The sequence below is a fragment of the Marinobacter sp. UBA3604 genome (genome assembly GCF_002375325.1).
GTDB lineage: Bacteria > Pseudomonadota > Gammaproteobacteria > Pseudomonadales > Oleiphilaceae > Marinobacter > Marinobacter salarius.
In genome coordinates this window covers 1-55,819 of record NZ_DFMB01000014.1, presented here as the reverse complement: position 1 = coordinate 55,819, position 55,819 = coordinate 1, and the positions used below count along the sequence as shown (strand labels likewise).

57 protein-coding genes and 1 other RNA gene (1 of these 58 cut by a window edge) are annotated in these 55,819 nt (G+C 58.0%); 26 read left to right on the top strand and 32 right to left on the bottom strand.

Annotation, left to right across the window (positions count from 1 at the left end; genetic code table 11):
* The 4 genes from accC to B2590_RS03925 all read right to left on the bottom strand — a co-directional run.
* Positions 1-483, bottom strand: partial view of an acetyl-CoA carboxylase biotin carboxylase subunit gene (gene accC / locus B2590_RS03940; RefSeq protein WP_036210545.1) — the 5' portion only. It extends 864 nt beyond the left edge of the window; only the first 483 of its 1,347 coding nucleotides appear in the window; it begins with the start codon at positions 481-483; its stop codon lies off the left edge, out of view.
* Between the two features lie 16 nt (positions 484-499).
* The gene (gene accB, locus B2590_RS03935; RefSeq protein ID WP_007154161.1) at positions 500-958 is read right to left on the bottom strand and encodes an acetyl-CoA carboxylase biotin carboxyl carrier protein; all 459 of its coding nucleotides are present in this window, start codon (positions 956-958) and stop codon (positions 500-502) included.
* 28 nt (positions 959-986) lie between these two features.
* Positions 987-1,427: a type II 3-dehydroquinate dehydratase gene (gene aroQ / locus B2590_RS03930; RefSeq protein WP_036210542.1), complete on the bottom strand. Its 441-nt coding sequence runs from the start codon at positions 1,425-1,427 to the stop codon at positions 987-989.
* Positions 1,428-1,722: 295 nt separating this feature from the next.
* Positions 1,723-3,336 carry a diguanylate cyclase gene (locus B2590_RS03925; RefSeq protein ID WP_036210539.1) on the bottom strand — a complete coding sequence of 538 codons (1,614 nt, stop codon included), beginning with the start codon at positions 3,334-3,336 and terminating at the stop codon, positions 1,723-1,725.
* Positions 3,337-3,536: 200 nt separating this feature from the next.
* On the opposite strand from B2590_RS03925, the gene B2590_RS03920 reads away from it, so the two are divergent.
* Both B2590_RS03920 and B2590_RS03915 read left to right on the top strand, forming a co-directional pair.
* Positions 3,537-5,525 carry a bifunctional diguanylate cyclase/phosphodiesterase gene (locus B2590_RS03920; protein WP_286810767.1) on the top strand — a complete coding sequence of 663 codons (1,989 nt, stop codon included), beginning with the start codon at positions 3,537-3,539 and terminating at the stop codon, positions 5,523-5,525.
* A 129-nt stretch (positions 5,526-5,654) separates the two neighbouring features.
* On the top strand, positions 5,655-6,704 hold the full coding sequence (locus tag B2590_RS03915) for a DUF2333 family protein (protein ID WP_036210533.1): 1,050 nt from the start codon (positions 5,655-5,657) through the stop codon (positions 6,702-6,704).
* A 78-nt stretch (positions 6,705-6,782) separates the two neighbouring features.
* Here the strand turns inward: B2590_RS03915 and ppa are convergent, their stop codons facing one another.
* The 3 genes from ppa to rpiA form a co-directional block, all read right to left on the bottom strand.
* A complete protein-coding gene (gene ppa / locus B2590_RS03910; protein WP_036210530.1) occupies positions 6,783-7,310 on the bottom strand; it encodes an inorganic diphosphatase in 528 nt (175 codons plus the stop codon).
* A 102-nt stretch (positions 7,311-7,412) separates the two neighbouring features.
* The gene (locus B2590_RS03905) at positions 7,413-8,552 is read right to left on the bottom strand and encodes an acyl-CoA dehydrogenase family protein (RefSeq protein ID WP_126811462.1); all 1,140 of its coding nucleotides are present in this window, start codon (positions 8,550-8,552) and stop codon (positions 7,413-7,415) included.
* A 122-nt stretch (positions 8,553-8,674) separates the two neighbouring features.
* Entirely contained in the window at positions 8,675-9,355 is a 681-nt protein-coding gene (gene rpiA, locus B2590_RS03900; protein ID WP_036210524.1) for a ribose-5-phosphate isomerase RpiA, read from the bottom strand.
* A 139-nt stretch (positions 9,356-9,494) separates the two neighbouring features.
* Between rpiA and ilvA the strand changes: the two genes are divergently transcribed.
* Both ilvA and B2590_RS03890 read left to right on the top strand, forming a co-directional pair.
* Positions 9,495-11,030 (top strand): threonine ammonia-lyase, biosynthetic, encoded by a 1,536-nt coding sequence (gene ilvA / locus B2590_RS03895; protein ID WP_036210522.1) that lies wholly within the window; start codon positions 9,495-9,497, stop codon positions 11,028-11,030.
* Positions 11,031-11,301: 271 nt separating this feature from the next.
* Positions 11,302-11,451: a hypothetical protein gene (locus B2590_RS03890; protein WP_164732102.1), complete on the top strand. Its 150-nt coding sequence runs from the start codon at positions 11,302-11,304 to the stop codon at positions 11,449-11,451.
* A gap of 3 nt (positions 11,452-11,454) precedes the next feature.
* Here B2590_RS03890 and B2590_RS03885 read toward each other — a convergent pair whose 3' ends face one another.
* Positions 11,455-12,105, bottom strand: coding sequence for a 5-formyltetrahydrofolate cyclo-ligase (locus B2590_RS03885; protein ID WP_036210520.1), 651 nt, complete (start codon positions 12,103-12,105; stop codon positions 11,455-11,457).
* A gap of 137 nt (positions 12,106-12,242) precedes the next feature.
* Here B2590_RS03885 and B2590_RS03880 point away from each other — a divergent pair, with 137 nt between their 5' ends.
* A complete protein-coding gene (locus tag B2590_RS03880; protein ID WP_036210518.1) occupies positions 12,243-12,626 on the top strand; it encodes a DUF2750 domain-containing protein in 384 nt (127 codons plus the stop codon).
* 18 nt (positions 12,627-12,644) lie between these two features.
* Here B2590_RS03880 and ssrS read toward each other — a convergent pair.
* The 5 genes from ssrS to B2590_RS03855 all read right to left on the bottom strand — a co-directional run bounded on the left by ssrS (position 12,645) and on the right by B2590_RS03855 (position 15,505).
* Positions 12,645-12,824, bottom strand: a non-coding RNA gene (ssrS, locus tag B2590_RS03875) — 6S RNA.
* A gap of 64 nt (positions 12,825-12,888) precedes the next feature.
* The gene (locus B2590_RS03870) at positions 12,889-13,185 is read right to left on the bottom strand and encodes a cell division protein ZapA (protein WP_286810768.1); all 297 of its coding nucleotides are present in this window, start codon (positions 13,183-13,185) and stop codon (positions 12,889-12,891) included.
* Entirely contained in the window at positions 13,185-13,391 is a 207-nt protein-coding gene (locus B2590_RS03865) for a TIGR02449 family protein (protein WP_007153200.1), read from the bottom strand. Before B2590_RS03865 ends, B2590_RS03870 begins: the two co-directional genes overlap by 1 nt.
* 102 nt (positions 13,392-13,493) lie before the next feature.
* Positions 13,494-14,768 carry an ABC transporter permease gene (locus tag B2590_RS03860; RefSeq protein WP_085678890.1) on the bottom strand — a complete coding sequence of 425 codons (1,275 nt, stop codon included), beginning with the start codon at positions 14,766-14,768 and terminating at the stop codon, positions 13,494-13,496.
* Positions 14,765-15,505, bottom strand: coding sequence for an ABC transporter ATP-binding protein (locus B2590_RS03855; RefSeq protein ID WP_081899319.1), 741 nt, complete (start codon positions 15,503-15,505; stop codon positions 14,765-14,767). Before B2590_RS03855 ends, B2590_RS03860 begins: the two co-directional genes overlap by 4 nt.
* 49 nt (positions 15,506-15,554) lie before the next feature.
* Between B2590_RS03855 and B2590_RS03850 the strand changes: the two genes are divergently transcribed.
* Positions 15,555-16,097, top strand: a complete 543-nt coding sequence (locus tag B2590_RS03850; protein WP_126811468.1) for a DUF3299 domain-containing protein — start codon at positions 15,555-15,557, stop codon at positions 16,095-16,097.
* A 23-nt stretch (positions 16,098-16,120) separates the two neighbouring features.
* On the opposite strand, the gene B2590_RS03845 is transcribed toward B2590_RS03850, so the two are convergent.
* Entirely contained in the window at positions 16,121-16,735 is a 615-nt protein-coding gene (locus B2590_RS03845) for a ZrgA family zinc uptake protein (protein WP_081899318.1), read from the bottom strand.
* Between the two features lie 140 nt (positions 16,736-16,875).
* Between B2590_RS03845 and B2590_RS03840 the strand changes: the two genes are divergently transcribed.
* From B2590_RS03840 to B2590_RS03820, 5 genes are read left to right on the top strand one after another with little or no spacing between them, the layout of a single operon-like run.
* Positions 16,876-17,472, top strand: a complete 597-nt coding sequence (locus tag B2590_RS03840; RefSeq protein WP_036210508.1) for a UPF0149 family protein — start codon at positions 16,876-16,878, stop codon at positions 17,470-17,472.
* A gap of 27 nt (positions 17,473-17,499) precedes the next feature.
* Positions 17,500-18,822, top strand: a complete 1,323-nt coding sequence (gene pepP / locus B2590_RS03835; protein WP_036210505.1) for a Xaa-Pro aminopeptidase — start codon at positions 17,500-17,502, stop codon at positions 18,820-18,822.
* 2 nt (positions 18,823-18,824) lie between these two features.
* Entirely contained in the window at positions 18,825-20,105 is a 1,281-nt protein-coding gene (gene ubiH / locus B2590_RS03830) for a 2-octaprenyl-6-methoxyphenyl hydroxylase (RefSeq protein WP_036210502.1), read from the top strand.
* On the top strand, positions 20,098-21,321 hold the full coding sequence (locus B2590_RS03825; RefSeq protein ID WP_036211858.1) for a UbiH/UbiF/VisC/COQ6 family ubiquinone biosynthesis hydroxylase: 1,224 nt from the start codon (positions 20,098-20,100) through the stop codon (positions 21,319-21,321). Before ubiH ends, B2590_RS03825 begins: the two co-directional genes overlap by 8 nt.
* Positions 21,322-21,373: 52 nt before the next feature.
* Positions 21,374-22,288 (top strand): DUF808 domain-containing protein, encoded by a 915-nt coding sequence (locus tag B2590_RS03820; RefSeq protein WP_286810769.1) that lies wholly within the window; start codon positions 21,374-21,376, stop codon positions 22,286-22,288.
* Position 22,289: 1 nt separating this feature from the next.
* Here B2590_RS03820 and B2590_RS03815 read toward each other — a convergent pair whose 3' ends face one another.
* The 9 genes from B2590_RS03815 to ubiE form a co-directional block, all read right to left on the bottom strand.
* On the bottom strand, positions 22,290-23,009 hold the full coding sequence (locus tag B2590_RS03815; RefSeq protein ID WP_036210496.1) for a 16S rRNA (uracil(1498)-N(3))-methyltransferase: 720 nt from the start codon (positions 23,007-23,009) through the stop codon (positions 22,290-22,292).
* Positions 23,006-23,800: a twin-arginine translocase subunit TatC gene (tatC, locus tag B2590_RS03810; RefSeq protein WP_036210493.1), complete on the bottom strand. Its 795-nt coding sequence runs from the start codon at positions 23,798-23,800 to the stop codon at positions 23,006-23,008. The genes B2590_RS03815 and tatC overlap by 4 nt, the downstream gene beginning before the upstream one ends.
* Positions 23,797-24,300, bottom strand: coding sequence for a Sec-independent protein translocase protein TatB (gene tatB / locus B2590_RS03805; protein WP_136634060.1), 504 nt, complete (start codon positions 24,298-24,300; stop codon positions 23,797-23,799). Before tatB ends, tatC begins: the two co-directional genes overlap by 4 nt.
* A 10-nt stretch (positions 24,301-24,310) precedes the next feature.
* Positions 24,311-24,547, bottom strand: a complete 237-nt coding sequence (gene tatA, locus B2590_RS03800; protein WP_007153187.1) for a twin-arginine translocase TatA/TatE family subunit — start codon at positions 24,545-24,547, stop codon at positions 24,311-24,313.
* Between the two features lie 88 nt (positions 24,548-24,635).
* Positions 24,636-24,965, bottom strand: a complete 330-nt coding sequence (locus tag B2590_RS03795) for a phosphoribosyl-ATP diphosphatase (protein WP_041332558.1) — start codon at positions 24,963-24,965, stop codon at positions 24,636-24,638.
* Complete coding sequence (hisI, locus tag B2590_RS03790) at positions 24,958-25,395, bottom strand: phosphoribosyl-AMP cyclohydrolase (protein WP_041332559.1); 438 nt, start codon at positions 25,393-25,395, stop codon at positions 24,958-24,960. The genes B2590_RS03795 and hisI overlap by 8 nt, the downstream gene beginning before the upstream one ends.
* 14 nt (positions 25,396-25,409) lie before the next feature.
* Positions 25,410-27,059, bottom strand: coding sequence for a ubiquinone biosynthesis regulatory protein kinase UbiB (gene ubiB, locus B2590_RS03785; protein ID WP_091642738.1), 1,650 nt, complete (start codon positions 27,057-27,059; stop codon positions 25,410-25,412).
* Positions 27,056-27,694: a ubiquinone biosynthesis accessory factor UbiJ gene (locus B2590_RS03780; protein ID WP_286847855.1), complete on the bottom strand. Its 639-nt coding sequence runs from the start codon at positions 27,692-27,694 to the stop codon at positions 27,056-27,058. The genes ubiB and B2590_RS03780 overlap by 4 nt, the downstream gene beginning before the upstream one ends.
* A complete protein-coding gene (gene ubiE, locus B2590_RS03775; RefSeq protein ID WP_041335196.1) occupies positions 27,694-28,485 on the bottom strand; it encodes a bifunctional demethylmenaquinone methyltransferase/2-methoxy-6-polyprenyl-1,4-benzoquinol methylase UbiE in 792 nt (263 codons plus the stop codon). The genes B2590_RS03780 and ubiE overlap by 1 nt, the downstream gene beginning before the upstream one ends.
* A gap of 114 nt (positions 28,486-28,599) precedes the next feature.
* On the opposite strand from ubiE, the gene B2590_RS03770 reads away from it, so the two are divergent.
* On the top strand, positions 28,600-28,878 hold the full coding sequence (locus B2590_RS03770; RefSeq protein ID WP_007153181.1) for a polyhydroxyalkanoic acid system family protein: 279 nt from the start codon (positions 28,600-28,602) through the stop codon (positions 28,876-28,878).
* Positions 28,879-28,893: 15 nt separating this feature from the next.
* Here B2590_RS03770 and B2590_RS03765 read toward each other — a convergent pair whose 3' ends face one another.
* Both B2590_RS03765 and B2590_RS03760 read right to left on the bottom strand, forming a co-directional pair.
* Entirely contained in the window at positions 28,894-29,643 is a 750-nt protein-coding gene (locus B2590_RS03765) for an FFLEELY motif protein (RefSeq protein WP_286810477.1), read from the bottom strand.
* A gap of 73 nt (positions 29,644-29,716) precedes the next feature.
* Positions 29,717-30,640: an alpha/beta hydrolase gene (locus B2590_RS03760; RefSeq protein ID WP_036210464.1), complete on the bottom strand. Its 924-nt coding sequence runs from the start codon at positions 30,638-30,640 to the stop codon at positions 29,717-29,719.
* A 343-nt stretch (positions 30,641-30,983) separates the two neighbouring features.
* On the opposite strand from B2590_RS03760, the gene B2590_RS03755 reads away from it, so the two are divergent.
* The 4 genes from B2590_RS03755 (at position 30,984) to B2590_RS03740 (ending at position 37,318) form a co-directional block, all read left to right on the top strand.
* On the top strand, positions 30,984-32,378 hold the full coding sequence (locus tag B2590_RS03755) for a WS/DGAT domain-containing protein (protein WP_286810475.1): 1,395 nt from the start codon (positions 30,984-30,986) through the stop codon (positions 32,376-32,378).
* Positions 32,379-32,560: 182 nt separating this feature from the next.
* Positions 32,561-33,667 carry a porin gene (locus B2590_RS03750; RefSeq protein WP_286810473.1) on the top strand — a complete coding sequence of 369 codons (1,107 nt, stop codon included), beginning with the start codon at positions 32,561-32,563 and terminating at the stop codon, positions 33,665-33,667.
* Positions 33,668-33,909: 242 nt separating this feature from the next.
* A complete protein-coding gene (gene nosP / locus B2590_RS03745; RefSeq protein ID WP_414673546.1) occupies positions 33,910-35,079 on the top strand; it encodes a nitric oxide-sensing protein NosP in 1,170 nt (389 codons plus the stop codon).
* Positions 35,057-37,318, top strand: coding sequence for a PAS domain-containing hybrid sensor histidine kinase/response regulator (locus B2590_RS03740; protein WP_286810471.1), 2,262 nt, complete (start codon positions 35,057-35,059; stop codon positions 37,316-37,318). Before nosP ends, B2590_RS03740 begins: the two co-directional genes overlap by 23 nt.
* 4 nt (positions 37,319-37,322) lie before the next feature.
* On the opposite strand, the gene B2590_RS03735 is transcribed toward B2590_RS03740, so the two are convergent.
* Positions 37,323-38,000 carry a response regulator transcription factor gene (locus B2590_RS03735; RefSeq protein ID WP_040474417.1) on the bottom strand — a complete coding sequence of 226 codons (678 nt, stop codon included), beginning with the start codon at positions 37,998-38,000 and terminating at the stop codon, positions 37,323-37,325.
* A gap of 266 nt (positions 38,001-38,266) precedes the next feature.
* Between B2590_RS03735 and B2590_RS03730 the strand changes: the two genes are divergently transcribed.
* From B2590_RS03730 to B2590_RS03710, 5 genes are all read left to right on the top strand, one after another.
* Positions 38,267-39,286, top strand: coding sequence for an ABC transporter substrate-binding protein (locus B2590_RS03730; protein ID WP_286810470.1), 1,020 nt, complete (start codon positions 38,267-38,269; stop codon positions 39,284-39,286).
* Positions 39,283-40,059, top strand: a complete 777-nt coding sequence (locus tag B2590_RS03725) for an ABC transporter permease (RefSeq protein ID WP_286810469.1) — start codon at positions 39,283-39,285, stop codon at positions 40,057-40,059. Before B2590_RS03730 ends, B2590_RS03725 begins: the two co-directional genes overlap by 4 nt.
* Positions 40,052-40,726 (top strand): ATP-binding cassette domain-containing protein, encoded by a 675-nt coding sequence (locus B2590_RS03720; protein WP_286810468.1) that lies wholly within the window; start codon positions 40,052-40,054, stop codon positions 40,724-40,726. The genes B2590_RS03725 and B2590_RS03720 overlap by 8 nt, the downstream gene beginning before the upstream one ends.
* A 90-nt stretch (positions 40,727-40,816) precedes the next feature.
* The gene (locus tag B2590_RS03715; RefSeq protein WP_286810466.1) at positions 40,817-42,892 is read left to right on the top strand and encodes a T6SS phospholipase effector Tle1-like catalytic domain-containing protein; all 2,076 of its coding nucleotides are present in this window, start codon (positions 40,817-40,819) and stop codon (positions 42,890-42,892) included.
* Complete coding sequence (locus tag B2590_RS03710) at positions 42,889-43,491, top strand: DUF2931 family protein (RefSeq protein ID WP_286810465.1); 603 nt, start codon at positions 42,889-42,891, stop codon at positions 43,489-43,491. Before B2590_RS03715 ends, B2590_RS03710 begins: the two co-directional genes overlap by 4 nt.
* A gap of 31 nt (positions 43,492-43,522) precedes the next feature.
* Here B2590_RS03710 and B2590_RS03705 read toward each other — a convergent pair whose 3' ends face one another.
* Genes B2590_RS03705 through B2590_RS03690 form a run of 4 tightly spaced genes read right to left on the bottom strand, consistent with a single transcriptional unit; the run spans position 43,523 to position 47,248 of the window.
* Positions 43,523-44,326 carry an ABC transporter permease gene (locus B2590_RS03705; protein WP_286810463.1) on the bottom strand — a complete coding sequence of 268 codons (804 nt, stop codon included), beginning with the start codon at positions 44,324-44,326 and terminating at the stop codon, positions 43,523-43,525.
* Positions 44,327-44,328: 2 nt separating this feature from the next.
* Entirely contained in the window at positions 44,329-45,051 is a 723-nt protein-coding gene (locus B2590_RS03700) for an ABC transporter ATP-binding protein (protein ID WP_286810481.1), read from the bottom strand.
* Positions 45,052-45,058: 7 nt separating this feature from the next.
* Positions 45,059-46,033, bottom strand: coding sequence for a YVTN family beta-propeller repeat protein (locus B2590_RS03695; RefSeq protein ID WP_286810461.1), 975 nt, complete (start codon positions 46,031-46,033; stop codon positions 45,059-45,061).
* 42 nt (positions 46,034-46,075) lie between these two features.
* On the bottom strand, positions 46,076-47,248 hold the full coding sequence (locus tag B2590_RS03690) for an ABC transporter substrate-binding protein (RefSeq protein WP_286810460.1): 1,173 nt from the start codon (positions 47,246-47,248) through the stop codon (positions 46,076-46,078).
* 122 nt (positions 47,249-47,370) lie between these two features.
* On the opposite strand from B2590_RS03690, the gene B2590_RS03685 reads away from it, so the two are divergent.
* The gene (locus tag B2590_RS03685) at positions 47,371-48,642 is read left to right on the top strand and encodes a sensor histidine kinase (RefSeq protein WP_226909975.1); all 1,272 of its coding nucleotides are present in this window, start codon (positions 47,371-47,373) and stop codon (positions 48,640-48,642) included.
* Positions 48,639-49,295, top strand: a complete 657-nt coding sequence (locus tag B2590_RS03680; protein ID WP_036210434.1) for a response regulator — start codon at positions 48,639-48,641, stop codon at positions 49,293-49,295. The genes B2590_RS03685 and B2590_RS03680 overlap by 4 nt, the downstream gene beginning before the upstream one ends.
* Before the next feature lie 14 nt (positions 49,296-49,309).
* On the opposite strand, the gene B2590_RS03675 is transcribed toward B2590_RS03680, so the two are convergent.
* On the bottom strand, positions 49,310-49,939 hold the full coding sequence (locus tag B2590_RS03675; RefSeq protein WP_414673547.1) for a pentapeptide repeat-containing protein: 630 nt from the start codon (positions 49,937-49,939) through the stop codon (positions 49,310-49,312).
* A 93-nt stretch (positions 49,940-50,032) separates the two neighbouring features.
* On the bottom strand, positions 50,033-51,886 hold the full coding sequence (locus B2590_RS03670; protein ID WP_286810457.1) for a methanol/ethanol family PQQ-dependent dehydrogenase: 1,854 nt from the start codon (positions 51,884-51,886) through the stop codon (positions 50,033-50,035).
* 366 nt (positions 51,887-52,252) lie between these two features.
* Between B2590_RS03670 and pedF the strand changes: the two genes are divergently transcribed.
* From pedF to B2590_RS03655, 3 genes are all read left to right on the top strand, one after another.
* Complete coding sequence (gene pedF, locus B2590_RS03665) at positions 52,253-52,681, top strand: cytochrome c-550 PedF (RefSeq protein WP_041335220.1); 429 nt, start codon at positions 52,253-52,255, stop codon at positions 52,679-52,681.
* Positions 52,682-52,757: 76 nt separating this feature from the next.
* Complete coding sequence (locus B2590_RS03660) at positions 52,758-53,714, top strand: substrate-binding periplasmic protein (RefSeq protein ID WP_041335224.1); 957 nt, start codon at positions 52,758-52,760, stop codon at positions 53,712-53,714.
* Positions 53,715-53,935: 221 nt separating this feature from the next.
* Positions 53,936-55,711: a PQQ-dependent methanol/ethanol family dehydrogenase gene (locus tag B2590_RS03655; RefSeq protein ID WP_286810456.1), complete on the top strand. Its 1,776-nt coding sequence runs from the start codon at positions 53,936-53,938 to the stop codon at positions 55,709-55,711.
* Positions 55,712-55,819: the final 108 nt, after the last annotated feature.

Genomic DNA, 55,819 nt, shown 5'->3' with positions numbered 1-55,819 from the left:
TTTGATAATGACCGGATAGCCAATTCTACGGGCAACTTCCAGGGTGCGATTGTCGTCGTCCGTCAACGGGCCATCGGAGCCGGGCACGGTAGGGACGCCCGCTGCAATCATTGAGTTGATGGCGGAGACTTTGTTGCCCATCAGGCGAATGGTATCGGCTCTGGGGCCGATAAAGCGGAAGCCGCTTTTCTCAACCTGTTCAGCGAAATCCGCGTTCTCGGCGAGGAAGCCGTAACCGGGATGGATGCCGACGGAATCTGTCACCTCAGCCGCACTGATAATAGTCGGGATGTTCAGGTAACTGTCCGCAGCACTGTTGGGGCCGATACAGACCGACTCGTCCGCCAGGCGAACATGCATGAGGTCGCGGTCGATCTGGGAGTGGACAGCCACGGTTTTGATGCCCAGCTCCTTGCAGGCGCGCAGGATGCGCAGGGCAATTTCGCCGCGATTTGCGATCAGGACTTTTTCTAACATAGCCATGAGAGTATCACCGGGTTCAGGAAATGATGATCATCGGCTGGTCGAACTCGACCGGCTGACCGTTCTCCACCAGGATCTCGGCGATGGTGCCGCTCTTGTCTGCCTCGATCTGGTTCATCATCTTCATGGCTTCGACGATGCACACCACGTCGCCGGCTTTCACTGATTGCCCGACTTCCACAAACGCTTTCGCGGTGGGTGAGGGCGAGCGGTAGAAGGTGCCGACCATTGGCGACTTCACCGCATGGCCGGAAGGCTCTGCCGGCTTTGCGGGCTCGTCGGCGGCTGGCGCGGACGGCTGCGGTGAGGCGGGCTGGGGTGCTGGTGACGGATACTGTGCCATATACTGTGGCGCAGCCAGTTGTTCACGACGCCGGGAGATGCGAACAGAATCATCACCCTCGTGAATCTCCAGCTCCTCGACGTCGGATTCCTCCAGCAGTTCGATAAGTTTCTTGATCTTGCGAATGTCCATAGTCAGTCCGATCCCGTTTTAATCAGTTCTATCGATGAATTCGTTGCAGGGCGGCTTCGAGTGCAAGGTCGTACCCCAGGCTGCCCAGCCCGCAGATAACGCCATCGGCGATATCAGAAAAGTATGAGTGATGACGGAATGCTTCCCGCGCATGCACGTTGGAAAGATGGACCTCAATAAACGGTATGCCCGAGGCCAACATGGCGTCCCGCAGTGCAACACTGGTGTGGGTGAACGCCGCCGGGTTGAAGATGATGAAATCAACCCCTTCTGATCTGGCTTCATGTATCCGCTCAATCAGTTCATATTCCGCGTTTGACTGTAAATGTAGCAGGTGATGGCCATCTTCGGCGGCTTTCCGGTGCAAACGGTCGTCAATGTCCGCCAACGACTCGTGGCCGTACACCTCCGGCTCGCGGGTTCCCAGCATGTTCAGGTTGGGGCCATGAAGTACGAGTATGGTCGACATGATTTCGTCTGCCTTGCTGACTTTTTTACAGGATCGTCGAATTTAGCGACATTTTCCCACAATGGTGCGTTCTTGAAGTCTTCAGATCAACACTTTTTGACAATCGGGTGTGTGTCGAAAAGTATCTTATCTCTGTGTCGAAAAGAATCTTACCCACGCACAAGCAATCTTTGTCGTTTGCACGGTCATTGTCGTGAAGGGGGATCAGGAGTTCTATAAGACGTTGGTTTCATAGAACGGCCCCGAGAGCGGGGCGGGGCCGTTGCTGGGGAGAGCCCGCCAGTGGCGTTTGGGCTCAGTCGCCGGCGGCGGTCACGCAGTTGCGGCCCTGGGCCTTGGACCGGTAAAGAGCCTTGTCCGCCCGTTCGCAGAGAGCCTGGGAGGTATCACCCTTCCAGGCGGCAACGCCGCAACTGAAGGTGACATTAAACTCCCGGTCGCCAGCCGGTTGCAGCAGCTCCGAGAAACGCTCGCGGATTTCGTTCAGCACATTGCGGGCATCGCTCTCGCGGGTGTCCGGCAGAATAATGGCAAATTCCTCGCCACCGTATCGGCCAATGTGGTCGGTCTTGCGCAAGCGCTGTTTCAGGAACATGGACAAACTTCGCAGCACGCGGTCGCCAATGGGATGGCCAAACGTGTCATTCACCTTCTTGAAGTAGTCGATGTCGATCATTGCAAAGCACAGTTGCTGGTCTTTCTGCCGCGCCCGCACGATCTCCTGATCGAGCAGGTGCAGGGTATGAGTGTGATTGAACAGGCCGGTGAGGCTGTCGCGGATCATCAGCGCCAGCAGTGACCGGGCGCGGCGGCCCCGATTGTGTATGGTGGAGATCAGGTGTTTCGGGTCAATCGGCTTGGTCAGGAAGTCATCGCCCCCCAGGCTCATGGCATGCAGCTGTTTGGAAACGTCTTCTTCGGCGGATAGGTAGATGATAGGCACGCTATGAAAACGGTCCTGCTGGCGGATTACCCGCGCGATTTCCATGCCGGTGCAGCCAGGCATGTACATGTCCAGAATGATGATCTCCGGCGAGAACGACTCCAGCGCATGAATGATTTCCATCGGATCGGTGATGATGTGGGCATTCATGCCCGCTTTTTTCAGAACCGTTTCCATGAATTTTGCCTGAGCGCGGGAGTCATCCAGCACCAGCACTTTGTAGGGCTCAACGGTATTGCCGTGGGTGTAGGTCTCGATCTTCTCGATCAGCTGGCCGGGGTCAACCGCCGGGTAGAAGAATTCCTCGCCACCGCAGCGGGACGCCCGCAGACGGGTTTGGATGGTGCCATCTTCGTCGCTCATGAAGATGATGGGGATAGGTGTGTCGTGTCGCTCCTGAAGCCGCTCGATGGTGGCAATGCCGCTCAGCGGCTCGCCGCCGTAGTTAACGTCCATCAGGATGGTTTCGGGTTTGTGAAGTGCGCAGGCTTCGATCAGCTTGTCGGCGGTGTTGAACGCTGACGCACGGAAGCCGAAGAACTCAAGCTGGCGGATCAGGCGGCTGGCCATTTCCTCGCTTGCCAGAGCAATATAGACGGGCGTGCGTCGATACTGTTGGGGAGCCTCGCTGGCTTCCTGGTCGGTCCGTCTCAACGTGCATTGGGACAGCTGCTCTATGGCGTCCTGGAGCTTGCGATCCAGGCTTTCGGGAAGCGCGGTGCCTTCCGGCCACTCACCGATCAGGTCAAAAACCTGGCGCCCGGAATCGGCATGGCTTTCCATGTCGAAGCGCTTTGCGTAGCGAACCAGCTTGTCGGCTGCCCTGGCAAAATCGCCCCTGAAGGCGGCAGACTGGCCGGTGTCTTCGTGGATCTTTTGCCATGTATCCAGGACGACGCGCGCCTGGGTGGTGACACGGCGAGCGAAGTGCTGCCTGAGTTTGTCTTTCTGGCTATCGTCGTTCATTGTGCTCCGGCCTGTGTTTTTCTCGTTCTGAGCCGCCCGTTTCCGGTACAAGCGGATATTTTCAACATTAGTCTTTTTGCAGAGTCTATAGTGTTTAATGTTGTCGGCGTAGGTGACGCTGTGTAAATGTTTGTCAACTCTGCGGGGCAGGTCACACCAGATAGCCGACAATCGTTGTTTCAGACTAGGGGCTGCCAGTGATGGCACGGACGCAAAACGACCGACAGATCTCTCGCCAGCAAGGTGTTATTACCTTGCGCAGTCTGCTGTTGCTGTTTACCGGTGGCATGTTGCTGCTAGTGCTGGTGGCGGCGGCCAGCGTCAGTTTTGACCGGTTCCGGGACTACATGTCGGGTCAGCTCCAGGGTCATGCCCGGGATGGTGCCACGGCCATTGGCCTGTCCCTGTCCAATGCCATTGACGGTCGCGATCCAGTGGCCTCGTCTTCATTGATCGATGCGGTTTTCGACAGTGGTCGTTATCTCTCGGTGGTCTACGTCAATAATCAGGGTGAGGAGGTGGCCGGGCGGGAAACCTCCCTGCGTGAGGTGGATGTGCCGGGCTGGTTTGTGGCGCTGGCGGATCTGCCACTGCCGGTGGGTGAAGCGGAAGTGGTGCGCGGCTGGAGTCGACTGGGTAAGGTGCGGGTCGTAAGCCACCCTGGCCGGGCCTACGAAGACCTGTGGGTGGTGACGGTTAGAATCGTGGCCGGCTCTGCCCTGATTGGTGGCCTTGGGTTGATCGGCCTGTTTTGGATGATGACACGCCTGATGCGTCCGCTCAGGGCTGTTGAGAAACAGGCCAGGGCCTTGGGTAAACGGGACTTCAGGCGTCGGGTCGACATTACCTCCACGCGGGAATTGAACCAGGTCACCCACGCTATGAACCAGATGGCGGATGACCTCGGGCGACTTTTTGAAGGGCAGGCCAAACTGATCCAGCACCTGCGCAAGGTGAACAACGAAGACAGCCTGACCGGTCTTGCGAGCCGGCAGGCGTTCGAGCAACGCTTGAAGGTTGAAGTGGAATCGGAAGAGCGGTCCGCCCCCGGGGTGCTGTTCCTGATCCAGTTGGAAGAGTTCGCCCAGTATAACCAGAGTTATGGCCGCGACGAGGCCGACCGCTTGCTGGTTCGCATTGCGGGGGCGCTGAATACGTTTGTCCATGCGCACAGCGATTCGTTCGCCGGCCGCATGACGGGTGCCGGGTTTGCTGTCTTCCTGCCTGGTGTTTCACGTGCCGATGGGGTGATCTGGTGTCGCCAACTGGTCGAAGAGCTGGATGGCATCTATTCCGACCTCTCCGCTCCCATGGATGTGTCTGTTCATGCAGGCATTGCCCAGGCTGCTGAAACCCGCAAAGCGGGCGAGCTTATGTCAGCGGCCGACGAAGCGCTTCGGCAGGCACAGATGGAGGAGGGATCTGCCTGTCATGCCGCTGATCGCGACCGGCCTGAGCACCATGACAGTGAAAAGTGGCGGATCATGATTGGCGAAGCGATCACCCAGGGACAGATGTCGCTGTGGATGCAGCCCATGATCAGCAATGGCGATAACGGGGTGCTGTTCCATCAGGTCTTTTCCCGGATGAGAACGGAGGAAGGCTGGATCAAGGCTGGTATTTTCGTGCCCATGGCGGAACGCTTTGGCATGATCCCCGACATTGATCGCTGGGTCCTTGAGCGTTCCCTGGCGCTTCTGCATACGGAACCAGACACTCGCCTGGCGTTAAGCCTGGGCATGGTTTCGGTGGCCAGTGAGGCATTCCGCAAAGAACTTCTGGAGCAGCTGTCCGCTGCCGGCAAGGAGCGCCGGCGATTGCAGATTGGTATTTCCGAGCAGGCTGTTCACCACCACCGGACGGCGGTAGGACTCCTGGTGCGTGGGTTGAACCGGCTCAAGGTGCCGGTGATTGTCGACCGCTTCGGTGTAGGCGGGGTGCCCTTCAGCTACCTGAGGAATCTGAGGTTCCAGGCACTGCGTATTGATAACAGCTTCGTTCATGATATCGACAGCCATGACGACAACCGCTTCTACCTCGAATCCGTGACGACCATCGCCCACAGCCGCGGCGTGCGGGTCTACGTCACAGGTGTTGAAACAGCCGGTGAATATGCGGCACTGCAGGGTGTCGGTATCGATGGCGCAATGGGGTACCATTTGGGCCGGCCATTTGAGGTGGGACATTAGTGTGTGATCGCGGTTACAGTGCCGAAAAACGCCGCAAATTGCATAAACGTTGCCGTTGCTTCATGGTATTCGCAGTGCGCGAACGGATAGCGTCCGGGATAAAACGACAAACAGGGGAACTGAAAACCGATGCCAGGAAAAATCAGACAGTATTTCAGTGATCGCAAAGACGACGTTCAGGACTACACCGGCGGAGGGGTTGTCGGCAAATTTATACTGGCCGTTGTGGTTGTGTACCTGCTTGTTGCCCTGGTGCTAGGCATGATCTGGAGCAGCGAGCCAGACGTTTTCTCGGTACGCGAACACACACGCGCCGTGGCCAATGAGATGCAGCGTGAACCGGTGGCCGGTTTTGCAACAACGGCAACCATGATCCGGGTGGCGGAGACTCTTCTCGATAAGCCTGGCGGTTACGTTTCGAACGACATATTCCCCCCGGGGCTTTGGCTCGACAACATGCCTAACTGGGAATACGGGGTGCTCGTTCAGCTTCGCGACCTGTCCCGTGCCATGCGCAAGGACATCAGTCGTTCCCAGAGTCAGTCCGCTGAGGACCCTGACCTGACAATTGCTGAGCCTCAGTTCCACTTCGACAGCGGTAGCTGGGCCATTCCCTCCACCGAGGCGGAGTATCGTCGTGGCATCCAGGCCCTGTATAGCTACCTGGACCGCTTATCACGCCCCGATCAACCCAACGCCCAGTTTTTCGCCAGGGCTGACAACCTGGCCAACTGGCTGGCGGACCTGGAAACCCGCCTGGGCAGTCTATCCCGAACGCTTGGTGAGAGTGTTGGCAAAGCGTCAGTGTCCGACGCCGTGTCTAACGTCAATCCCGGCGACCCGCTTTCGGAAGATGTCATGGGCGAGGAGGTCAAGACCTCCTGGACGAAGATAGACGACGTGTTCTATGAGGCGCGCGGCAGTGCCTGGGCTCTGTTGCATATCTTCCGCGCCATTGAAGTGGACTTCCGCAAGGTGCTTAACGACAAGAACGCCCTGGCCAGCGCCAAACAGATCATTATCGAACTGGAAGGTGCGCAGGGTGAAATGTGGAGCCCCGTGATTCTGAACGGCAGCGGCTTCGGTGTGCTGGCCAATCACTCATTGACCATGGCGGCGTACCTGTCCCGCGCCAGTGCTGCGATCAGCGACATGCGTGACCTGCTGACCCGAGGCTGATGCCGGTACAGCATCGCCGCATAAAAAAACCGGGCCACGCAGCCCGGTTTTTTTGTCATCGACTGAAAGCGTCGTCGATCAGCCTTTGTAGGCCTTCACGGACGCTTCGATGGCCTTCTTGGCTTCGGCGGCGTTGGCCCAGCCCTGAACCTTAACCCACTTGCCCGGCTCCAGCGTCTTGTAGTTCTCGAAGAAGTGCTGGATCTGGTCGCGGAGCAGTTGCGGAAGATCTTCCACATCTTTCACGTCGGTGTAGCTCTTGGTGAGCTTGTCGTGGGGTACGGCAACCAGTTTGGCGTCGCCACCGGCTTCGTCTTCCATGTTCAGCACGCCAACCGGGCGGCAGCGAATCACGGAACCGGCCTGAACCGGATACGGGGTCACCACCAGCACGTCAATCGGGTCACCGTCGTCAGCCAGGGTGTGGGGAATGAAGCCGTAGTTGGCCGGGTAGAACATTGGCGTAGCCATGAAGCGGTCTACCAGCAGGGCGCCCATGTCCTTATCCAGCTCATACTTCACCGGGGAGCTGTTGGACGGGATTTCGATGGCCACGTAGATGTCTTCCGGCGGGTTCTTGCCAGCAGGGATATGGTCGAAGTTCATGGTCGATCCTTTCTGAAGTGCGTTTAACTGCGTTTAAAAAGTGGGCGCAATTATACGGGACAATGGTGTGGATCGAAACTAAACGTTGGTATCGCCTTACCGCTACAACCGCATCTGCTTGGCGATCAGTTCCTTCATGATCTCATCGGTACCGCCGCCAATCGACAGGATCTTGCCATCCCGGTAAAGCCGCTCTACGACGGATTCACGCATGTACCCCATGCCGCCGTGAATCTGAACGGCCTCGCGGGTGACTTTCTCGCACACCTCCACCGCAAAGTTCTTCGCCATGGCAACCTGCTTAATCGGGTTCTTGCCCGCCTGCATCAGCGCGGCACAGCGATAGGTATACTCCCGCGCCACGTCCACTTGGGTGGCCATGTCGACCAGCTTGTGACGGGTGACCTGGAATTTGTTCACCGGCCGGCCAAAAGCCTCCCGTTGGCCGGCCCAGGCTATCGAGGCTTCAAGGGCGATTTCGGCTGTCATGTAGGCCATGATGGATAAGCTGAGGCGTTCAAACAGAAAATTGCTCATGATCGCGATAAAGCCCGCATTCTCGGCACCGATCAGGCGGTTGGCAGGCACCCGGCAGTCCTCGAAAAACAGCTCCGCCGTATCGCTGGCCCACCAGCCCATTTTCTTGAGCTTCTTGCCGGTGGAAAAGCCGGGCATATCGCGGTCAATCAACAACAGACTGATGCCACCATGGCCCTCGCCACCGGTGCGTACCGCAACGGTGTAATGATCAGCACGCATGCCGCTGGTGATAAAGGTTTTGCTGCCGTTGACGATGTAGTCATCGCCGTCCCTGACGGCCCGGGTTTTGATGTTGGCAACGTCGGACCCGCCGCCGGGCTCGGTAACTGCCAGCGCGGCAATCTTTTCGCCTCGCAGCACCGGGGGCACAATCGCTTCTTTTACGTCCTGCTGCGCCCACTTCGCCACCGGAGGCAGGCCGATATCCAGCGACCCCAGCCCAGCCACCAGGCCGCCGGAGGTGGATCGCATCAGCTCTTCGGAGACGGCGACTTTCATGAAAATATCGCCTTCACCAATGCCGCCAAGACTTTCCGGAAAACCGACCCCAAGCAGCCCGGCCTCCCCAGCGGTCTTATAAAGCTCCCTGGGGAACTCGCCAGCTTCCTCCCAGTCGTCTATATAGGGCAACACATGAGTGGCAACGAACTTGCGGGCACTCTGGCGAACCTGTTCGTGGGTATCGTTGAAATAATCAGACACGGAAAGCCTCCCTGTGATCAAAAATCATGGAAGCAGTCTCACTCAATTTCAGCAACCAAGCAAGCGCTTGGTTTACAGAAGGCCCGAAAAGAGTCCCTGTCTCTTCACGGTCTCCTCCGTAGTCAGCCGTCCTGTCGGGAGAAACTCTTTACCCCGTCTTCGGTACCCAGCAACAACAAGTCCGCAGGACGCCGAGCAAACAGGCCATTGGTCACAATGCCCACAATGTTGTTCAACTGCTCTTCCACCTGAAGCGGGCGGGAAATATCCAGATTGTGGATGTCCAGGATGATATTGCCGTTGTCGGTGGTGAAACCCTCGCGATAAACCGGGTCGCCGCCGAGCTTGACGATTTCGCGGCCAACGTGGCTGCGAGCCATGGGTACCACCTCCACCGGAAGCGGAAACGCGCCCAGAATATCCACCTTCTTGGACCCATCGGCAATGCAGATAAACGTCTTGGCCACCGCCGCTACGATCTTCTCACGGGTCAGGGCGCCGCCGCCCCCCTTGATCAGCTCCAGGCGTTCATTGGTCTCATCGGCACCGTCGATATAAAACTCAAGGGGGCCGGCACTGTTGAGGTCGTAAACCGGAATACCATGGCTCTTCAGACGCTCAGCCGTGGCGTCGGAACTGGCGACGGCGCCATCGAAATCGGTGCGGATATCCGCCAGCAGATCGATGAAACAGTTGGCCGTACTGCCGGTACCCACGCCGATAACGCTCTCCTGATCCAGGTGCGGCCTGATATGGTCCAGTGCGGCCTTGGCGACGGCTTTCTTCAGTTCGTCCTGATTCATCGATCGACTCCGGTTTTGCAGGAAAGTGTGGTTAAAGCCGCCATTATAGCCCTTCTGTGGGGCGAGCTTATAGACGGAACCCCGGCAAAGTTTCTACACTGTCCGTTTTCCCAACGACAATCCAACTCCGGACGGACCCATGCCGCAACGCTACATAAAGAAAATCCTCGATGCCCGTGTTTACGACGTGGCCATCGAGACTCCGCTGACCGAGGCCCGTAGCCTCTCAAAGCGCTTTGGCAACAACATTCTGCTCAAGCGCGAAGACCTTCAGCCGGTGTTTTCTTTCAAGATTCGTGGCGCCTACAACCGGATTGCGCAGCTCTCTGAAGAGCAGAAAGCCAAGGGCGTGATTTGTGCCTCTGCTGGCAACCATGCCCAGGGCGTGGCCCTGGCTTCCAAGAACCTGGGTATCAAGGCGGTCATCGTCATGCCTCAGACCACGCCAGAGATCAAAGTGCGGTCTGTGCGTGATCACGGCGCCAAAGTGGTTCTCAAGGGCGACGCTTTTGATGAGGCCGCAGCCCATGCTCAGGAGCTGATTGCGAAGCACGGCTACACCTACATCCCGCCCTATGACGACCCGGACGTCATCGCCGGGCAGGGCACTGTGGCCATGGAAATCATGTGGCAGTTCAGCAAACCCATCCATGCCATCTTTATCTGCGTTGGCGGCGGCGGACTGATTGCTGGCATGGCTGCCTACATCAAATACCTGCGCCCGGAAATCAAGGTGATTGGCGTTGAACCCGAGGATTCCAACTGCCTGCAGGCGGCCATGAAGGCTGGCAAGCGGGTGGTACTGGACGAAGTGGGCATCTTCGCGGATGGCGTGGCCGTCAAGCAGATCGGCAAATACCCCTGGGAGATCTGCAAGGATCACGTAGACGAGGTGATCACCGTCTCCACCGACGAAATCTGCGCCGCCATCAAGGATGTCTTCGAAGACACCCGCTCCATCGCCGAACCGGCTGGTGCGCTCGGCGTGGCTGGTATCAAGAAGTACATCGAGCGCGAACAGATCGAGAATGAAAACCTGGTGGCCACCCTCAGTGGGGCCAACATGAACTTCGATCGTTTGCGCTATATCTCGGAGCGCACGGAAATCGGTGAAAAGCGCGAGGCCATCCTGGCGGTGACCATCCCGGAAAAACCAGGGGCCTTCAAGACGTTCATCAACGCCCTGCACAAGCGTAGCATCACCGAGTTCAATTACCGCTACGCCGATGCCACCAATGCGACCATCTTCGTGGGCATCCAGATTGCGGCGGGCGGCCATGGCCGTGAAGATCTTATCCAGGACCTGCGGGAAACCGGGTACTCAGTGATTGACCTGACCGAGAGCGATCTGGCGAAGCAGCACATTCGCCATATGGTGGGTGGTCATGCGCCAACCATCACCAACGAGAAGGTTTTCCAGTTCGAGTTCCCGGAGCGCCCGGGCGCCTTGCTGAAGTTCCTGATGTCCTTGGGCACGCGCTGGAACATCTCCATGTTCCATTACCGCAACCACGGTGCGGCCTACAGTCGTGTTCTGCTGGGCGCCCAGGTGGAAGACGACGAAGTGAAAGACTTCGAGAAGATGCTCGACAAGGTTGGCTTCCGCTACGAAAACATGACTGACAATGAGGCTTATCAGCTGTTTTTGGGAGCCGGGAACAACAAGTCTTCTTAATTTTCTGCGAGAACCGGGGAGGAAGCCCCCTCCCGAAACACGCTCAAGCACATCCATGTGGCGCTTGAGCTCCGCCATCCATGGCTCCGCACAGTTTCGGGAGGGGGCTTCCTCCCCAGTTCGGCAAACTTTGGAGCGGCTTACAAAAATTTAATCTGTGAAAAATTGTAAAACGCAGGATAGGTGTTAGTCTTTCGTCTAATTCTTGAAAACAAGAATAGTCAACTGATTTAGATCGATTTTACTATTTAAAATACCGGAGAATCCCCTCATGGGCCGCAAGCCTGACATTATCCGGACGGTCGTGCTGATTTTCGCCGTTGGCCTTGTTATTACTGGCTTCACATCACTTCAGGCCTCTGACGATGAGCCTACGGCCTCCGATAGCGAAGCCTTTACAGTGTCCGCCGTTCGAGACTAAACCTTACCGAAAGCTCTTCGATCTCATTCGGTAACGCTCTCTGTCAGTCACCACACTGTGCAGAGGGATATCCCAGGGTTCCAGCGGTAACTCCGATACTTTTTGACAGTCATGGGCCAGCCCGATCAGCTTTGGGGCCAGTCGTGGCCGGATTCGCGTGAACGCAAAGGTGCGATCATAGAAGCCGCCACCCATGCCCAGGCGGCCACCGAAACCATCAAATCCCACCAGCGGAAACAGCACTGCGTCCAGCGCCCATGGTGGCCGCTCCAGCCCCTTGTGGAAGGGTGGTTCCGGAATGCCAAAGCGGTTGGCTGTCAGCTCGGTGCCATCGGTAAAAGGGCTAAAAACCAGCCTGCCGCGGTGCACCGGATGCAGCACCGGCAAATAGAAGTGAATGCCTCGCCTGCGGGCAACATGAACGTACACCTGGGGATCAATTTCACCGTCGTTGGGCAGGTATACGGCAACGTGGCGGGCCCTGAAAAGGTCAGGATGTTTCAACAGGTTCAGCGCAAGCTGGTCAGCGGCAATCTTTTGTTCTTCCACAGACAGCGAGCGGCGCTTCTTCCGAAGGGCCTTGCGAAGATTGCTTCGGGATTGCGAGTCAGGGTGCTCTTCAAAGGGCTGGGGTGAGACAACGTTGGTCAACATAGAGCTTTTTCTACCATCGGGCTGCCCCCGTTGTACAGAAAAATGTCGCCTGTCACCGGTCTCTGGTTGTGTCGATGTGGCGAGCCGATAGGCTATCATTGGCCCTTCAAACTTTTCGTTCAACAGCAGGTCGACCCATGAACCATGATGCATTAACGAGTGTCCTCGAATCAGACGGCGAAGAACGATACGACTATTTCCTGAGCCAGGTCGGGGAGGAGCGTGAAATCTGGATTCTGGTGAATGCGGATAATCGCTTCCTCAAGATCGTGTCTGAAGATGGCGATGTGGAGTACCTGCCGGTATGGCCCAGTGAGGCATTCGCGGTGGAGTATGGTAAGGGTTCCGACGATCTCACGCCTAAGCGTATTCCGTTGCCGGATTTTTTCAGGAAATGGGTGCCGGGTTTGACGAAAGATGGTCTGGACGTTGGGGTGTTGCCCGGTATGGATGAAACCCTGTGGATAACCGAGCCAGAAGAGCTGAAACGCGACCTGCAGGATGAATTGTCGAGTTTCTGAGGATCTTGGTTGAAAGTAAAGCTTCCCGGGCTGCCGTTATCGGATGTGGCCCTTGAACCCAAAGTTCAAGGTCGGTGGCCGCTGTGACATATTAGGCTTTCCCCGTATGGGGACGTGCTCACAATGCCCTGAAGTAGCCACCTGGGTAGTGCGCATCGGCTCGAGGACGAATCCGACCAGCGAACAGCCCAGGAAGTTAGATTCATTATACGGGCATTGCCGGGGCTGATTGCAACACCTGAATCGGATTCCTGCGCAAAGACTAGTTACCGGTGCCTTCGCCCAAAGCGGTATCGAGCTTTTCGTCCATGTCGTTGAGAATCGAACTGGCGGTGTCCGACATGGTGTCCCGCTCTAGCATGTCATTGGTGATGTTGAGAGCTGCCATCACGGCGATACGTTCGGTACCGAATACCTTGCCGCTGGCACGTATTTCCCGCATTTTGGTGTCCAGGTGCCTGGCGGAGCGGAGAAGGGCTTCCTGCTCTTCCTGCGGGCAGGCGACCAGGTATTCCTTGTCGAGAATCTTGACTTCGACGGTTGTCGGCTGCTGTGGCATCAGTGGTGCTCCAGGGCCCGGAGGCGGCCTATCATGGCTTCGATCTTGTTTTTGGCAAGATCATTCTTGTGCATGAGCTGCGCCCGCTCACGGTTCCAGTCGTCCTGCAGCTCGCGCAGCATCGCGTTGTCACGTTCCAGTTTGCGACAGTGTTCGATCAATCTGTCGAGTTTGTCCGCCAGTGCCTGTAGTTCGGACTGTTCCATGAGTCGTCCAACGCCTGTATCAAAGAAGTGAACTAACTATAAGTGTGGACTGCAAGTTGGTCAATTTACAGGGATGTCATGGCCTGCGTTGCGTGACGTCCGTCACTCTGGGGCCACGTGTCCCAGCCCCTGTTTTCGGCTGCCCCGCCAGGCCTGGAGTGCTGGAATCAGTCCCACGAGCAACGCTGCCAGAGGGACGCTGGCGATGATCGACCATTCCGTTGCATTCAGCGGCCGCAAGCCTACCTGAACGCCCCATGTATCCAGTAGCCAGGGGCTAAGAGCCGCGATGCCGGCCGCTCCGGCCAGGATCGCGAGCCCGCAGGCCGCAATGGCCAGCAGAATGCATTCGATCACGTGCAATGCCGCGATGAGGGCGGGCGAAGCCCCGGTAGCCCTGAGAATCGCCACTTCCTGCCGCCGCTGCGCTTGCAGAGTCAGCAACACGGCCACGAGCCCGACCAGGCTGGTGACCACGACAAAGCCGGTGATGCCCAGCAAGGCTTTTTCGAACTGACCCATGATTCTCCAGAGTTCGCTGAGCGCCACCCCCGGGAGAATCGCCGACAACGGTTCGAGCTGCGATTCGTTGATCTGGCGCTGAACCTGAAAAGTCAGCACTTTCCGGTCGATGCCCACGAATGCGGCGGTAATCGCGTCCGGTGTGAGGTCCCTCTGCCTGGCCTGTTCGGGCGTGACGGTTCGCCCGGGGATGGCAACACCGGATTCCCAGCCAATATGGATGGCTTCGAGGCCCTCCAGGCTGACGTAAACTGCCTGGTCCACCGGTGTGCCAGTGGGAGCGAGGATGCCAGTGACCGTAAACGGAGTGTCCTTGTGGTTGGAGAAGCTGGTCTTGCCGCCGCCATGGGACAGGACAACCCTGTCGCCAGTCTGGTGAGCGTGCTTGCGGGCTACTTCGGCCCCCAACACCACGTCGAAGACATCGGCGAACCATTCTCCCTCGGCCAATGCGGGTTTCTGGTCCCGACCGTAGCGGAAATGTTCCGGGAACTGCTCGCTGGTGCCGACAACCCGGTGCCCGCGATAACTGTCGCCCAGGGATATGGGCACCAGCCAGCCGATGCGCTCATCCTCCTGCAGTTTCTCGTAGGTACTCCAGCGGATGTTATTGGTGGCGTCACCGATGTGAAAGACCGTGTACAGCAGCAGGTTCAGCTGACCGCTGCGAGCGCCCACGATCAGGTCGGTGCCGGAGATGGTGCTGGTAAAGGACTGCTTCACTTCGGTGCGAAGGTACTGAACGCCCAGAAGCAGGGTGATGCTGAGCGTCAGGGTCAGGGTTACCAGCGCCAGTACCCTGCGCCGATACCAGAGGCTTGCCATGGCCAGAGACAGTGCCAGCCGCAGGTTCATGGGGTCACCTCCAGGGCCAGTTGGTGGTTAAAGCGTTGGGCCAGGCTCTTGTCGTGACTGACAAAGACAACGGATGAGTGTTTTTCTGCCGCCAGCCCCAGCAACAACTCGATAAAGCGGTCCCGGTTGTCGCTGTCCAGGGCCGAGGTGGGCTCGTCGGCGAGGATCAGTTCCGGGGCGCCGGTCAGTGCCCGGGCGGCGGCTACTCGCTGTTGTTGCCCGACGCTGAGGGTGGTAACACGCCGGTGCCAATGGCTCTGGGGGATGCCCAGGGCAGTCAGCAGGGATTTCGCTTCTGCCTCCGGCGAAGACAAGGCCCGCGCTCGGCGTTTCCGTGAAAGCTTGCAGGGCAGTGTGACGTTGTCCAGCGTGCTCAGGTAGGGCACCAGGTTGAACTGCTGGAAGATAACGCCCATGTGGTCGGCCCTGAATCGGTCGCGTTGGCCGCTGGTCAGGCCTGCCAGGTCTGTGCCCAGTAATTCCAGGCGACCGGTGTCCGGCACGATCAGGCCTCCCATCAGGCTCAGGAGTGTGCTCTTGCCGCTACCGCTGGGGCCTCGCAGGAAAAGGTGTTCACCGCTGTTCAGTGTTACGTCAGGATAGCGGATGCCCGGCTGGGTCCGGTCCCAGCGAAAAGTGAGTTCGCTGATGCGGAGGGTTTGCCGTGGGGTTACGGAACTCTCTGAGGTTACGGAACTATCTTTGTGCAAGTCTGTCTTGCCGGTCATGTCAGGCATTGGTCATCCGGTGTATGATCCCTGAATCGTTACAGGAGACGTCAGTTTTATGTCAGAACCTCTGGAATCCCGCTCGCGGCAACGCTCTCTGTTCGCCACCCTGTGTATGGTGGCGCTGGTCGCGGCCTTCAGTCTTTCAACCGCCGTTAGCGCAAAAGACGCCTCGCAAGAGATCGACTGGCTGGAATTGATGCCAGAGGAGGATCTCAACCTACTCGAGAATATGCCAGAAGTCTCCCACGAGGGTGACGGCCCTGCCACATTGCCGGACGAGATTATGACAGGCCGCGTGGTGCCTGAAATGGATGGCCGGTCGGGCCGGATTCCGGGTTTCGTCGTGCCGCTGAAAACCACACAGGATATGCGCATTCTGGAGTTTTTCCTGGTGCCATACTATGGCGCCTGCATACACGTGCCGCCACCTCCTCCAAACCAGATCATCCATGTGAAGTACAAGAAGGGCTTCAAGCTGGAAGCACTCTACGATCCGGTGTGGATTGAGGGCACCCTGAAGATCGAGAAGACCGAGAACGACATTGCTTCGTCCTCCTACTCCATCGTGGCGGAGAACGTCTCACCCTACGAGGAGTAATGTCTCTGCAGGGCGTTTATAGGTCAGTTGTTGACAGTAAATGCCCGGTTTGAGGGTGTCAGCCGGGCACTACCCTGGCCAGAGGGGCTGACCCATTCGACGGTGAGTTCCTTCATGCCCTCGAACCTCTCCATCAGTGCCGATGTGAACGCCTGGTCGGCGTCGAGGTGGTTGCATTCCAGTTGCTGGGATACGTCGTATTCCCGATGAGTGGTTTCCCCATGATGTTCTTCGTCGTGATGATCGTGCTCGTCGTGGCCGTGATCGTGATGAGTATCCCCGCTATGGTTTTCTTCTCCCCCGCCGAGTTCCACGGCTGTGGCTGTCACGCGGCAGTCGGCCGCTGCGGTGTCGACCAGCGGCGTGGTTTCCAGCCAGCGGTTGATGTCCGCCAACCGGCCTTTTTCTGCCTCCGTGCGGGCGCCATGCTCGAACCCGGCGAGGTTGTAGGCCGGGGAATTGAGCATCAGGTCAATACGGTTTTCTTCCACCGCCATCTGCAATCGGGCATGGCCGTGCTCGTGGGCGCCGGGATTGTCGGCGGCCAGCGCCATCGGTGCCAGGCTGCAGGCGGCGACCATACATCCAAGTGTATGCAGCGAGCGTGGACGGTTGGGGGGTAAGCGTTTAGCGGACATGGCAGGCGGCTCTCCTTGAAATTGATATGTTATAACATAATTTACTCTTTCCCGGTCCGGAATCAAGAGGGCAAGTGTCTTAAATGCGCCTGAATGCTAGGATAGGGCCTTCACTCATTCATACAGGACCGTCCCGTTTCATGTCCGAAACCGACACCTCCAACGCCCGCGCCGTCGCCTTTGAGCGCTGGGCGAATATGTTCACCGCTCACAAGGCTTTCAGTCATCCATCAGAGCTCCATGGCGTGCTTTGTGGCCGGCTCGCTGCCGGCGCTCGTATCAATGAAGAAGAATGGCTGGCCATGGTGTGTGAGCACATGGGCCTGCCCCAGGCTGCGACCGACGAATCGGACGAACTGCGGGAATTTATGGCCTCGGCCTATAGCCAGACGCTTGAGCTGTTGAAGGCTACCGATATGAGTTTTCAGCCCTTGCTGCCGGACGATGATTACGCCATCGAACAGCGACTGGAAGCGCTCACCTCCTGGGTGCGGGGTTTCCTGGAGGGCATGGCGCTGTCCGCTGGTCAGGCACTGGGTGAGGCGCCGGACGAGATTCGCGAACTCATTGAAGATCTGGTGGCGATCAGTCAGGTGGCCGACGATGACGAGCCGGACGATGAAAGCGAGCAACAATTGATGGAAATCGTCGAATATGTACGGCTGGGGGCGCTAGCGGTGTTCACTGAGTTCAATCCGCCGGAAAAGCCGTCACCCAATACCCCGACTTTGCACTGAACAACGCTGATACCCGTGGGAGACTTCATGGCTTCACTGATACCCGTCAAGGAATTCAACGATCGCCGGCACCGGCTGATGGAAAGAATGGCGCCGGATAGCATTGCCATACTGCCAGCCGCCCCTGAACGGGTGCGCAACCGGGATGTCCTGCATCCGTTTCGCCAGGACAGTGACTTCCATTACCTGACGGGGTTTGGTGAGCCGGAAGCGGTCCTGGTTCTGATTCCCGGCCGGGAGCATGGAGAGTCCGTACTTTTCTGTAAGGAACGAAACCCGGAAAAGGAGCTTTGGGATGGCTTCCTGGCAGGCCCCGAGGGTGCCATCGAGACCTTCGGCCTGGACGATGCCTTTCCCATTGCCGATATTGACGACATCCTGCCCGGCATGATCGAAGGCCGCAGCCGGGTGTATTACCCACTGGGCAAAGATCATAATTTTGATGCCAAGGTGATGGACTGGGTCAAGCTGATTCGCAGCAAGGTGCGTTCGGGGGCCCATCCGCCCGGCGAGTTCGTAGCCTTGGAACACTTGCTCCACGACCTGCGCCTGTACAAGAGCGCGGCGGAAATCAAGGTGATGGCAAGGGCCGGCGAGATCAGTTGTGAGGCCCACAAGCGGGCGATGAAGAGGGCCGGCAAAGGGGTCTTTGAATACGCCCTGGAAGCCGAGCTGATCCACACGTTTATGGAAAACGGTGCCCGCTCCACGGCCTATCCGTCGATTGTGGGGGGCGGCCAGAACGCCTGCATCCTCCACTACATTGAAAACAGCGCCCCGTTGAACGATGGCGACCTGGTGCTGATTGATGCGGGCTGTGAACTGGAATGCTATGCCTCCGATATTACCCGTACCTTCCCGGTCAGCGGAAGGTTCAGCGATGAGCAGCGGGCCCTGTATGAAGTGGTGCTGGCGGCCCAGTACGCGGCCATTGAGGAAGTTCGTCCCGGGAATCACTGGGACCATCCCCACCAGGCCGCACTGAAAGTACTTACCCAGGGCTTGATCGATCTTGGCCTGCTCAAGGATACGACGGTAGAGCAGGCCATCGAGGAACAGGCATTCAAGCCGTTCTTCATGCACCGTACCGGCCATTGGCTTGGCCTGGATGTGCATGATGTCGGGGACTACAAGGTGGGCGATGCGTGGCGCGAACTGGAGCCGGGCATGGCACTGACCGTGGAGCCTGGGCTATATGTGGCGCCGGACAACACCAGCGTGGATGCGAAATGGCGTGGTATCGGCATTCGCATCGAGGATGACGTGGTGGTGACGAAGGAGGGCTGTCGGGTACTCACCGAGGCGGTCCCCAAGACCATTCCCGAGATTGAAGCGCTGATGGCCGACTGACCGTGAACCAGCACGATACCGATATCATCATCGCCGGTGGTGGGCTGGCAGGAGCCACCCTGGCATTGGCGCTGGCGAAAACCTTGCCGCAATTGCGGGTGACCGTGGTAGAGGCGTTTCCGTTGTCTCCGGACGCCCTGCCTGACAGTTACCAGCCCAGCTACGATGCCCGCTCCACAGCGCTGGCCTGGGGCTCAAGGTTGATCTTTGAAGAACTGGGCCTGTGGCAACGGCTTTCCGAGCATGCCACGCCCATTCGCCATATTCATGTATCGGATCGTGGGCATTTCGGGGCCACGCGCCTGAACGCCGCCGAGCACCAACAGGAGGCTCTGGGCTATGTCGCGGACAACCGCTGGATGGGGCTGTGCCTGATGCGGGAACTGCTGCAGACGCATGTGGTCTGGGAAGCACCGGCGGAAGTGACAGCCATGCAGCCGCTATCGGAGGGTGTTCGCGTTACCCTGGGCACCGACACGGGAAATCGGGAACTGACTGCGCAGTGCCTGGTAGTGGCTGACGGCGGCCGTTCCGGCCTGCGTGAAACACTGGGCTTCCGGGTCAATGAACAGGCGTACGATCAGCATGCCCTGATCGCCAATGTCTCCACCTCCCATAGTCATGAGTTTACCGCGTTTGAACGTTTCACCGATGCTGGCCCCATGGCGTTGTTGCCTCACGGCTCGCCAGCGCGCGCCGGCACAAACGCCGCCCTGGTATGGACGTTGAGTAGTGAAGCTCTTGATGAACTGCTGTCATTGGGCGATAACGATAAGTGCCAGCGACTGCAGCATCGTTTTGGCTGGCGCCTGGGGCGTTTTACCCGCATCGGGGAATGCAGCCACTACCCGCTGACCCTGAAAACCGTGGATGAGGCGGTTCGGCCTGGTGTGGTGTTGGTAGGCAATGCGGCGCACACCCTTCATCCGGTTGCCGGTCAGGGCTTCAACCTGGCCTTGAGAGGCCTGATGGCTCTGGTGGAACAGTTCCGTGTGGCCGTCGAGCAGCAGCAACCCCTCGGCAGCCTGGGCGTGCTTAACGCTTATCAGGCTCGTCATCGCCGGGACTGGCAACAAACCGTACGGTTTTCCGACTCACTGATCCAGCTTTTCGGTAATCATCTACCCCTGGTGGCCACCGCCCGCGACGCCGGCCTGATGGGGCTGGATCTGCTACCCGGCGCCAAGCGCTGGTTTGCCCGCCAGGCTATGGGCCTGGGTGGGCGCCGGGCCGAGCTTCGTACTCCTGACAACGTTTTCTCGGAACGCAATGACCATGAGTGAGCAACCGCAATTCGATATCCTGGTGGTTGGCGGCGGCATGGTGGGCTCGGCCCTGGCGCTGGATTTGTCTCGGCAGGGCTGGAATGTCGGGCTGGTGGAAGGTGCCGACCGAAAGGCCTTGATGCAGGGCCTCGAAGAAGCGCTATCTGTGGAAGATTTCGACCCCCGCGTGAGCGCCATTTCGGTCGCCAGCCAGCGGCTGCTGGAACAGTTGGGGGTATGGCCGGACATAACCGCTGGTCGCCACTGTTCCTACCAGACAATGACGGTGTGGGACGGCGATGGCACCGGCCGCATCCAGTTCGAGGCGGCAGAGCTCCGCGCCCCGGCGCTGGGTACGATCATTGAGAACCGTCGAATTGTGCAGGCACTGTTTGATGCCCTGGCTGACAGCGCTGTGACCCTGATTGACGGGGTCAGGGTGAGTGGCTGGTGGCAGGACGGGCACACGCGAGGCATCCGCCTGGAAGACGGCCAGACCTTCGGCGCCAGGCTTGTAGTGGCGGCGGACGGTGCCCACTCCCGATTGCGCCAGTGGGTGGGGCTACCGACCCGCGAGTGGGATTACGGCCAGCAGGCCATCGTATGCACCGTTCGAACGGCCCAGAGCCACCGCTATACGGCCTGGCAACGGTTCTCGCCCACAGGACCTCTGGCTTTCCTGCCATTGTTGTCAGAGTCCGGCGATGAGCATTTTTGTTCTATTGTATGGTCACAGGATACCGAAGAGGCTCGGCGTTTGATGGGGCTGGATGACCACGCCTTCAAAGCGGAGCTGGAACGGGCGATAGAGCGTGAACTGGGCGCAGTGGATCGGGTCTCGCGTCGCTACGCGTTTCCTTTGCGTCAACGCCATGCCAAGGAATACATCGCCCCTGGCTTTGCGCTGGTGGGCGATGCCGCCCATACCATTCATCCCCTGGCCGGTCAGGGGGCGAACCTGGGTTATGGGGATGTTCGTGCGTTGCTGGATGAACTTGCCAGTGCCCGGAGCAAAGGCATTGATCCAGACAACGAGCTTGTTCTGGCTCGCTACCAGCGCCGTCGCAAGGGTGAGAACCTCGCGATGATGGCGGCCATGGAAGGTTTCAAGCAACTGTTTGGCCGTGATGAGTTGACCCTGCGTTGGCTCCGCAACACCGGCATGCGCTGGCTGAACCAGCTTGGGCCGATCAAGAATCGTATTGCCGCCGAGGCCATGGGGCTGGATGCCTGAGTATGGTTTGCAGGGCGCACCATAAACATCGTTGAACCAAAAGGAATTCGTTATGGCTGCCAGCAGTCTCCTCGTATTGATTGATGACATCGCCACGGTTCTGGACGATGTGGCGTTGATGACCAAGGCGGCCACCAAGAAAACCGCCGGCGTGCTGGGGGATGACCTCGCGCTCAATGCCCAGCAGGTAACCGGTGTGAAACCCGCGAGGGAGCTGCCGGTGGTCTGGGCGGTGGCGAAGGGCTCGATGCTCAACAAGGCCATCCTGGTTCCGGGGGCTCTCGCCATCAGCTTCTTCGTGCCCTGGTTGGTGATTCCCCTGCTGATGCTGGGTGGCGCCTTTCTCTGCTTTGAGGGGTTTGAAAAAATCGCTCACCGGTTCCTTCACAAGCAGGAAGATGAACACCACAAGGAAGAACTCCGCAACGCCCTGAAAAATCCCGACGCCGATCTGAAAGCGGTTGAGCAAGACAAGATCAAAGGGGCGATCCGCACGGACTTTATCCTGTCGGCTGAAATTATAGCGATCACCCTGGGAACGGTCAGTAGTCAGGGCATTGGAATGCAGTTCATGGTGCTGACGGTCGTCGCCATAATGATCACTATCGGTGTCTATGGCCTGGTGGCCGGCATTGTGAAACTGGACGATGGCGGTTTGTACCTCAGCCAGAAAGAAAGCCCATTCGCCAAGCGGGTTGGGGAAGGCATCCTCTGGTTTGCTCCCTGGATGATGAAAGCCTTATCAGTGCTGGGCACCATTGCCATGTTCCTGGTGGGTGGCGGCATTCTCACCCATGGACTGCCACCGGTGTATGAGGCCATTCATCACTTTGTCGAAGGTTTTGGTGGTGTCGCCCAGGCCGTTATTCCGGTACTTGCGGACGGCCTTTTCGGCGTTGTAGCGGGGGCTTTACTGGTAGCGGTGATCACGCCACTGACAAAACTGTGGAAGGCGCGTTCTGCCTGAGCTAAACGCAGGCGTCGAACAGGCGGCTGACCAGCACAGGCACGGCGGTCTCCACCCGGAGGATACGGTTGCCAAGGTGCACCGCTTCGCAGCCCGCCTCGGTCAGCTTGTCGACTTCATACGGTATGAACCCGCCTTCCGGGCCAACGCACAGGGTGGCGGGTTCGTTGATGTGTGCCGGGCAGGGCGTGCTGGTGCCGGGGTGGGCCACCAGAGCACGGGTATTTCTCAGCAGGGCCGGCAATTCATCTTCCACGAACGGCTTGAACAGCTTGCGGACGTGGAGCCGGGGCAGGTGGGTGTCCCGCGCCTGCTCCAGGCCGAGTACCATGTTTTCCCGCAGATTGTCGTCCGACAGCCACGGCGTTTGCCAGAAGCTTTTCTCCACCTTGTAGGCATTGATCAGCCAGATATCCTTGACGCCAAGGGTTGCGCAGGTCTGCAGTACACGGCGGAACATCTTTGGCCGTGGCATGGCCAGGATCAGCGTCAAGGGCAGTGGGGCTGGCGGTGGTGTGGTTAATTCCACCTGGAGTACGGCCTCGGTATCGTTAAGCCTGACCACGCGACCCGTGCCAATATCGCCGTCCACCAGGCCAACAGGTACCAGGTCGCCTTCCGCAACCTTCAGCACTGAATGCAGGTGTGCCAGCCGGCGGCCCGTGAGCACGGCTGTGTCCGTTGCCACGAAATCATCCTGAAACAGTAGCGCCAGGTTCATTCGTTGGAGGCGTCCGTTGCATCAGGGGCTTCCACCTCGCGCCTGGCGAGCCGACCAAACAGAATGCCGAGTTCAAACAACAGCCACATGGGCACCGCCAGCAGGGTCTGGGAGATGATGTCCGGTGGGGTCAGCAACATGCCGATTACGAAGCAGCCCACCACGATGTACGGGCGCTTCGCAGCGAGGTCTTCGGGCGTGGTGGCGCCAGTGAGAATCAGCAGTATGGTGGCGATGGGAATTTCGAAGGCAACCCCGAAAGCGAAGAACATCTTCAGTACGAAATTGAGGTAGCTGCTGATATCCGGCAACTCAACAATGCCTTCCGGGCCGATGGCGGTGAAGAATCCGAACACCAGCGGGAACACCACGTAATAGGCAAAGGCCGCCCCCAGATAAAACAGGACGACCGACGTAAACAGTAAGGGGAACGCCAGTTTCTTCTCATGGGCATACAGGCCCGGCGCAATAAAACTCCAGAGCTGGTAGAGGATCACCGGAATGGCCACGAACACAGCTAGCACCAGGGCCAGTTTCAATGGCGCGAAGAACGGCGAGGTGATGTCCGTTGCGATCATGGTCTGGCCGACTGGCAGCAGGTCCCGCAAGGGTTGCGATATCAGCAGGTAGAGTTCATTGGCAAACGGGTAGATGGCGGCAAAACAGATGATCACCGCCAACACCATTTTCAGCAGGCGGTTGCGCAGCTCCAGCAAATGCTCGATCAGTGGCATTTCCGGCTGTGCATCTTCGGGACGTTGGGCGTTTTTGCCGTCGGGCTGGGTGGTCATGAACGGTTATCCGGCGTGCTTTCCTGTTGTTTCGGGGTGCCATCGGCCGAATGGTCGTGCGTGCTGTCATCCTCTTGTGGCGGATCATCAGGGGCCAGAGAGGCATGTCCGGAACCGTTGGCTGAGGTAGGGTCTTCCTCAGGGTCCATTACGGGCTCTTCGGGTTCGGCAATCCGACGGGTCGCAGGTGCGGGCCGGTGTTTGGGCTTATCGTCGTCGGACAGAACCATGTGTTCGTATTTCTTGGCCTCGTCCAGGGCGCCGCGCACCGACTTCTGGACATCTTCCAGGCCGACGTCGCCGGCTTTGCGCAGTTCTTCGCGAAGCTCTTCCGCCTTGAGCTGACGGTCGAGTTCCGAGGAGAACTGGCTCACCATGCGGCGGGCACCACCAATCCAGCGCCCGGCTGCCCGGGCCGCTGTAGGCAGCCGTTCGGGGCCGAGAACCAGTAACGCAATGACGCCGCAGATCAGCAGCTCGACAAAGCCGATATCAAACATTCAGCCCGTCTCAGCTGTGGGACTTGTCCCGTGGCTTTTCTTCGGCGCGGGCTTCATGAGCTTTCGCGTCGGCATCGTCTGCAATGGCGTCCGGGTCATCGTCCTTCTTGTCGTCTTCGTTCATGGATTTTTTGAACCCACGAATGGCACCGCCGAGATCCCCGCCGATGTTGCGGAGCTTTTTGGTTCCGAACAACAGGATAACAATGCCAAGTACGATTAGGAGTTGCCAGATACTGATGCCCATGCCGGGACCCTCGTCTTAAGGTTTCTGTTACGGTTGATTGTACGCCACTTCGGGGGGCTTCCGGAAACCCTCCTCAGGGTTGCCCGGATCACTGTTCCCGGGAGGCTTTTTCTTCAAGGCCAGACAGGTCAAATCGGCTGGCGAGCTCGTCGATGACGTCCTTGGGGCCAAGGCCAAGCCGGGACAGCATCACCATGCTGTGAAACCAGAGGTCGGCGGTTTCATAAACCACGTCCCGGGTTTCACCGGAGTGCTCCGCGTCCTTGGCGGCCAACAACGTCTCGGTGCACTCTTCCCCTACCTTTTCCAGGATCTTGTTGAGCCCCTTCTGGTGCAGGCTGGCGACATAGGAGGTTTCCGGATCGGCCTCCTTGCGGGCTTCCAGCACCTGGGCCAATTGCTCAAGAATGTCACTCATGGTTGCTACCTCCCTGTTTGTCACCGTAAATAGCGCCGGGATCCCGCAGAACCGGATCCACGCTCGTCCATTGCCCGCCTTCCAGTTTGCGATAGAAGCAGCTTCGTCGCCCGGTGTGGCAGGCGATACCGCCTTTCTGCTCAACCTTCAGAAGAATCACGTCTTCATCGCAGTCCAGCCGGATTTCCGAGATCACCTGTTGGTGCCCGGAGGTTTCCCCTTTGCGCCACAATTTGCCGCGGGAACGGGACCAATATACGGCCTGGCCTTCTTCAGCGGTCAACCGGAGCGACTCTGCGTTCATCCAGGCCATCATCAGGATGTCGCCGGTAGCGGCGTCCTGGGCAATGGCAGGTACCAGCCCATCCGCATTCCAGCGGATTTCCTCTAACCAGTCAGGCGTCCCGACTCTAGCGTTTGAATCTTGCATTTAGATGACTTCCGTCAGTTTTTCCGTTCATGGCCTACAACCAGCCAGGCCGCCACGGCTAGTAGAGCCCAACCATGAACGGGCATGGTCTGCGCGAGGGTGGCAAGGTCGTGGTCGAGGCTCAGCCAGGCCACCCCCGCCAAGGCTGCAGCGGCCAGCCCCCGTCGCCAGCGCCGGTCGGCCCGGGCCCGGTTTTCACGAATAAGTTCCAGTGTAGCGCGACTGGGGTGGTCGTTGGAGCCCGTGTTGCGTAACTGCACCAGCGCGTCGTGTACCAGCTGTGGCATTTCCGGCGACTGCTCCAGCCAGGCGGGCAAATGGGACTGCAGGGATTTGATCAGGCCGGACGGGCCGATGCGTTTGCGCATCCAGGCTTCCAGGAAGGGTTGAGCAGTGCTCCAGAGGTCCAGATCCGGATAAAGCTGACGCCCCAGGCCTTCCACATTCAGTAGGGTTTTCTGCAGCAGTACCAGTTGCGGTTGCACTTCCATGTTGAAGCGCCGCGCCGTCTGGAACAGCCGTAGCAGGAAGTGGCCAAAGGAGATGTCTTTCAGCGGCTTCTCGAAAATCGGCTCGCAAACGGTGCGGATAGCGGCCTCGAATTCGTTGACCCGGGTGTCCGGTGGCACCCAGCCGGACTGGATATGCAACTCGGCGACCTGGCGGTAATCGCGGCGGAAAAACGCCAGCAAATTGCGGGCAAGATAGCTTTGGTCATCCGGTGCAAGAGTGCCAACGATGCCGAAATCGATGGCGATGTATTTGGGGTCGGCCGGGTTGCTGACATCCACGAAAATATTGCCGGGGTGCATGTCGGCGTGGAAGAAACTGTCCCGAAAAACCTGGGTGAAGAAGATCTCCACCCCTTTCTCTGCCAGTACCTTCAGATTGACGCCGGCTTCACGAAGCGCCGGAACGTCGGCAATGGGGATGCCGTGAATGCGCTCCATGACCAGAACGGACTTGCGTGTGTAGTCCCAGTCGATGGAGGGGATATAAATCAGCGATGAGTTCTCGAAATTACGGCGCAGCTGACTGGCGTTGGCGGCTTCGCGTTGCTGGTCGAGTTCGTCATGGATGGTGGAATCGTAGTCCGCCACCACTTCCACCGGGTGTAGCCGACGGCCTTCGGACCAGTAGCGTTCCAGCAGACCGGCCATCATGTACATCAATGCCAGGTCCTGGCGGATGACTCGTTCAATGTCGGGGCGGATGACCTTGACCACGACTTCCCGGCCGTCGAGAAGCGTGGCGGCATGCACCTGGGCGACGGAGGCAGAGGCCATGGGCTCGCGGGAAAACTCCGCAAACAGCTCCGACACCGGCGCACCGAGGGATTTTTCGATAATGCCCTGGGCGACGTCGCCGGGAAAAGGCGGTACCCGGTCCTGCAGGTTTTTGAGGGAAAGCGCCATGTCGTCGGGTAGCAAGTCCCGTCGCGTCGACAGGATCTGGCCGAATTTGACGAATACCGGCCCCAGCTCTTCAAACGCGAGGCGTAGGCGGTCCCCCCGGTCCAGCTTGGGTTTCGGAAACAGGTGCCAGGGGGCCAACAGGAAAAACACTTTCAGGGGGACAGGCAGTTCCGCCAGCGGTAGAAAGGTGTCCAGCCGGTAGCGGCAGAAGACCCAGGCAATGCGGAACAGGCGTTGCAGGCGCGTCACGGCGTCTCCGTTTGGTCTTGTTGTCTGGGATGCTCCAGCCGCGTGACCCTGGCTTCCAGGCGTTCGGTCTGCAGGTTCAGCCGGTCGATATCGGTAAACGTGGCTTCCAGCTCCCGGCGCCCGGGCAGGCTTCGGCTTTCTTCATGAATATATTCTTCAACATTGGCGTTCAGGGACGCAAACGCCTGTCGGCTCCAGCGAACAGCCCCGCGAACGCGCTGGCCGATAAAATGCGCCGGCACATCACCAATATACCCGGCCATGGCAGCTTCCCAGTCGGGGTCGAGTTGGTCGATGGCGCGCTGGAACTGGTGCGCCAGGGCGGTATCGCCTGTCACGTGAATGCGGCCTTCGCTGAAAACTCCGTCATCGCCGGTGGCCAGGGCGGCGAACGCCATGGGGCGACCGGACAGGATCAAGGCAGGAGCTTCCGAAGGCTGGCTGGCAACCTGAATGCGATCTCCCGCCTGTTGCAGCGTCAGCGTGAGGCCGAGCCCGTCCAGCGAAAACTGTACCGGCCCCGTGAGCGCTGACATCAGCGTCTGCTTGCCAGCGGGGTCCAGCGCCAGCGCTCGGTTGAGCGCGCTCTCAATGATAGAGGTGGCGGCAGACAGCAGGGTTGGGCCGGGAAACATCAGGGCTTGATTCCCACATGCAGGGCGACCACGCCACCGGTCATGTTGTAGTACTTGCAATTCACCAGGCCGGCCTCTTCCATCATCGCCTTGAGCGTATCCTGATCCGGATGCATGCGGATGGACTCGGCCAGGTATTGATAGCTGTTGGAATCGCCGGCAATCAACTGGCCCATCAGCGGCAGCGCGTTGAATGAATACACGTCATAGGCTTTGCTGAGCAGCGGATTCTTGGGTTTGGAAAACTCCAGTACCATTACCTTGCCACCAGGTTTCAGCACCCGGGTCATGTCCCGCAGGGCCTGGTCCTTGTCGGTAACGTTGCGCAGGCCAAAGGCAATGCTCACAGCGTTGAAGCTGTTGTCCGGGAAGGGGAGGTGTTCGGCATCCGCCTGCACGTATTCGATGTTGCCGGCGTAGCCACGGTCCATCAGCCGGCCCCGGCCAACCTGAAGCATGGACGCATTGATGTCGGCCAGCACAACCTTGCCGGTTGGGCCGACCAGGTCCGAGAACTTCATGGTCAGATCACCGGTACCCCCGGCAATATCCAACACCTGGTGCCCCTTGCGGACGCCGGAAAGCTCAATGGTAAAACGCTTCCAGAGGCGGTGGATTCCCATGGACATGAGGTCGTTCATCAGGTCGTACTTGCCGGCCACGGAATGGAACACGTCAGCGACCTGACCCGCTTTCTGGCTTTTCGGCACGTTGCGAAAGCCAAAATGGGTAACGTCGTCTTTCGGTGTTTCCGCCTGCGGCTGGTCGGTAGACGGTTGTTGCTCGCTCATGGGCATGTCCTGTCAGAATCTGAACCCCGTATTCTAACGCTTGCGGGGGTGGCTACAAGTTTAATGCCGCCTTACACTATAAATCGCGCCCGAAATCCTGGAGATATCCGTTTCATGTCAACAATTGATGTACGCCGCACTCATTCCCTCGACAAAGAGCACGCCCGCCAGGCGGCGGAAACCCTGGCTGAGGATCTGTCAAAGCAGTTTGATGTGAACTATCAGTGGGAAGGGGATCATCTCAAGTTCAAACGCAGCGGCGTGAAAGGCCAGTTGGAAATCACCGATAGCAATCTCCATGTTCACCTGGAACTGGGCATGATGCTGCGGCCGTTCAAATCGCGTATTGAGCAGGAAATCCACTCCCAGCTTGATCAGATTCTGAAGGCCTGAGTTCCCCCTATTTCGTTAAAGGTCACTCGGTAGCTCAAACGGTTTCGGGTGGCCGTCCAGGATGTTCTTCATGACCCGCTTCTCTCGCGTGACCAGCCGGTCAATCAGCAGATCTACATCGTCCATTTTACGGAACGCGGAATAGCCCCGGTGCAGGAAACTGTGCAGATCGCTGAGGCCCGCCATCTCGGCCGGTGCCCGGCTCATTGAAAGCAGCCAGCCAAGGGTGCGGTTGCGGACATAGCGGTCGAGCTGGTGCCCCACCTCAGCCACCAGGGTAATCTGCCGTTCCCGTTGTCCCAGTTCCTGGCTGCTGCGAAAGATCTGGCAGTAGGCGTCGCTGGAAAGTTCGCTGGGAGAAAGGCCGCTCGAATGGCAGAGTTCGGCCAGCTCCAGGTCCAGCCGTTGGGTAATCAGGTTCAACTCCACCAGCCCGGCGAAGGTGTCCAGCAGGTTGTCCGGGAGCCACTTCACCATCTTCGGGAATACGCGGTCGATGTTGTCGTCGCGTTGGGTCATGCCGGCGGGGGCGTAGAGGTCCGTCAGCAGGAATTCCAGGCCGGTGTGGTAGCCGGGGTGTTGGTAGAGGTCCGCGTGGGTGGCCTTCAGGCGCTCCGCCTGCCAGTCCGCTATCCGGAAGGTGTGTTCCAGCAGGGAGTGGGTGGCTTTGTACTGGCGGAAGTCGTGGTAGTCCAGCAGCAATTGCTGCAACCGTCGCGCGCTGTCGGAATGGGTTGGGGTAGCGACTAGGCGCTCACGATACATGGGGGTGTGGCTCCACTGGACCTGCAATAGAAGCGCGCCAGTTTAGCGGAGCCGGAGCTTGAGTGCAGCTGTGCTAACCCTGGGCCGTTGCCGGCAGACTCTCAAATCCCGGCACCCATTCCTTGCTGTCGAGGGTGATAAAGTGGCTGGGTGCCTCGGTTTCGACAATCCGCATGGTGGTTGGGCTTTGGCGTGCACTGGCCAGCATGGCCTGTCGATCCAGGATTCGGTCCACAGCCGGTACCAGGAAGGTGCCGTAACGAACCTTGCTGTACACGCTGGTGTCTGTCCTCTCCATCCAGGCCATCAGGTTCTCTATGTTGCGAACAATGGTCAGGTGGTCCTTGGTGGCGGAAAACAGCTTGCCCAGCAGCTGCTTCTTGCGTGGGTTCATTTTGCCGAAGAAGGTTTGACCATAGGCGGATGAGGGAGCGCTGTTTATCAGGCGAATCAGCCAGGGCCACATGCCGTGGCTCACCGGCTCCAGTACCGCCGTTACCAGGGCAGAAAGGCGCCCCTGGGGCAGAACGGGTGCTTCCAGCACCAATTCCACATTTTCATACAGTTCCGGCCATTGGTTGATGGCCTCAAGGATGACGGCGCCGCCACGTGAATGGCCATGCACGCGGATGTTGTCGGTACTTGGCAGGTTCGCCAGAGCCTGGTTGAGAATGCAGGCATCGTACTCGATAGTGCCGTCCAGGTGTTTGATAGGCACTTCCCAATCCGGGGTCTCGGGCGTCACACCGTTTACGGGAATATGATAGTTGCTGCAGGTCAGCAGGATCAGTTCGGTTGTCGGTGCTTCGTAGGCCTGGGTGAAGTAGCAGTGATTTTCCAGGAAGCCGTGGAGGCCAATGACGGTCTGTTCGGCCTTGCCGCTGTGGTTGCGGACCGACACGGCTCCAGTACCGACTCGGTATACCCGCCCTGAGAACATTTCAGAGTAGGCATTTTCAATCGGTTTTATCAGTTTTCGTACATGGCTCGCTTTCATGACTGCTCTCCTTCAGCGCCTGATGCCTGCCTTTTATGGGTCTTTATGGGCGCTGGTACATTCAGTTGTACCGACTTCTGCCACCGCAGGTATTGGCACTGATTACTGTTTTTACGCTCAGTCAGGGCCAATAGACGTTTGGCGAACAGGGCGTAAAGGCACGTGTAGTGCCTAATAACCATTTCATCAAGCCTTATTCCCAGTATAGGGGTGTAAGGTTGCTTCCGTGTAACTTTTTGTAATTGCGTGACGTTGGCAGCCTTATGGAGCCTTCAGTGCTTGTCTGGCACAATGCGGCGTCAACTTTCCATTTCTTGCAGCATTTATCCGGGGACAGACAGGTTTGAGTCAAAAGGAATCGCATCTGCTGTTGCCTATGGACTCGGCCTGGCTGGCTCTTGAGCGGCCCGAAAACCCGATGACGATTACCGTTATGTTGCGGGTGGAAGGGCTCACGGAAGCCCGGCTGCAGGAATTCCTGCGTATTTACTGGCTCGCCTGGGAACGTTTCCGCTATATGCCGGTTCACCGCGCGCCCGGTTGGTGGTGGGAGGAAGACCCGGTGTTTTCGCTTCACCACCATTTGGAGGTGGTGAATGGCGACTTTGATCGGGCAACCTTGCAGGACTGGGTATCAGCAAGGTTGAACCAACCGTTGCCCACGTACCGTCCGCTCTGGAAATTCTGGTTGCTTCCCGATGCCGAGGGTGGCGCTGCGCTCCTTCTGCGTATGCACCACTGCTACGCGGACGGGCTCTCTCTGCAGGGCATATTTGACCGCTTGTGCCCGCCGTCGCCGCAACAGGCGCCGGTGCTTTACGGCGCGGCGGAACAGGCGGACATGGGGCGTTGGGGAAGAGCCGCCAATGCCTGGCTGCGTGAGCTGACGGCCAGCGAGTGGCCGCGGGAAGAGGCGGGTGCGGAGGACGATATTCCCCGCAACGGTGGCACCGCCGGTCGCAATGCCCTGGAGCGGGCGACCTGGAAAAGTGTCAAGCTGGTCAATGAGCTCAGCCAGTTCCTGGTAGAGCCGGAAGATACGGACTCCTCCCTTAAGCGGTCGCTATTGGGACGTCGCCAGTGCCGCTGGTCGCAGCCCGTGGCGCTTGAACGTTTTCGCCGGATTGCCACGCTTACCAGCGTTACCATCAACGATGTGTTACTCAGTTGCGTGGCGTCTGCAGTCCGCAATCGGCTTGTCGCGGACGATACCGATATGGATGAGGCAGTGCTTCACGCGGCGGTGCCAGTGGATATCCGCAACCGCCTGCCGGAAGGGGTAAAGCCGGAGCCCGGGACTCTGGGTAACTATTTCGGGACGGTGTTCGTGCCGTTGCCGGTGGACGGTGAAAGTTCCCTGGAGCGGCTGTTCCGCATCAAGCATGAAACCCGCAAGCTCAAGAAAAGTTGGCAGCCCGGCCTGTCCTGGGCGCTGACAGGCAGCGCACCGCTGATTCCCGAAGCCTGGCGTCAACCTGTGGCGGATCTGTTCTACCGCAAGGCCAGTGCGGTGGTGTCGAACGTGCCTGGTACCCGTGATGAACGGTATCTGGCCGGTTGCCGCATTCTGGAGCAGATGTTCTGGGTACCCCAGGCCGGGGATATCGGGCTCGGCGTCAGCATTGTCAGTTACGCCGGCCAGGTCCAGTTCGGTGTGGTGGCCGATGAGGCGGTCATGGCCGATCCCGAGTGCTTCCTGGATGACTGCCTGCAAGAGTTGGAATGCTTTCCCCTCTGACGGGTAGTAGTCCCAAAGTTCTGTTTTCATAGCCTCCTAAAAGATCAGAAAACCTGCCCCCTTGGCGCATTTTCCACCCCCGCTGCTTCGCCGACCATTGAATTCAGGCGAAAGAATGCGCCTGAGACACGGGTAACTACCCGCTGCTCAACACCCAGATTCAATAAAAACCGGGGGAGTTTATGAACAACAACAATTTCCGAAAGTCAGGGCTGGCCATCGCGATGGCCGGTGCGATGTCGGTCAGTGCCGGCGCAAACGCGGCAATCGAAGTGTACAACGAAGACGGAACCAGCTTTTCCGTGGACGGCTATTTCAACGCCTTCTACGTTAACCGTGACGACAAGCTGAACGACACTCGCAATTCCGACGTGAAAATGGGGTTCCTGCCCAATACGATCGGTTTCAACTTCAGTAAGGAAATGGGCGACCTGACTCTGGGTGGCCGGTCTTCGTTCTGGTCCACCATCAACGACAGCCTGCAGTCACCGACGGATACCGCTATCGATGTGCGTCAGCTGTACGCCACGGTAGACGGTTCTTTCGGTCAGGTGCTGATTGGTAAGGACTTTGGTCTTTACGCCCGCTCTAACATCTTCCTGGACGAAATCCTGATGGGCTTCGGTTCTCCGGGTGCGGCGGCAACCGGCGTTTCTTTTGGCAATATCCGCACTGGGTACCCTTACCCCAATCCATCCGCCCAGATTACCTATCGGACCCCGGATATGGGCGGCTTGAAGGTGGCCGCTGGTATTTTTGAGCCTGCCAATACCACGCCGGGTGCGGAGTCGGAACAGTCCGCGCCGCGTTTTGAGGCAGAGGTTACCTACAGTGCGGATTTGAATGGCCTGGCGTTGACAGGCTGGGTAAATGGTCGCCATCAGAGCTCCGAGAATGCAACCACCGAAGTGGACAGCCAAGGCCTTGGTTACGGTCTTAAAGCGTCCGTTGCAGGGCTATCGCTGACGGCCTCCGGCTTCACCTCTGAGGGCGACGTTCCTGTATTGCTGACCGATGCGGCCCTGACTTCGGAAGAGGACGCCGACGGCTACCTGCTCCAGGGATCCTACATCCTTGGCGCCAATCGGCTGGTGCTGTCCTACGGCGAAACGGACTCTGACCAGGGGGATTTTGAAACAGAGAACACCTCGGTCGCGGTCTTCCATAGTGTAAACAGCAACTTCAAGCTGGTTGCCGAATACAACATGTTTGAGCAGACCACGAAGTCCTCCGGCGCGGATGCAGCAGAGTTCGACACCCTGGCGCTGGGTGCTGTGATCACGTTCTGAGTGTTTGAAGAGTGCCCCAGCACCGGCAAGGATTCCCGGCGCCGGGGCCTCGCCCTAAGACTAAAGTGCCGGTTTGCTTTCCCGCAAACCGGCAGCGCCAGCAGGCATTGATTCAGGAGGGTTTTTAATCAATGGCTTACGATCATTTTGGCGCGCCAATTAAAAGCACTGAAGTCGCATTGGCTCCGTTTTCGGATTCCGTAGAATCGAGTGAAAGCCACTCGGTTTCGGAGCGCGTATCCATGAAACCCGTTACCACGCTGCCTGCCGTTCGGGTAGCCAGCTCCCATGTTCGTGACCCGATGCTGGCCGCCACCAATCTTGCCAGCGAGCTCAACCATGAGCATCTGGGTTGTGTCCTGTTTTTCTGTTCCGCTGAATACGATCTCGGCCGTCTGGGCATTGCCCTTGAACACGTGTTTGATGGCGTGCGGGTCAGTGGTTGTACATCTGCAGGGGAAATAACACCGGATGGTTACGGCCGGGGGTGTATTACCGCTATTGGTTTCGACCGGCGTTACTTTTCCATTGAATGCGCCCTGATCAGTGAGCTTGAGCATTTCACCCTTCACGACGCCCAGGGGGTCATTGATGGCTTGCTGTCCACCTGCCGTGATGCCGGACTGGCCTCAGTCAAGGGCAACACCTTTGCCATCACTTTGCTGGATGGGCTGTCGAGCCGGGAAGAGCTTGTGCTGGCAACACTGAATGCCGCGCTCGGCACTATCCCACAGTTTGGCGGGTCCGCGGGCGACGACGAGCGCCTGGCCAATACTCACGTGTTTTTTGAGGGCCGCTTCCATACCGGGGCTGCCACCGTGATGCTGGTCAATACGCCGTTGGACTTCCGGGTGTTTTCCACGCACCACATGCAAGCCCGCGAAGAAAAACTGGTGGTTACTCATGCGGACGCGAAGAGCCGGACAGTGTATGAGTTGAACGCGGAACCGGCAGCGGAAGCATACGCCCGTGCAGTGGGCGTGGCGGTGGACGAACTCGACCGTAAGGTGTTCGCGCTCAGACCGATGGGGGTGAGGATCGGGGGGCATTATTTCGTGCGCTCTGTGCAGCGGGTGAACGCCGACGGGAGTCTGACGTTCTACTGCGCGGTGGAGACTGGCATCGTGATGACCGCCATGGAGCCCGGCTCGCTTCTTGACAGTGTACGCACACAAATTGAAGCGTCCGAGCGGGTCGTGGGGCCGCCGCTGGTCACCATAGGCTGCGACTGCTTTCTTCGTCGCCTGGAGGCGGAATTTACCGGTGTGGTGGACGAAGTGTCGGACTTCCTGCGCCACCATAAAGTGATCGGATTCAACACCTACGGTGAACAGTTCGATGGCATGCATATCAATCAGACGTTTACGGGGGTGGTGATTGGTCAGCCCGATGCCGGTTACGGTCATAGCTGAGTCTGATCCCGACGACCGCAGGGATCAGCGGATTGCCGAGCTGGAGGCAGAGAACGAACGCCTCCGAAAAATACGGGACGCACTGATTGTTCGAGTGGAATCCGGCTCGGCCCACAAACCCGAACCCTATGCGGCGTTTGAACACTCTGTGGTACTGGCGGAACAGGTACGGGAGCGCACGGAGGCGCTCAACCAGACCATGGACGAACTCAAGCACAGCAACAAGGCCTTGAACCGGGCCCGCGAGGAGGCTGAAACCACTCGCCAGCGCCTGGCGGACGCCATCGAAAGTATTGCTGACGGATTTGTGCTTTTTGATCATCAGCACCGTCTTATCCAGTGCAACAGCCGGTTCCGCAGTTACTGGACCTATGCCCATCTGGACGTTCCTCCTCCTGGCACATCAATCGCAGATGTAAAAGCTATGGCGATCAATTCCGGGCTGGTGGTCGAGGAGCATGTGAATGAGTCCTCCGAAGGGGCGGTGTTCCTGCTGTCGAATGGCCGTTGGGTACAGATGACGGAAAGGAATACCCGCGAGGGCGGGCTGGTTGTTCTTTATTCTGACATCACCGACGTCAAGAACAGTGAAATGGCTCGCCGAATCAAGGCGCTTGAAGAGAGTGAGCGCTGGATCCGCGTGGTGACGGACCATGTGCCCGCACTGATCGCCTACGTGGGTGCGGACATGACCGTGCAGTTTTGCAACAAGGTTTATGAAGCCTGGTATGGCCGCAATGGCGAGTCTCCACTCGGTAAACACCTGGAGAATATTCACCAACCTGAGCTTTACCAACGGCTAATGCCTCATATGCAGGCCGTGCTCAGGGGTAACAGCGTTAACTTCGAATTCGAGGAAACCAACGACACCGGAGAGACCCGCTACATGCTTCGCGCCTACGTGCCCAACGTGGACGAGCAAGGGCAGGTCATCGGGTTTTTTGTGCTGATCCGGGACATTACCGACCGCCGCAAGACCGCGTTGGCACTGGAGCAGGCGTACGATAATCTGGAACGGCGGGTGAAAGAACGTACGGCAGCTCTTACCGGCCTCAACAGTCAGTTGCGACAGGAAATCAGTGAGCGGGCGGCGGTGGAAGCCCGACTGCGTGACGCCAAGATGGACGCCGAGCGCGCCAATCTGTCCAAAACCAAATTTCTGGCGGCCGTCAGCCATGATTTGCTGCAGCCACTGAATGCTGCCCGCCTGTTCACCAGTGCTTTACTGGAGCACTCTTTCGGGCCCAAAGCCGAGGGGCTCGTGCGCTCGGTGAGCACCTCCCTGGATGATGTGGAAAACCTTCTGGGCACCCTGGTGGACATCTCCAAACTGGATGCTGGCGTGATCAAGCCGGACATCATGGCCTTTGACCTGCGGGACTTGCTGAACAACATCGCTCGCGAATTTCGCCAGATGGCGATGGCGGAGGGGCTGACGCTCGACTTCGTGCCATCGTCGGCAATCGTGGAGTCAGATTCCCAGCTGCTGGCGCGGATTCTGCGCAACTTCCTCACCAATGCCATTCGCTATACCGGTAACGGACGCATTCTGCTGGGGTGCCGCCGGCATCGGGACCATGTATTGCTGCAGGTATGGGACACCGGCCCCGGCATTCCGGCAGACAAGCTGACCGAGATTTTCCAGGAATTCAAACGCATTCGCCCCGCTGGCTCTCAGCCGGACAAGGGGCTTGGGCTGGGATTGGCGATCGTCGACAAGATTTCCCGCATGCTGGGCCACGAAGTGACAGTATCCTCGATAGAAGGGAAAGGCTCGGTCTTCAGCGTAAAAGTGCCGTTCGGGCGGTTGTTGCCCAAACGGCCGGCAGCGGATGATGACCGGGTGGTGTCAAACCACGGCGGCCTGGGCGGCGCCAGAATCTGGGTGATCGACAACGACCACGCCATCTGCCAGGGCATGCAGACGTTGCTGGAAGGCTGGGACTGCCAGGTGGTTTCAGCGGTGTCTCTGGAAGATCTTGAGCGACAGTTGGACCCGGCCAAGAGCCCCGTGGACCTTATCCTGGCGGATTATCACCTGGACAACGACGAAAACGGGGTGGATGTGGTGGCCGAGATCAACGGTCGTCGCCATTGCCCGGCGCCGGTGGTCATGATTACCGCCAATTACACCAACGAGTTGAAGCAGCACATCCGTGAGTTGGGGCACGTTTTGATGAACAAGCCTGTGAAGCCGTTGAAGTTGCGCAGTGCGCTGAATCACCTTTTGAGAGGGTGATCTCCTACCGTTTCAGATACTGACTGAAATCCACATCGCTGGCCGACAGAATCGCCTGCACCCGGTTGTGAACCCCCAGCTTACGAAGAATCGCCGAGACGTGGGCTTTTACCGTGGTCTCTGCAATGTTCAGGTTGTACGCAATCTGCTTATTGGATTCCCCTTTGGACATGCGCTCCAGCACCAGCAACTGGCGGCGGGTCAGGGAGTTCAGCAGCTCTGGGGAAATAGGGTTGTCCTCATGACGGCTGCGGCGATGGGTGCTTTCCTTGCCGGTACGGATAATGTCGGAAGGCAGGTAGACATTGCCGTTGAGGATCTGCTGGATGGCATCGGTCATCTGGGCGCGGGGTGATGACTTGGTAATGAAACCACAGGCGCCATAGGTAATGGCTTGCAGGACCACCTGTTTATCTTCCTCTGCTGACACGATTACCACAGGAATGGTCGGTGCTTCGTTCCGCAATGTGATCAGGCCGTTCAGGCCGTGCATTCCCGGCATGTTCAGATCCAACAGGATCAGGTCCAGGTCATCGTTTTCGCGGGTAATGTCCAGGGCGCTGTCCAGATCAGCGGTTTCAATGATCTTACTACCGTCAAAACCGGTCGATATTACGCTGCTGATGGCCTCGCGAAACAGCGGGTGGTCGTCTGCAATCAATATCTTGTAGGTTGGCTCCATCACTGGTTCCACTGGCTTGTTTTCGTTATCAGGGACGGTTTCCGAGACATCATAGCGCTTTTCGGGAGAGAGTGTGGCATCGGGCTCATTCAGCATGGCGGCCTCCTGGGACAGGGGATCTCCCAAGTGGGATTCAATCCTCTGTTTATTATTGTGATGATTGCATTACACGCGATCCTCGCCCTGGGTTGAATGCGACCATCGCACCAAAAAACAGGCACCAAAGTACTATTCTTGATGGCTGGCGAGCTTCGTATCGTGGAGGCATGAGCCAACAAACCCTGATAACGCCCAACCTTGCACGTTTCTCTGCCAATCCCCGACCGATGTGGTTGGCTGGCGCCGCACTGTTGCTCGGTTTGATGTTATCGAGCGGGGCTCACGCCAACGACAAAACAGCTATACCGACGTTGTCTGTCAGTGTGTTGCAGTTCGGCACGGCGCATTGGGAACTGGACCATATACTCCACCGGGGGCTGGACCGAAAGAACGGCTACCAGTTGGATCTCAGGCTGGTGGCCAATCTGCCAGCGTCTCGTCTGGCGGTAGCCAGTGGGTCCGTCAACGGGGCTGTGGCCGATCTGCTTTGGGCTCAGGCGCGTTTTGAGGACGGGGTGCCCTACCTGTACGTACCCTTCTCGTCCCAGATTGGCGATATCGTGGTGGCTGACGACTCTGATATAGGTGCCGTGGCCGACCTGGCCGGCAAGCGTGTCGGCGTTGCCGGCGGGCCGGACAGCAAAGGCTGGATACTGCTTCAGAAGGTAGCCGAGCAGCAGGGTATTGATCTTGCGGGTTCCGCCAAGGTGCAATTCGCTGCCCCGCCGCTGCTGAGCCAGGCTTTGAGGCGGGAGCAGGTGGATGTCATCATTACCTACTGGCATTTCGCCGCACGCCTGAGAGGAGAGGGCGGCTGGCGTTCGGCGTTCAGAATGTCGGACCTTCTGGCCGCCATTAACCTGGATCGGAACTTGCCGGTTCTGGGGTATGTTTTCCCGGCTGATTGGGCGGAAGACCATCGCGCGTTGATGGATCGTTTTGCCGCCTCGTTGCAGCAGGCCAAGAAGGAGCTGTCGAATGGCGAAAGACCCTGGCAGCGACTGCGACCACTGATGGGAAACCCGGAGGACGGAGTGTTCCAGTCGCTTCGGGAAGGATTTGTGGCAGGCACCCCCTTACCGCTAACGGACCAGCGCGTTGCTGACCTGCATCGCCTGCTAGCGCTCACCGGTGCCAGCCCGGACCATCGTATGCCTGCCAACCTGTTCTACCGGAGCCAGCCGTGAGCGCGTTTTCCGGCCGTCCTCCGGCCTGGAGCTATTGGGTGGTGTTGCCGTCTTTCGTCCTGCTTTGGGCGGTGTTGGCTTGGTGGCTCAAATCACCCTTGCTGCCGACGCCCCTGAACGTACTTGAAACCCTGGTGCAGGAATCCGGCTCCGGAGCGCTCTGGCACCATCTGGGCGCCACCCTGGGCCGCGTGGTGGTGGCCTTTGCACTGGCCATGCTGCTTGGTACCGGGATCGGCATCGTTATGGGGCGTTCCCAAACAACCAATGCTTTGTTCGATCCGCTGCTGGTCCTGTTTCTCAACCTGCCTGCGTTGGTGACCATCATCCTGATGTATGTCTGGTTTGGACTGGTGGAAACGGCAGCCGTGATGGCAGTGGTGATCAATAAGGTTCCCAATGTGGCAGTGACAGTCCGGGAAGGTGCCCGCAGCCTGGACCACCGGCTTGAGGAAATGGCCATCGTCTACGAGTTCACCCGCTGGCAACGGTTCCGTGAGGTCTGGGTACCACAACTGTTTCCCTATCTAATGGCAGCCACGCGTGGTGGACTGGCGTTGATCTGGAAAATCGTCCTCGTGGTCGAGCTGCTGGGTCGCTCCAGTGGTGTCGGCTTCCAGTTGCACATGGCTTTTCAGGTGTTTGATGTGGCAGCCATCCTTGCCTACAGTCTGGCCTTTATCGCCGTTGTGCAAATCATCGAGCTTACCATTCTGCAGCCCCTTGAACGCCGCTCCAGCCGCTGGCGTCAGCCGGAGGCCGCCCATGCTTGAGCTACGAATCGCCGGCCGAAGTTTTGGCAAACCCGTATTGGGCGAGGTTTCCGCCACCATAGAGCGGGGCGATCGCATCTGCCTGCTGGGGCCGTCCGGCATTGGCAAAACCACGCTGTTGAACGCCATCGCCGGGCTCGACAAGGCGATCCCGGCGGGTGCGATTATAGGCCGTGACACATTGCGAATTGGTTACCTGTTTCAGGAACACCGATTGCTGCCCTGGCGGACCCTGAACGCCAATCTCCAGCTTGTGGGAGCAAGTGATGCGGAAGCTGAAAACGTCCTGGGCCAGGTTGGCCTTGCCGGATACGGGCACTACCTACCGGATCAGCTCTCACTTGGCATGGCGCGGCGGGCAGCCCTCGCACGTTGTCTGGCTGTGAAACCGGATTTGTTGTTGCTTGATGAACCCTTCGCGTCGCTTGATCCGGTAATGGCAGGTGAACTGAAAACACTGATTGCTGGCATCATGGACGCAAATGCCAGCATGGCCCTGATTTGCGTGACCCATGATGGAGGCGATGCCGAGATCCTGGCGAACCGTCTATGGTATCTGGATGGTAGTCCGGCGCAGCTGCAATGGGACGATGCCATTGGCGAGCCCAGTTTGATCAGCGATCTTCTTGGGAAGTTGCGAGACTCGGAGGGCGTGGACCTGGTTTAGTGAAAAAACGTGACACTCGAATTGTTGCCTTCGTGAAACATCGGCTAACATGGCCAGCTTGTCTTTTACCGTCAACAAGGAGTGCTGACGATGGGCTTTATGGACCTGGTCCCGGTATGGGACCTGAAGGCCTACCACCTTCCCCGCATTGAATCCCCCTTTATCGCGACCAATAGGGCTAGGCGTCTTATCCAGGACGATGGCAGTGTCCGCGCTCGCATGGAATCGGCGTTCGGGCCCCAAACCCGCAGCGGCCATCATCTGACCGAAACCGTCTGCCGGGCAGTCAGCGATAATAGGCTGATGCTTGTCTATACCGGGTCCGGACGGCCCCTTTCTCCCGTCGTGAGCTGGCTGCCAGACGACAGCCTGCCCGCGGGAGGACGCTGGCGGTTACGCAGTGGCGGAATGAACTTACCTTATGCCATTCAAAAAGGCGTAGCAGAGCTGAATGCCTGCGACATTACTCCTGAACAGCTGCGCCAGTATCACCCCCAGGGTATAGGCGGGTTGGGTGTAGGGTTGTTCTCGGCGAATTATCGTCAATGGCGGAGATCTGAGCGTGAGTCGCAAGACGGGGCGGAAGATCATCGATTGAGCCTGCCGCTGGGAGCCTCTGCTTCAGTGGCATCGCTGAGTGCTGCGGCAGCACTGGCAGCCGAGAAAACAGATTCCTCCAAGGCTGCTCCTCCCAAAGTACATCTGGAAGTCGGGATATTTACCGACGGCACCATGAACAACGCTGCCAATGCCCGCTCGTTTGCCGAGCAACTGGAGCGGGATTGTCTGATTCCCTATGAAAACGATGAGATCAGTCGGGAGGAGTGTGAGTGGCGAATTCGCCTGATGATGGGGGATAGTTACGCCAATGGCCTTAGCAACGTCGCGAAGCTACGAGATCTGTACAAGGAAGGTGAGTTGGAGTCTGAAGGGGGCACAACCTATCTGCGCCAGGTTTATGCTCCTGGCGCGGGCACCAAGACTGGAGATAGCGATAAATGGTATGGCGCTGCCACTGGTATGGGGGAGGCGGGAGTCATTCAGCAGGTAAATCATGCTTTCTCACGACTGGCGTTGTTGATTAAAGAAGATCTGCAGGGCCAGACCATTGAGAGACTGACCGTTGATCTGTTTGGTTTTAGCCGCGGAGCGGCGGCGGCACGCCACGCTGCCCATGAAATCAATCAGGGAGAAAGCGGCTTACTGGCGAGGATACTGGCGGAGAGGGGTGTTCTCTGGCCAGAATTGGTACAAATACGTTTCGTGGGATTGTTTGATTCCGTGGCGGCCATTGTTAACCCATTATCCGGTGACCTCTTAGCTCACAACGACCGAAACCATCCGGTGAGGCTATATCTGGATCCTGGCAAGGTAGGTCAGGTGGTACACCTGACCGCCGCCCACGAACACCGAAAGAACTTTGCCCTGAACAGTCTGAGAAATCGGGATGGCAGCCTCCCAGCCAACTTCCGGGAGGTCACGCTGCCGGGCGTTCACTCTGATATTGGCGGTGGCTATGATGAAAGCCAGAGGGAGGATGTGCTACTAAGCCCGAGGCTACAGATTCCTCAAAACCGGCTGCGCTGGCCGGAGAAGACTTCACAATGGGACAGCCTTGAGGCCCGGAGGCAAAAGGTGGCGGTTCAAGGCTGGGTTGGCGCCTATAGTCTCCCGGTTCGACAGTCGGATCAGTTGCAGGCGCTGCCTCGGGACCTGGGCTCTGAAGGCCCCGCACGTCTGGAAATTATAACCCGGCGCTATGATCACCCCGCACCGGATGGCCGGGTAGAATTGGTGTTACGTATGCTGCGACAGGTGCGTGGAGAGTATTCGCGGGTGGCTTTAAGGTTGATGCACCGTTTGGCGGTCGAAAAGGATGTGCCTCTAATTGAAGTCGATCCCACTGACGACACCGTTTCGGTGCCAGGTGATTTGGCGCCTGTCCTTGAACAATTTGTAGAGCAGGTTACTCAGGGCAACGACGAACCCTCGCTTGACTCTGAATACTTGGATTTATTACTTCAGCGCTATATTCATCATTCGGCAAATTACAACAGCATTGAGGCCCAGATAGCGGGATGGCCGGCGAAACTGGAGGTGTTGTTCCCCCATGCGCCCGCGTCTTCCGGGGAACGCCTTGTATATTCCCAGAAGGAGGGAGAATGATAATTCGCAAGGTATTGGCAATCGGTATCGCAGCCATAGCCCTACTGGTCGGTGGCTGCGCTACCTCGACTGAGGAAGACACCCCCTGGGGCATAAAAGTGGTAGCCCCCAAGCATTATGATATTTGGGGCGTGGGCTTGTTCCTTGAGAAGACTGGGGAACGAAATTGGCGGCAGCCAGTAGGCCACGTAGGTTGCTGCTGGAAAGGGCCGCGTGGCCCCGCTGGATCGAGCACCGGGGTTGAGCCCTTTCCTGAATTGATCCTCATTCACTGGTTCTCCTTTGCTGAACAGAAGTACTACGCCAAATTGATCAAGGTGCCGCCGGACTTACAAGATCGTATGCGGGAGCCCGCGAGCTACAAAACCCAGGTGGATGTGCGGTCGGGGCCTCGTCATACGATGGCCATAGGCTTAGCTCCTGGAGGCACCGTAGTGGTCTGGATCATGAACCAGATCGGCAACGAGATCGAAGTGATGCGTATGCAGGCTTCAGAGGGCTACGGTGATCCTTCCGACTTCACGGAACGCACGAAAGGCTATCTAAAACGGCACGGCGACTACCTCCAAGAACACGGCATACCAACGGAAGGTTGGTAAGCCGGTATCCTGCCTGCCGAACGCCTCTCGGTCAGGCGGGCTTTGTCCCCAGTATCTTCGTCCTCTGAGGACGAAACCCCGCCGTTGCCAAAAGTGCCAGCACGACCGTTACACCGGCGGTAATGCCGAAGGCGGTGGGATTCCACTCCAGATACAACGAGAACCGGATCGCTTCCACCGCGTGGGTGAACGGATTGAACTGGCAAAACCAGTACAGCCAGGGGCTGGCTTCGTTCATTTTCCACAGTGGGTAAAGCGCCGAGGACATGAAGAACATCGGAAAAATGACAAAGTTCATCACCCCCGCAAAGTTTTCCAGCTGCTTGATCCAGGTGGCAATTAGCAGGCCCAGTGCTCCCAGCATCAGGCTGGTTAGTATCAAGGCGGGCAAGACGGCCAGATAGCCCCACAATGGTGGCTCCACATCCACCAGCAGGGCCAGAAGCAGAAAAACATACACCTGCCCGACCGACACTACGCCCATCGCCAGCAACTTGGTTACCAGCAGGAAGGGGCGGGGCAACGGGCTCATCAATAGAACCCGCATGCTGCCCAGTTCCCGGTCATACACCATGGACAGAGCCCCCTGCATGCTGTTGAACAGGATGATCATCCCGCACAGTCCGGGGGCGATGTAGGTCTCGTAGGTGATGTAGGTCTGGTAGGGCGGAATAATGGAGATGCCCAGCACCGCCCGGAAGCCGGCGGCAAACACCACCAGCCACAGAAGCGGCCGAACCAGGGCGCTGGCGAAGCGAGTGCGTTGTTGCCAGAAGCGCAACCACTCCCGCGTCTGGATGCCGACAAAACAGTGCCAGTAATGGGCCGCTTTCATGATTATCCTGCCCCCGTCAGCGAGTGAAACGTTTCCGCCAGGTTCCGGGTGCCCTCGGCTTCGCAAATGTCCTGGCCGGAGCCATCGGCCAGCAGTTTCCCCTGGTGCAGGATCAACACCCGGTCATCCTGTTGCACCTCCTCGATCATGTGCGTCGCCCACAGCACGGTCAGGCCGGCCTCGTCGCACAGAATGCGAACATGTTCGTTGAGCGCTCTGCGACTTGCCACATCCAGGCCGACAGTGGGCTCATCAAGCAGCAACAGAGAGGGCTCATGAAGCAAGGCCCGGGCAATTTCCACACGCCGACGGTGGCCGCCATTGAGCTTGCGCACGGGTTCGTTGGCGCGCTCCAGCAGTTCAAAACGAGCCAGCTCGCGATCACCCCTCGTTCGGGCTTCTTTGCGAGATAAGCCGTGCAGCGCGGCGTGATACTGCAGGTTCTGGCGCACGGTCAAATCAAGATCCAGAGCGTTCTGCTGGAACACCACACCAATCTGGCGCATGGCCTCGGATGGCTGTTTTTTCAACGATTGACCGGCCAGCAGTAGTTCGCCTTGTTGGAGCGCCAGAAGCCGGGTTAACAAACCAAACAGTGTGGATTTGCCGGCGCCATTGGGGCCCAGAAGAGCGTGGAAACGGCCAGAGGTCAGCGCGAAGCTGACCTCTTTGAGCACGGGCTTGTCGCCGTAGCGAAAGCTGATATGGCTGGCTTCAATGGTCATGCTGGTGTTATGAGGACGGATCAATGACCACACCCCAGGGGTAGCGGCCGACCTTGATGGATTTGATCACCTTCAGGTCTTCGACATCGATCACCGAAACGTCTCCTGAAACGCCGTTGGTGGTATAGAGATGTTTCTCATCCTTATCGAGATCCAGTTGCCATACCCGACTGCCCACCAGTAGATAATCCAACACTTCATAAGTCTGGGCATCGACGACTGCAACATGATTTGATGGGCCGAGCGCTACGAAGGCGTATTTGCCATCGGAGGTCAGCTCGATACCGACGGGCTGAACGCGGTCCTGATTCACGCCAGGAACCTTGAACGACATCTCATGGATCTGCTCCAGATTGTCCACATCGATGATGTGCACGGTGCCGCCGATTTCCGCCGAAGCCCAGGCAATCTTGCTGTCTTTGCTGAATTCCACGTGGCGGGGGCGTTGTCCGACAACGATGTTCTTTTCAATCTCAAAAGTCTCGGTGTTGATCCAGTGCAGCATGCTGGTGGTTTCACTGGTGTTTACCGCCCACTTGCCGTCCGGGCTGACGGCCATGCCTTCCGGCTCGATGCCGACGTCAATCTGGGCCAGGACATCTTTGGTTTCCACATCCACCACGGTCACGATGGCGTCGTCCTCGTTGGCGATGTACAGATGCTTGTTGTTTGGATGGAGCGAGAACTGTTCCGGATCTTCACCGGAGGGCAGGGTGTCGACAATCTTACGGGTCGCCAGATCCAGCACCTGAACGGTGTCGTCGTCACTGGCGCAGATATAGAGCTTGGTGTGGTCCTTGGACAACAGGATGCCCCGTGGCCGCTGGCCCACATCAATGGTCTCAACAACTTCCTGAGTCTCGGTGTCGATGATGGAAAGGGTGTTGTCTTTTTCGTTGGACACGTAGGCAAGGCTGGCTATCGCCGGTGTCGACAGGCCGACGATGGCGGCCAGGGCGGCGTGCTTGAGCAGAGACTGCATGATGTAACTCCTTCTTGTTTTAGAAAGCTTCCGCAAGAGCGGTCAGCCGTTAATGCGACATTTGCTCTCGGGTTCGTCGAAACCGAGCGTGTCCATGTTCGTGTTGGGATGCAGAAACCCTTCGAACGGTGCTCTGGCAACCAGTCCCCGTGGATGAACCAGGGGAATTGGCTGTCGAAGTTGGCCGTTCCAATCGCGATAAGTCAGCTTGCGGCCCTTGAAGGCGGCAAGCTGGAATTTGTCGCTGAAAAGAAAACTTCGGATTGCGTTGGGGCTTGCGTCACCCAAGTCAGTGACGGCTGTACCGATGGAGCGAATGGCTGCCCAAGTGGCATAGTCCTCGCCGTTCATGTCGCGGCCAGCCAGATCACGGAAGCGGCTATGCAGTTGAGCGGCGCCCCAGCTTTCCACTACCCGGTGCCAGGTGACTGGTGACATCCCCTGTGTTCCAACAACCGGGCGCGGCAGCCAGGTATTGAACGGCACGTACTCGCCGAAATCGCCTCGAACATCCGCCACCACGACGGCATCGTAATCGCTGGCCTGGGTAAACAACGGCAGTTCCCTGGAGGCGGTGCGGCGAAGGTCGGCGTCAAAGGTCCATGGTTTGTCTTCAATAACTTCCAAACCGAAGCGCTTGGCAGATCTGCGAAAGGCATTGGCCCAGCCTTTGTCGTCGTCAGTGGGCCCGGTAATCAAGAAAATCTCGTTCCAGCGCCGTTGGTTCAGCCACTGTGCCAGTGCGTCCGTCAGCATGGCGTAGCTGGGCATGGTATGGAGCAGGTTGGCGTTGCATTCGATGGTTCGAAGCTCGTCCGCTTTTGAACCGGCATTGAACAGAAGTGTGTCTGCGTCCGTCTTTGCGATCATTCTCTTCAATGTCTGTGCCGGAGTATTCACCACGAACAGTTCGATACCGGACGCGCGCAGTTGGTCGAAAGCGGCCATCGCTTCAGTTTCCGACTCGGCAACCCTGCTTTCCAGGGTGTAGGTTTGCCCGAGAAACTTCCCGGTGGTGCTGTTGTCCTGCATGCCCAGTTCTGCGCCTTTCAGGCCGGCGTCTTCTGGTTCGGGAAGGACATTGGACAAGACCGGGCCCTGGTCCGGATGCCATTGCACATACCCTACACGTACCTCAAGAGAATCTGCTTTCAGCGGGGCGGTGCTGAGGATGGCTGCCAGTATTGCGGTTGCAGTCCTGAACAAAAGAGACATGAAGTTCTCCGGTTTATTGTTGTGCTTCCAGCTTAGAGAAGGGAAAAAGTCCCGGAAATATTCAGAAAGTAGGAAAGTGCCGGTACTAAAGAACTATTCCGGTCAGAAATAGGGCGTTTAGCATGATTGGTATAGGTGCCAAAGCCTTTGACTGGACCAAAATAATGACGGCTTACCGGAAAATTTCCCTGACCATGCTGGCGGTATTTGTTGTCGTGTATCTGCTGGGTGCTGCGTTGTACATTGGGCAGGCGCAGCACGATGTTCAGCGTGAGCTCACCGGCGTGTCAGGTCTGGCGAAAAGTCTGGGTGATCCTCAAGGTCTGCCGGCTAATGTGGTTGCGAATATGCGGCACATAAAGCCAGTGGCCGACAAGGCAGACGACAATGGGCATGTGCCTTCCTGGTTTTCGTCCATGGTGTCGGGACAGGTGTCTTTTCCCTCGGTCAATGGCTGGCGGATTGATCCCGCTGATGAGGTCGAGGAAATCTGGGAAGGGTTCCTGCTGGTTTCCTTTTCCTACGCAGTGGGTATGGTTTTGTGCTTCATGGCACTCTACGGAATGGTCAGGCAGGGGCTTCGGCCCCTGGTTTCATTGGCAAGCGCTCTGGAGGCTGTGGCCGGGGGGGAGCTGACTTCCAGGCTGCCAAGGCAGAGTATCCGAGAACTGGATACTCTGGCCGGTCGGTTCAATGCAATGGCCACCGCGCTGGAAAAGGAACAGAAAACCGTCAGCCACCTGCTGAACGAACTGCTGCAGTTACAGGACCGGGAGCGATCACATATTGCCCGTGTCTTGCACGATGATCTTGGCCAGTATCTCACCGGTATTCGTGCGCAGGCGCGAAGCTGGGTGTACGACCCCGAATTGAACGAACGACAGAAGCAACAGGCAAAAGATCTAGCGGGACACTGTGAAACCGTGCAACAGCATTTCCGCCATTTGTTGCAGGATCTGCACCCATTGGTGATGGAGCAACTTGGCCTGGACAGCGCCATTCGACACCTGGCGGAACAGTGGCAGCAGTTGAGCGGGCTGGACTGTCGGCTTGATATGGATACGCAACTGCCGCAACTCACCGATGAGCAGCAGACACATCTCTATCGTTTCCTTCAGGAGGCGCTGAACAACATATCCCGACACGCCAGAGCCCGCTGCGCAATACTGGCGGTTGCTCAACATTCCGATGGACTGCGGATTGACATTCGGGACGACGGAGCCGGTGCAGAGAACTTTCCCGCGAAGGCGGGCCTGGGCATTCGCTCCATGCGTGAGCGGGCGCGATGCCTCGGCGGAAAGGTGCAATTTTCCAGCAAGGTGGGTGAAGGCACACGAATACGCCTTGCGGTGCCTTTGTCTGAATCCATTACAGCGCCAGGAGGTGCCGTGTGAAACTGATGATCGTTGATGACCATCAGGTTGTGCGTCAGGGGATTGCCAACCTGCTGAGGTCGATGATACCCGCCGTCGCCATTGTCGAAGTGGAAACAGGACAGGATGCGGTTGCCCGTTACGCGGACCACCAGCCGAATGTCGTGCTGCTGGATATGGGGTTGCCGGATATCTCTGGCCTGGAAGTGGGGCGCCGACTTCGTCAGCGCTGGCGCAGCGCCGCCATTCTGTTCTTTACCATGCACGATGAACTACCAATGGTGCGCCAGGCCCTGGATGTTGGTGGGCTGGGGTTTGTATCCAAGAGTTGCGCCCCCGAAGAATTGGCGGAAGCGGTCAAACGGGTAGCGGCGGGCCAACCCTACATCGAGCACCCGATTGCGACCCGGCTGGCTATGAATCAGGAAAGACCGGTGGATCACCGTCTGCGCGATATCACACAGCGGGAGATGGAAGTTTTGCTGATGTATGCCCGGGGGGAGAGTGTTCCGGGGATTGCCGGGCGCCTGTGTGTTAGCAATAAAACGGTTTCCAACCATCTGGCGGTATTGAAAAGCAAACTGCAGGTGGCCTCGTCAGTGGAGTTGATTCACCTGGCTGTGGATGCCGGTCTGATTCGGTACGGTCAATTGGGAGAAGGCCAGCGGGTGTGAGCCCGCTCTCACCATTACCAATCGAAAGGGCAGGCCGTGCAGCCTTCCATGTAGGTGCCCTCGAACGTCGCGTAATGTATCCGGGTTCCGGTGAGATTGGCGTCAGACAGGTTGGCCAGGCCGAGCTTGGCCTCCTGAAGGTTGGCTCCCTGAAGATTGGCACCTTTCAGGTCGGCTTTTGGCAGCCAGGAGATTTCAAAACTACTGAAGGCGAGATTGGTGTTCTGCAATGAAGCGCCTGAGAACCTCGAGAAATCGAAATTGGCCCCCGTTAGATTCGAGCCGCTAAAGTCAGCCCCCTGGGCAAAAAGGTATTGCCCCTGCATGCCCTGAAGATCTGCATTTTTCAGCGATGCTCCCCGCATGCTTGCTCGGTAGGCCTGCAAACGGTAGCCAACGACGTTGTCCAGACTTGCTCCATCCAGATTGGCACCTCTGAGGCTTGTATGGCTCAGGTTGGCTCCTGACAGGTTGGCGCCTTTGAAATCAGCGGAACGTAAGTCCATGTTGGACAGATCGGCGCCCTGAAGATCCGCTCCAGGACACTGGGCCTGCCGCTCAAGAACGCAGCCATTGATCGTGGGGGCCTGGTTTTGGCCCGCCAAGTAATCATCGGCAATTGCCTGTGAGCACAACGTAATCATGGACACCGTAATAGCGAGTTTCATGGTGGTCACTCCCGAACAGATGCTGAAAAAAGGGGCCTGGCGTGAAGCCAGACCCAGGTCGGAGGTTGGTTAGCGGGAAGCCTGTGCCCAGGAGGGCATCTTGAACACCCAGAATGACCCGCCTTGAGAAATGGGCTTGGTCAGCTCAGCCATGTCGCCGCCCCACAGTGGCACTGCACCGCCGTAGCCAGAGGCAACGCCGATATACTGCTCACCGTCCATCTCCCAGGTGATCGGAGACGAAATGATTCCGGAGCCGGTCTGGAACTTCCAGAGTTCTTCGCCGGTTTCGGCATCAAAGGCCTTGAGGAACCCGTCTCCCGTGCCTGTGAATACCAGGCCGCCCTTGGTGGTTAGAACACCTGCCCACAGGGGCATGTTTTCCTTATGCTCCCATTCAATGTCGCCGGTGATGGGGTTCATGGCACGGAGGATACCCACATGGTCGTCATACATGCGCTTGATGCGGAACCCCTGACCCAGGTAGGCCGCGCCTTCTTTGTAAGTGACCTCCTCGGTCCAGTAATCCTCTTTCCAGTGGTTGGCTGGCACGTAGAACAGACCGGTATCCTGGCTGTAGGCCATAGGGTTCCAGTTTTTGCCACCGAGGAAGGGCGGGGAAACTTCGATGGATTTGCCGCGGGTTTCGCCTTCAGCTACGGGTGGCGGGCGCTGGCCTTCGGCTTCGATTGGACGACCGTCCTCGCCAATCCCTTCAGCCCAGGTAATATTGTCTACGAACGGGAAACCTTTTTTGAAATCGCCGTTGGTACGGTCAACAACGTAGAAGAACCCATTGCGATCGGCGTGCGCTGTCGCTTTTACGGTCTCCCCGTCCTCATCGTATTCAAAAAGCACCAGTTCGTTGTTGCCCGAGAAGTCCCAGGCATCGTTGGGTGTGTGCTGGTAGAACCATTTCACTTCGCCAGTGGACGGGTCTACGCCGACCTGCCCGGACGTGTACAGGTTGTCGTAGTCGGCGGGGTCGCCACCGGGTGATGTGCGCTTCCAGGTGTTCCATGGGGCAGGGTTGCCGGCGCCGATGATGATGGTATTGGTGTCGGCATCGAAGCTCGCGCTCTGCCAGGGGGCACCGCCACCGTGGCTCCAGGCCTCGACCTTTCCAGTTTCGGTGTTGGGATCGTCAGGCCAGCTCGGTGCACGAGGATCGCCGGTCGGTGTGCTTTTCTCGCCATTCAGGCGACCATAATGCCCCTCCACGAATGGGCGCATCCAGATTTCTTCGCCGGTATCAGGGTCACGCGCAAACAGTTTGCCCACAACGCCGAACTCATCCCCGGACGACCCGTGAATCAGCAGTACCTTGCCGGACTTCTGGTCTTTCACCAGGGTTGGAGCCCCGGTCATGGTGTAGCCTGCTTCGTGGTCGGCGAACTTTTCCCGCCAGGCTACCTTGCCAGTGTCCTTGTTTAGGGCAACGATGCCGGCGTCAAGGGTGCCAAAGAAGACCTTGTCACCGAAGATGGCTGCGCCCCGGTTCACAACGTCGCAGCACGGGCGGATGCCCTCGGGCAGGCGGTGATTGTATTCCCAGAGTTTGTCTCCGGTTTTGGCGTCCAGGGCGTAGATTCTGGAATAGGAACCGGTGATATAGATAACGCCGTCGTGAATCAGCGCCTGCGATTCCTGCCCCCGCTGCTTCTCGTCGCCGAATGAGAAAGACCAGGCCGGAACCAGGCGCTCAACGTTCTCGCGATTAACAGTGGTCATCGGGCTGTAACGTTGTGCCTTGGGGCCGATGCCGTAGCCAAGTACGTTTTCCGTGGTTTGTGCATCGTTGGCGATGTCGTCCCACGTCACGTCTTTGGCGTGCACCTGAAGTGACAGAGCGGCTGATGAACCCAGCATCAGTGCCAGGCTGATCCCGCGTATAAGCGGATGCTTTTCTTTGGTGGTTTTCATACATGTTCCCCTTGGTTTTTGTTGTGACTAACGCCCTGCTTCGACGTCGACGCACTGAGTATTAGCTGCGTAGCCAACGCCAGGCGACGGAAATTCCCATGCTGGATCCGGGAAAAAACCAGAAAAACCCGGGAAAATATCCCGATATGCGCGCTTGTAGCTGAGAAACGGGCAGTTTTTAGACACTGCCTTTCCATCTCATGCTTTGGCCTTCGCTCTCTGCGTCTACTACCAAGGAACTACACCAAAACCTCCAAAGTGGCATTCGGATTGAGCGGTGCGATTCCTAGACTGGGAGCAAGCACATTGGCGCCTGACAAAACCAACAGCCAATGGATGAGGAATCAAATAGCAGAGGTAGCAACAATGACCACGTCCTTTTCACTTCACACGCTGCTGGCAGCCGCTCTTTTGGGAGCTGCTGGTCTGGTAATGGCTCACGGCAACGTGACTCCACAGGAGGTGGACACTGGTGACCTGCCTGAACTCGGTGACGAAGTGCGATCGCAGAACCCGTTTCGGGAAGGCAATGAGTATGGCAAGCACAATGCCCAGGCCGTGACCGTGGGAGAGAGTGCGTACGCCGGCAACTGCGCAGGCTGCCACGGTATCCGCGCTATGTCCGGCGGCCTGACGCCCGACTTGCGTGAGCTGACCGAGTGGGATGACGAGTATTACGTTACCCGAGTGCTCAACGGCACTGACAGGGGCATGCCCGCCTGGAAGAAGACACTGGACCAGAACGCCATATGGGCCATTCGGACTTATGTGGAGTCTCTGCCGAAGCCGGAATGATCGCCTCACGGATGTTCACACAAAGCCTGTACTCAGGCCGGCCCTGTGCCGGCCTGACGTCGTTGGGGAGAAAACAATGAAAACACTGTCCCGTATTATCGTACTGATGCTGTTTTTCCAGGTGGTCCCGGCGCAGGAAGTGGACGACGGCGATCCGTTGCTGAACAGGCCTGCGGACCGAACCTACGACATCATTCTCGAATCCGGTTATCTGAAAGTCGGTGTTTATGAAAACTTCCCGCCGTACTCCTACGAGGTGAACGGAGAACCCCGTGGCATTGACGTGGAAGTGGGCAAGCAGATTGCCGAGGCCATGGGCGTTGAATTCCGGGTGCACTGGATTGTGCCTGATGAAAACCTGGGGGATGACCTCAGAAACAATGTCTGGAAAGGGCACTACCTCGCCAAGCGCCGGCTGGCAGACGTGATGATGCGGGTGCCTTATGACAAGCAATATGCCTACATGCAGGATTCCACCGGGGAATACATCAACGAACAGGTGGTGCTGTTCGGCCCCTACCAGCAGGAAACCTGGCAAATTGCCTTCAACCCCGAAAAGATCGAAGGCGTCGACACCGTCGCCAAGTTCCAGTATCACCCGATCGGCGTAGAGATCGACACCCTTCCGGACTTCTATCTGAGCTCCGGCTTGCAGGGTCGCATGCGTGAGCAGGTCAGGCATTACCCTAATGTTCGCGAGTCTTTCAACGCGATGCGCGATGGCACGGTAAGTGCCGTTATGGGCATGCGCGCCGAGATCGATCATGAGCTTGGGCGCCCTGGAAATACCGAATTTCAGCTGGCAGGGAACGGCTTCCCGGGTATCGGCAAGCAGGTCTGGGACGTGGGCATGGCCATCAAGCATACCCATCGCCAGCTCGGTTATGCGATCGAAGCCATTATCGGTGACCTGGTGAAATCCGGCGACATGCAAGCACTGTTTGCGGAGCTCGGGCTGCGATATAGCGTTCCCCAATATTATCGGGAATTTCTCAGCGAGGAAGCGTTGACTAAGGCCGAAGGTCAGCGTTGATGAAAACCCGTTTCACTCAGAGCGACACATCAAGATCGCGACGCCCTCGCGGGCTTTGTTTTTGGAGGTAGTAATACCAAGTGATGAGAAAACCAGTGCCGGGGGGTAATTGTTGGTTTTCGTCCCAAAGCGAAGAATCACTTCAGAGGCGGGAAAAGTTCCCGGTTCATCCTGAAACAAAAACGATCGCACCGAAAACAAGAGACTTGGAGAGCGCAACCATGACATCGAACAAGTTCGGGATTCGCATTGCGGCCAGTGCCCTGGCGCTGGCGGTATCGTATGGGGCCCAAGCGGTCACCGACGAAGACATCATGAACGATCATAAAACGCCGGGCGATATTGTCAGTTACGGCATGGGTACCCAGGGTCAGCGCTTCAGTATCCTGGAAGACCTTAACACCAGCAACATTCAATACCTCCAGCCAGCCTGGGCGTTCTCGTTTGGCAGCGAGAAAATGCGCGGCCAGGAGTCGCAGCCATTGATCAAGGATGGCGTGATGTATGTGACCGCCTCCTATTCCCGTGTTTACGCTATTGATGCCAGAACCGGCGAGGAGATCTGGCAGTACGACGCGCGTTTGCCCGACGGCATCATGCCCTGTTGTGACGTTGTTAACCGCGGCGTTGCCCTGTACGACGACAAGGTTATTTTCGGCACTCTCGATGCCAAACTCGTCGCTTTGAACAAAGACACCGGCAAGCCCATGTGGATCAAGAAGGTTGCCGACTACCAGGCGGGTTATGCCATTACTGCCGCACCTATCGTCGTCAAAGGCAAAGTGATTACCGGCGTTTCCGGTGGTGAGTTCGGTATTGTCGGCAAGGTGGAAGCCTACGACGCCAATACCGGTGAGCTGGTGTGGATGCGTCCGACCGTTGAAGGCCATATGGGCTATGTCTACAAAGACGGCAAGGCGGTTGAAAGCGGCATTTCCGGCGGCAAAGCCGGAAAGACCTGGCCGGGTGATATGTGGAAGAACGGCGGTGCTGCGACCTGGTTGGGTGGCACCTATGATCAGGACACCGACTCCCTGTTCTTCGGAACCGGTAACCCGGCACCCTGGAACTCACACCTGCGCCCCGGCGATAACCTGTTTTCATCCTCGCGGGTGGCAATCGATCCGGACGATGGCAGTATCAAATGGCACTTCCAGACCACGCCTCATGATGGTTGGGACTACGATGGTGTCAACGAGCTGATTTCGTTCGATTACAAAGAAAAGGGCAAAACCGTGAAAGCGGCAGCAACGGCTGACCGTAACGGCTTCTTCTATGTTCTGAACCGTGAGAACGGCGACTTCATTCGCGGCTTCCCGTTTGTGGACAAGATCACTTGGGCTGAAGGCCTTGATCCGAAGACCGGTCGTCCGATTTTTAAAGATGGTGGTCGCCCGGGTGACCCTTCTGCGATGGAAGGAAGCAAGGGTGAAGTGGTTGTTGCCCAGCCAGCGTTCCTTGGTGGTAAGAACTGGATGCCAATGGCCTATAGCCAGGATACCGGCCTGTTCTACGTACCGTCCAATGAATGGTCCATGGATATCTGGAACGAGCCAGTTTCCTACAAGAAAGGCGCGGCTTTCCTGGGTGCGGGCTTTACCATCAAGCCAGCTAATGACGATTACATCGGCGTGCTCCGTGCCATAGACCCAAAGACCGGCAAGGAAGTCTGGCGTTATGAAAACACCGCTCCGCTGTGGGGTGGTGTGATGACAACCGCTGGCAACCTTGTCTTCACTGGTACGCCCGAAGGCTATCTGAAGGCTTTTGACGCCAAGACCGGCGAAGAGCTGTATAAGTTCAACACCGGTTCCGGCGTTGTGGGTACGCCTGTCACCTGGACCATGGACGGCGAGCAGTATGTCTCTGTGGCCTCTGGCTGGGGTGGGGCGGTTCCGCTCTGGGGCGGTGAAGTGGCCAAGGTGGTAAAGGACTTCAACCAGGGCGGTATGGTCTGGACGTTCAAGCTGCCGAAGGATCGTGTTGCGAGCAACTGATTCGACGATAGAACGGCCATTGTTCGTTCGATGGGGGCTGCCGGAAGGCAGCCCTCAGATTGCTGACGAACCCCGCTTTTCCGGGGTTCGTTGCATTTGGGTGTTTTA

Bases quoted from the DNA above. Each gene is read 5' to 3' on its own strand.
- B2590_RS03760 (WP_036210464.1), bottom strand. From the start codon at position 30,640: ATGAAAGCGAGCCATGTACGAAAACTGATAAAACCGATTGAAAATGCC.
- B2590_RS03925 (WP_036210539.1), bottom strand. From the start codon at position 3,336: ATGAACGACGATAGCCAGAAAGACAAACTCAGGCAGCACTTCGCTCGC.
- pepP (WP_036210505.1), top strand. From the start codon at position 17,500: ATGGCTTCACTGATACCCGTCAAGGAATTCAACGATCGCCGGCACCGG.
- B2590_RS03870 (WP_286810768.1), bottom strand. From the start codon at position 13,185: ATGCCACAGCAGCCGACAACCGTCGAAGTCAAGATTCTCGACAAGGAA.
- B2590_RS03765 (WP_286810477.1), bottom strand. From the start codon at position 29,643: ATGTATCGTGAGCGCCTAGTCGCTACCCCAACCCATTCCGACAGCGCG.
- B2590_RS03865 (WP_007153200.1), bottom strand. From the start codon at position 13,391: ATGGAACAGTCCGAACTACAGGCACTGGCGGACAAACTCGACAGATTG.
- B2590_RS03730 (WP_286810470.1), top strand. From the start codon at position 38,267: ATGAGCCAACAAACCCTGATAACGCCCAACCTTGCACGTTTCTCTGCC.
- hisI (WP_041332559.1), bottom strand. From the start codon at position 25,395: ATGCAAGATTCAAACGCTAGAGTCGGGACGCCTGACTGGTTAGAGGAA.
- B2590_RS03685 (WP_226909975.1), top strand. From the start codon at position 47,371: ATGATTGGTATAGGTGCCAAAGCCTTTGACTGGACCAAAATAATGACG.
- tatB (WP_136634060.1), bottom strand. From the start codon at position 24,300: ATGTTTGATATCGGCTTTGTCGAGCTGCTGATCTGCGGCGTCATTGCG.
- B2590_RS03845 (WP_081899318.1), bottom strand. From the start codon at position 16,735: ATGTCCGCTAAACGCTTACCCCCCAACCGTCCACGCTCGCTGCATACA.
- B2590_RS03720 (WP_286810468.1), top strand. From the start codon at position 40,052: ATGCTTGAGCTACGAATCGCCGGCCGAAGTTTTGGCAAACCCGTATTG.
- B2590_RS03655 (WP_286810456.1), top strand. From the start codon at position 53,936: ATGACATCGAACAAGTTCGGGATTCGCATTGCGGCCAGTGCCCTGGCG.
- B2590_RS03860 (WP_085678890.1), bottom strand. From the start codon at position 14,768: ATGAACCTGCGGCTGGCACTGTCTCTGGCCATGGCAAGCCTCTGGTAT.
- B2590_RS03735 (WP_040474417.1), bottom strand. From the start codon at position 38,000: ATGGAGCCAACCTACAAGATATTGATTGCAGACGACCACCCGCTGTTT.
- B2590_RS03690 (WP_286810460.1), bottom strand. From the start codon at position 47,248: ATGTCTCTTTTGTTCAGGACTGCAACCGCAATACTGGCAGCCATCCTC.
- B2590_RS03795 (WP_041332558.1), bottom strand. From the start codon at position 24,965: ATGAGTGACATTCTTGAGCAATTGGCCCAGGTGCTGGAAGCCCGCAAG.
- B2590_RS03695 (WP_286810461.1), bottom strand. From the start codon at position 46,033: ATGCAGTCTCTGCTCAAGCACGCCGCCCTGGCCGCCATCGTCGGCCTG.
- B2590_RS03820 (WP_286810769.1), top strand. From the start codon at position 21,374: ATGGCTGCCAGCAGTCTCCTCGTATTGATTGATGACATCGCCACGGTT.
- tatC (WP_036210493.1), bottom strand. From the start codon at position 23,800: ATGACCACCCAGCCCGACGGCAAAAACGCCCAACGTCCCGAAGATGCA.
- B2590_RS03825 (WP_036211858.1), top strand. From the start codon at position 20,098: ATGAGTGAGCAACCGCAATTCGATATCCTGGTGGTTGGCGGCGGCATG.
- B2590_RS03770 (WP_007153181.1), top strand. From the start codon at position 28,600: ATGTCAACAATTGATGTACGCCGCACTCATTCCCTCGACAAAGAGCAC.
- B2590_RS03855 (WP_081899319.1), bottom strand. From the start codon at position 15,505: ATGCCTGACATGACCGGCAAGACAGACTTGCACAAAGATAGTTCCGTA.
- ubiE (WP_041335196.1), bottom strand. From the start codon at position 28,485: ATGAGCGAGCAACAACCGTCTACCGACCAGCCGCAGGCGGAAACACCG.
- nosP (WP_414673546.1), top strand. From the start codon at position 33,910: ATGAAACCCGTTACCACGCTGCCTGCCGTTCGGGTAGCCAGCTCCCAT.
- B2590_RS03675 (WP_414673547.1), bottom strand. From the start codon at position 49,939: ATGATTACGTTGTGCTCACAGGCAATTGCCGATGATTACTTGGCGGGC.
- ppa (WP_036210530.1), bottom strand. From the start codon at position 7,310: ATGAACTTCGACCATATCCCTGCTGGCAAGAACCCGCCGGAAGACATC.
- B2590_RS03710 (WP_286810465.1), top strand. From the start codon at position 42,889: ATGATAATTCGCAAGGTATTGGCAATCGGTATCGCAGCCATAGCCCTA.
- B2590_RS03660 (WP_041335224.1), top strand. From the start codon at position 52,758: ATGAAAACACTGTCCCGTATTATCGTACTGATGCTGTTTTTCCAGGTG.
- B2590_RS03670 (WP_286810457.1), bottom strand. From the start codon at position 51,886: ATGAAAACCACCAAAGAAAAGCATCCGCTTATACGCGGGATCAGCCTG.
- B2590_RS03850 (WP_126811468.1), top strand. From the start codon at position 15,555: ATGTCAGAACCTCTGGAATCCCGCTCGCGGCAACGCTCTCTGTTCGCC.
- B2590_RS03920 (WP_286810767.1), top strand. From the start codon at position 3,537: ATGGCACGGACGCAAAACGACCGACAGATCTCTCGCCAGCAAGGTGTT.
- rpiA (WP_036210524.1), bottom strand. From the start codon at position 9,355: ATGAATCAGGACGAACTGAAGAAAGCCGTCGCCAAGGCCGCACTGGAC.
- aroQ (WP_036210542.1), bottom strand. From the start codon at position 1,427: ATGTCGACCATACTCGTACTTCATGGCCCCAACCTGAACATGCTGGGA.
- B2590_RS03915 (WP_036210533.1), top strand. From the start codon at position 5,655: ATGCCAGGAAAAATCAGACAGTATTTCAGTGATCGCAAAGACGACGTT.
- B2590_RS03705 (WP_286810463.1), bottom strand. From the start codon at position 44,326: ATGAAAGCGGCCCATTACTGGCACTGTTTTGTCGGCATCCAGACGCGG.
- B2590_RS03750 (WP_286810473.1), top strand. From the start codon at position 32,561: ATGAACAACAACAATTTCCGAAAGTCAGGGCTGGCCATCGCGATGGCC.
- B2590_RS03715 (WP_286810466.1), top strand. From the start codon at position 40,817: ATGGGCTTTATGGACCTGGTCCCGGTATGGGACCTGAAGGCCTACCAC.
- accB (WP_007154161.1), bottom strand. From the start codon at position 958: ATGGACATTCGCAAGATCAAGAAACTTATCGAACTGCTGGAGGAATCC.
- B2590_RS03815 (WP_036210496.1), bottom strand. From the start codon at position 23,009: ATGAACCTGGCGCTACTGTTTCAGGATGATTTCGTGGCAACGGACACA.
- ilvA (WP_036210522.1), top strand. From the start codon at position 9,495: ATGCCGCAACGCTACATAAAGAAAATCCTCGATGCCCGTGTTTACGAC.
- tatA (WP_007153187.1), bottom strand. From the start codon at position 24,547: ATGGGCATCAGTATCTGGCAACTCCTAATCGTACTTGGCATTGTTATC.
- B2590_RS03880 (WP_036210518.1), top strand. From the start codon at position 12,243: ATGAACCATGATGCATTAACGAGTGTCCTCGAATCAGACGGCGAAGAA.
- pedF (WP_041335220.1), top strand. From the start codon at position 52,253: ATGACCACGTCCTTTTCACTTCACACGCTGCTGGCAGCCGCTCTTTTG.
- B2590_RS03890 (WP_164732102.1), top strand. From the start codon at position 11,302: ATGGGCCGCAAGCCTGACATTATCCGGACGGTCGTGCTGATTTTCGCC.
- B2590_RS03780 (WP_286847855.1), bottom strand. From the start codon at position 27,694: ATGTTTCCCGGCCCAACCCTGCTGTCTGCCGCCACCTCTATCATTGAG.
- B2590_RS03885 (WP_036210520.1), bottom strand. From the start codon at position 12,105: ATGTTGACCAACGTTGTCTCACCCCAGCCCTTTGAAGAGCACCCTGAC.
- B2590_RS03740 (WP_286810471.1), top strand. From the start codon at position 35,057: ATGCCGGTTACGGTCATAGCTGAGTCTGATCCCGACGACCGCAGGGAT.
- B2590_RS03700 (WP_286810481.1), bottom strand. From the start codon at position 45,051: ATGACCATTGAAGCCAGCCATATCAGCTTTCGCTACGGCGACAAGCCC.
- B2590_RS03840 (WP_036210508.1), top strand. From the start codon at position 16,876: ATGTCCGAAACCGACACCTCCAACGCCCGCGCCGTCGCCTTTGAGCGC.